Below are 57,671 nucleotides of genomic sequence, written 5' to 3' on the forward strand. Positions count from 1 at the left end.
TGTATCGAGATCCACCGATGGGGTAGTCATGACCTGCCGAAGTTCATGCGATTCAGGTGCCGAGGTTCATGCGATTCACCTGCCGAAGTTGGCGCGATTCAGGTGCCGAAGTTCGTGCGATTTTGCATTAAGAGTAGGATCATGAAGATGCGCGTAAACCTGAGTCATGGTTAGCGTTTCATGCCCCAAGAATCGAGAGATAACGTGTATAGGTACACCACGATTAACCATACTCGTTCCAACGCTGTGGCGGAATTGATGAGCTTGAAAGTGCCAGCGCTCCCCAGCCGCAGTGCAAATGTTATGTTTCTCGGCGAGTTGATTTAGCACGTTAGCCATGAGGGTCGGACGAGGGCGTGTGTGCACTGGGATAAACCTTCCATCAATTAATCGAAGAGGCGCTAACTTTCGTTCCTCTTTCCCCAACCAACCGCCTTTAGACCCACAAAACAGGTAGGGGTACTCTTTACCTAGCTCCTGTCGAATGTATTTTTGCTGTTCCTGAATCACCCCGACCAGTTCCTTTGAGATGGTTATAGTATGATCTTTCCGCATTTTGAATTGATGGTAAGTAAGCCACCAGTCCCCAGCGGCATCTTGAGAAATACAGTCGTACTTGAGCAGGCACAACTCGGAAATTCGCATGCCACACTCCTGTATAACCAGGAACATTCTCAAAACAGGTCCTGGCATTTCTTCAGCAAACTGGTTCAGCTTCTCCAAAACCTCTTCTGGAATATAACGAGGGTTGCGTTTTTCTCTCGGTGGTAAATCCTCCGGAAAAAGTAGGGGAATTTTAGGAAGATCAAGCCAATCATTACAAATACACTGTTCGAGAAACACCCTAATGTTATAGATAGCTGCCTGCCGCGACCGCCCAGACAGCCCTTTTTCGGATAGGAAACTAATGAAGTCAACCATCACTTTTCGATCAATTTCAGATGGCTTGATCAAGGGATAGCGTTCACTAAGGAAACTGGACAGACAATTTAGGTCACGCATACGACCATAGACAGTTCTAGGTGCCAACGTTGCCAATCCGTACTTTGAGAATTTTTTAGCTGCGGCTCTTAGCCAGGGCTGGGTAATATAGGTGAAATTAACTCTGAAGGCACTGTGTAAGAGTGAAGTTTCTTGCCCTATTGCTCCCAGGTTACGAATATCCCAAACGTCCTTCTCATACTCGGCTTCTGAAGTAACCACACGACTTAAAGGAGTGTAGTCAGCAAAAAAACGATGGTCACAAGCGCGACAAACATAACGATGACGTCGAGAATAAGCACGCCACCAGTAAGTATCGTTACTTTTGCAAGATGGACAAGGAATATCTTGATCTAAATCAGCAACACTCATGGCCTTCAATATTTTTCCGTTCTTCTTTTTTCTTTTGCCAATAATCTTGATAGGCAGCCTTCATATCGGCATCATTGAGGTGCATGTACGTATTGATGGTGGTTTGGACATCAGCATGTCCCAAACGCTTTTGGACAAAAGCGGCATTCCAGCCCTCACGAATGAGATCAGTCGCGTGGGTATGTCTGAACATGTGAGCGTGGGCTGGGATGCCTACCGTTTCGCTCAACCGGCGAAATAAGTGGTTGACAGCGTTGTATGTTAAAGGTCTGCCAATCTCACCACTCCAAATATTGACAAAAACATAATCCGAATCTAAATCTTCGGGATATTCCGTTGTGAGATATTGGGAGTAGAGGCCCATCAATTCTTGGGACACATGTATAGTGTTAGTCTCTCTAGACTTGGATCTGGCTCCATTAGCATTGTTTGAGCGAGGCACAATGTCGATTTCGTTATCCCAAGATCTAATATCTTCATGCCTGAGCCCCAGCGCTTGGCCAATACGAATGCCACTCTCAAAAAGCAAGCAGAGCAGAAATTTGTCCCGGATATTGCCACAGGCTGTAATTAGCTGCTTAACCTGCTCCTGAGTGAATGTTTGGACTCTCTGCTTTGGCTCCTTGAGCCTTAGAAGACGAGTCCTTGTTTGTTTGCCCTTTGTAATATGTTGGAGAAAAGGCTTGTAACGCCTGTTTTTAAGCACGTGAAAGCTGTAGGCATTCAAATCCTCAACGCGTCCCATTCGGTGATGATATTCATAGAAGCCATAAACAGCAGATAAAATTTTGTTGATCGTTCGCTCTGAACGCCTCGCTTCACACGTCCTCATCGAGATTGTCCCTGGTTCCGGCTCCCGTAACCAAAGAATGAAATCGGCTAGTTTTTCAAGATTAATGTCAGTCCAAGCCAAACACGCATTCTGTAAAAATTCCCAATACAGCTTCATGTGACTGGCGTAGTTGGAAACCGTATTTGGAGAACGCTCCAAGTTTTGGAGATACCGAATGTACTGCGTTATAGGCTGAACTGGCTGATAGTTGTCGTCAAGCACAACCCAACTTACTTTTCCATCGGGGAACCTAACACGCTGTGTTTTCACGGCTCAATAGTACAAATGATTCATGTAATTGTACTACATCAATTACATGACTACATGCTTGAGTAACGCATCATCGACAAGAATGATTGACGTTGTGTACTTTGAGTACATTTAGGACTAGCTATGCTCTACTATGTCCACAAGGAAGATCAATTGTCGCTTTGTTGTTGTTGTTTACATTGAATACGCTTGAATTTCAACTGCGTATCTGTACAGGCATGACCAGGTAGGTGATTTTGGTTTCGCCCAGGGGCACAAACACCGCCGGGCTGGTGGCCGCATTGCACTGCATTTGCACCTCGGTTGTATCGAACGCCTTCAGGCCGTCCAGCAGGTAGCGTACGTTAAAGGCGATATCCAGGTCATCGCCGGTGACCTGGGCGGGCAGGTCTTCGCGACCGCTGCCCACTTCCTGGGCCTCGACCGAGAGCGCAATGGATTGATCGTCAGAATTGAGGGTGATTTTGATGATGTCGTTTTTCTGGCTGGCCAGCACCGCAATCCGCTCCAGGCTCGACATCAGCAGGCGGCGATCGACGGTGACCTGGCGGGCAAACTGCTTGGGCAGCAGCTGGCGGTAGTTGGGGTATTGGCCTTCGAGCAGGCGCGTGGTGAGGCGCTGTGCCCCCAGGTCAAACAGCACCTGGGTTTCATCGAGCCGCAGGGCCACCGGCTGGTTGGAGTTGTAGCCCTGAATCATGCGCTCTAGCTCGCGCAGGGCCTTGGCGGGCACGGTGACATCCATGGCCGGGGTTTCGCTGGCGGCCTCGTCGGTGGTCTGCACGACCGAGAGGCGGTGACCATCGGTGGCGGCAAATTCCAGGGCGTCGGTTTCAGACAGCAGGTGCACTCCCGTGAGCACCTGCTTGGTTTCATCGCCGCTGGTGGCAAACAGCGAGCCGCGCAGGCCGCTGAGCAGGGCATCGGCGGAGAGGGCGATCGCCTCGCCGTCTTCTACCGTGGGCAGCGAAGGGTAGTCTTCGGCGCTGAGGCCGCGCACCTCGTAGCGACCGGAGGATGAGGTCAGCGTTACGGTCGTGCTGTCGCCGTCAGATTCTAGGGTGATGTCTTCGTTGGCCAGCCGCGAGACAATGTCGCCCCACAGCTTGGCGGGCAGGGTGAGGGTACCGGGTTCGTCGACCTGGGCACTGAAGCGGCTCTCGATGCCCAGCACTTCGTCAAAGCCAACCAGCGTGACCGACTGGCTCTCAATATCGGCCTTGACCAAAATATTGGCCAGCACAGGGCGACTGGGGCGCGACGATACGGCACGACTCACCGACGACAGTTGAGCACTCAGCTCGCTCTGGGGGCAGATAAACTTCATGGCAGCGGAGAAAGAAAACGCGGTGGACAGGGAATGCAAGCCTGGAACGCCCGTCTGTGACACCTGGCTGATTCCGTACTAGCAGTATCTCACCTTTGCAATAGATTGCCTGTAAAGCTGCTTTTTAGATGGGCTTCTCTAAGGCTGGATCCCTTACGCAGAAAGCTTTTTGGAGGATTTGAAACCAGCTACTTTTCAATTGGGTGCTCATCCTATCACCCTTCTTTGGCCCTATCAATGCCGACCCTGTTGAGTGAGGGCTGCCTTCCGGAAGAAGAAAAATTTAAAAGATAGTCGTAGTAGAAGGGGCTGTGAAAACTGGGGAAAAGCTCTGAAGCGCTCTGGCGATCGCGGTTAGGCCACTAACGCTGCTGGGGAAAAGAGGTGGGAAATAGTTGTCAAATTCCACACCTATGGAAGGAGCGACAGCGATTGACCTCCAGTGGGAGAGGTTATCCCCTTTAAAGATGTCGCTTTTCCCCGAAATTTTCTCGGTTTTCCCCAGGAAAGTTGAAGAAAAAGATCATGAATCGTTACATCGGGCTCAAGCTGCCGCTAGCTACGGATCCTAAGTGATTCTAAGGTCGCTTGTATCCCCCAATAGATAGGAGTACTGCAGCACTGCCTTTGCGGTGGGCTGGGTTTCAAAATGGGGGGTGAGCAAGACTGGGTAGACCTGTAACAAGTAGATTGCTGTGAATAAAATGACCAGACGTAGCTCTGGGTGGTGCATTCGCGAATGCACCCTACGAATTGGCCTGGACGTGCTAATAGGTTGCGGTTGCGGTTGCGGAACGAAACCCAACAAGACCCAACCTCCGCATGGGTTAGCGAAACGTAGCCCATGCGGACGAATACATAAGGTGATTTACTTGGAGCTAGGAGACTCCAGCGATCGCAGGGGCCTCAGTCTCACTGAGGGCTGCCGTTTTCATGACCAGCACAGAGCAGGGGGCGCGGTGCATAACGTGGTTGCTAACGCTGCCCAACACCAGCTCGCTCAGGCCAGAGCGGCCTCGATTGCCGATCAAAATCAGGTCGGCCCCCCACTCCTGAGCCGCTTTGCAAACGGCGGTGGCGGGGTTGCCAACCAGCTGCCGAAACTCAGCGACAACTCCGGCTGTGTTGGCGATCGCCGCCCAGTGGCGCAGCCGCTCCAGGCTTTCGGTTTCGTAGCGTATCCATTCCTGCCGCCAGGCCTCTAGATCGATCTCGGTGCCGGGTGCCCAGTAAATACTGTCGAGGGTGGCCGACATGGGTAAGGGGCTGCTGTCTTCCTGGCTGGAGAGGCTGTGCACCAGTAGTAGCTCACCGTCCGTCGCCTGGGCTAGCTCAAGGGCGTGGGTGAATAGAGCGTCGCTGCTGGGGCTGTTGTCTAGGGCAACCAAAATTTTGCGGTACATGGTTTTCTCCCAGTAACTGGAACTGTGATGCCGGGTCAGGCCTGGGGCGTGTCATCAATTCTGGCCAGAAGCCCTGCATTCCAGGCCTTGCCACGCCCGACCCAAAAAACAAGCTAGGGGCTGTAGTCCTTGATTTTCAGTCATTCAGCAGCTAATTGATGACAGCCCCTAGGGCTTGAGCGTTTGGCCTAGCATGAATGACGTGCGCTCAGGGCTGGTGGTGTTCGAGGCGCGGGGTGAGCCAGCACAGCCAGAGCACCAGCCCCAGGACACCGAGTTCGGTCGCGAGGTAGAGCGTGTCGTGGTAAGTGAATGCGAGGGATAGCATGGGTTTATCCTCCTGATGCCTGAGCACCTGTCGGGAGGGTTCTTGGCAACCGTCTCCCTTACCTCTATTGTCTTACCCAGCTCAAAACCAGGCGAAAGACCGCAACGAACCTTGATGTGCGATCGCAATTCATAACCTTCCGCCAGAGAGAATTGCAGACGGGTAGGGGACATTTATCGCTGTAGCCAACTGGGTTAGGACGTCTGTCAGACAGCGGTCAACCGTTGAAACGTTTGCAGGCTTATGGTTGTCTTCACCCCGATGATTCTGGTGTAACTCAGCGGGAAGTTGCTACGCGGGTCAAGACGTCTCAAATGCCCGCCCGTCTTCGCGGCAAATTTCATAGACCATGTTGCGACCCGAGAGCGCCACAATCGGCAGACTGCCGCCCGGCTCGGTCCACTGGCTGACCATGTAGAAGCGCTCTAGGCCCGGCAGACGTTTGGGCACGCCTTTAATCATCAAGGGCAGGGTGTCTTTGGTCAGCAGCCAGCCGCAGCTGGCCCCCTGCCAGTTGCCGGTGTAGCGCTCGTAGCTGAGCGGGGTGGCCACATCCATGCATTCAATGCTCGCCCCCAGGCCCGGATAAAACTCCTCTAGCCGCTCGATCAAAATCTTCGCCTCCTGGCTTTCTTCGGCCTGGTAGGCGGTGCGGCCATAGAGCTGCTGCCAGTAGCTGTAGGGGCTGGTCAGCATAATCATGACCACCGACTTGCCCGGTGGGGCCATTGAGGGGTCAAAACAGTAGTGCTTGACGCCAATCTCGGAGCGGTCTTGGCCTGCGATCGCGATCGGCTCCTTCAGCAAATGGGTTACCCAGTGGGGCCGGTGCGAAAAATCCATCGTCACCCCCAGCGACACTTGCAGTTGCGAATAGATCGGCAGGTGGCCATCGTAGAGCTTCTCCAGCCTGCGGTTGATATACTCCCCTCGCAGCAGCTCAAAAATAGAGCGGCGACCGTCGCAGGCCGAAATGACCCGCCTAGCCCGATAGGTTTCGTTGCTGTAGAGGCGCACCCCTACCGCCTGGTCGTCTTCCACCAGCACTCGCTCTACCTGGGCGGAGTAGTGAATTTCACCGCCCAGAGCCAGGTAGCGCTGCTCGATGGCGCGGGCAAAGTTGAGGGCTCCCCCCACGGGCGATCCGGCGTTGCCGTTATCCAGGTAGGCCAGCAGCGACAGGCCCACCATCACCGGCACATCGGGCCAGGCAAACATGTGGGGCATCGCCGATCGCAGAAATGGGTTCTTGACCTGCCCCGCCAGATCGCGCAGCGACAGCTGGCTCCACTTGCCCAGCACCCCCATAAAGGGCAGCACCTGCTTGCCCAGCCGCGCCCAGTCTGCCGCCGTCATCAGCGACTTGGGCTTTTGCTGCAGCATCGACAGGTCAAACTCTTTGAACTTGCGCACCCCCTGGCAAAAGCCCTCGATCAGCTTGGCATCTTCTGGGGCCAGCGCCAGCAGATGCTCCTGCAAGGTGTCGGGCTGGCTGTGCACCCGCAGCACCTCCCCCTGGGGGCCATAGAGCTGCATGAACTCGGTTTGGTTGGTAAACGCTAGCCCCTCAAAGGCCCCTAGCTCCTGCCACAGCGAGTAAAACGGCTGCCCCGGCCCCGTGCCAAAAACGTAGTGAATGCCGCCGTCGAAGGTGTAGCCCTGGCGCTGCCAGGCGGTGCAAAGGCCCCCCGGCTGCTCGTGGGCCTCAAAGATCTGGCTGCGGTAGCCGTTCATTTGGGCGTAGCACCCGGCAGCGAGCCCGGAGATGCCAGCGCCAATGATGATAATGTCTGCGGTAGGGGCCATAGGGAGTGCGATCGCTCAGGTCATACTATTCCCACTGCTGGCTTAGCCCAACCTGTTGACGAGGGTCATAACCCCGCGCACCAGCCGCTCCAGCTCTAGGGGTTTTGTCACCTGTATCTGAAACCCACTGGTCAGGGCTCGCTGGTGGTCTTCTTCCCTAGCATAGGCGGTCAAGGCGATCGCCGGAATTTGGCCGCCCCGTTCGGGCGGTAGGGCTCGAATTTGCTGGATCAGGCTGTGGCCATCGAGTTCTGGCATGCCAATATCGCTGACCAGCACATCAGGGCGAAACGCCTCAAGGGCGACTAACGCCTCGGTGGCCGAAGTCGCCGACCAGACTTCGGCTCCGTACAGGGTCAACACCGTGACGACCAGCTCGCGGGCATCGGGTTCATCATCCACAGCCAGCACTCGAACGCCGGTTAAATCGAGAGTTTGCCAGCCCGGTTGCTCAGGCTGCGGCACCTCCGGTTGACCATCGAGCAGCGGGAGTTGAAGGGTAAACGTTGCCCCCAGCCCTTCCCCAGGGCTATCGGCAGCGATGCTACCGCCGTGGGCTTCTACCAGAGAACGCGCGATCGCCAGCCCCAGCCCCAATCCACCAAAATTGCGGGTGGTTGATGCATCTTCCTGGCGGAATGACTCGAACAGATGGGGCAGAAAATCGGGGTTAATGCCTTTGCCAGTATCGCGCACGGTGATTTGGGCTTCGTTGCCGACCCGTTCCAGGCGAACATCGACTCGTCCATTGGGGGGGGTAAATTTGATCGCATTAGACAACAGGTTCCAGACCACTTGCTGGAGGCGTACCGAGTCACCCGAGACCTGGCCGACGTAGGGAAGAACCGGATGCAGCTGCACTGATTTAGCGGCGGCGGCGGCCCTCACGGTGTCAATCGCGGATTCAATTACAAACGTTAGATCGACGGTCGCCATCTCCATCACCAGTTTGCCGCGCAAGATTTTGGCTACGTCTAACAGGTCATCGATCAGTTGGGTTTGCAGTTTGGCGTTGCGCTCGATGGTGGCTAAGGCTTCTGCCGTTTTAGCCGCGTCAAAGGTCCGGCTTTGCAGGAGCCTGGCCCAACCCAGAATAGGGTTGAGGGGCGACCTGAGTTCATGGGAGAGCACCGCCAAAAACTCATCCTTAATGCGGTTGGCCCGTTCGGCGGCTTCCCGCGCGGCCTGTTCCTGCTGCAACAGGTGGTAGCGGTCTAGCTCCAGCTGTTTTTGCACGTCAATATCCGTTGCGGTGCCAAACCATTTGACAATTCGGCCCTGCTCATCCCGCTGCGCGATCGCCTGGTGCAGAAACCAGCGATAGGTGCCGTCCCCTCGCCGCATTCGCCCTTCGGCCTGATAGTGCCTACCCTGCTGAACGGCAGCTGTCCAACGCTGCGTCAGGGTAGGCACATCTTCTGGATGCACGACCGCCTCCCATCCCGCCGCACAGGCGGCTTCTAGGGCAAGACCTGTAAACTCCGTCCAGCGCTGATTGACATCGAGTAACCGCCCTTCGCCATCGGCTGTCCAGACGAGCTGAGGAATAGACTCGGTCAGGCAGCGATAGCGCTCTTCGCTTTGGCGGAGGGCATCTTCAGCTTGTTTGCGATCGCTCAAATCCAGCACAAAGACAACCGTTTCTTCTCGGGCCTCGCCAACCAGGCTATAGCCAATCAGCACGGGAACCCGGCTGCCATCTTTGCGAATGTACTCCTTCTCATAGGGCGTGCAGGCCCCCTGAAGGCGAGCTTCGGCAACTCCCTGCTCATCCAGGGGGAAATATTCGGGCGGGGTGATATCAACCCAGCGAAGACGGCCTGCCTGCACATCGGCCTGGGTGTAGCCGACGATTCTCAGCAGCTCATCGTTGGCGGCATTGATATTGCCGTAGATGTCGCCGTACAAAATTCCGACGACGTTGGCGTCAACAAAGCCTCGCAGTCGGGCCTCATTGGCCGCGAGTGCTGCATTCGCCTGTCTAACCTCGGTAATGTCGGTGTTGGTGCCAAACCAGCGCAACACTCGCCCCTGCTGATCACGAATGGGAACGGCCCGAGACAGAAACCAGCGATACTCTCCGTCTCTCCCCCGCAACGGAAACGTATCTTCCCAAATTTCGCCTGTGGCAAAACAGCGGCTAATTTTTTCGACGACGCGCTCTACGTGGTCGGGATGGTGCACCTGCTGCCAACCCCAGCCCTGCATGTCGTCCTGAGTGGTGCCCGTATAGTCAAACCAGCGCTGGTTGTACCAGAAAATCCAGCCGGTTTCGTTGGCCATCCAGGCGAGTTGGGCAATATTGTCTGCCAGGGTGCGAAAGCGCGACACGTTCTCTTGCAGGGCCCGTTCAGACTGGCGCAGAGCTTCTTCGGCCTGCTTGCGATCGCTAATGTCAATCACCGCCCCGATAAAGCCCTTAAATTCGCCATCGTCCCCAAAGTATGGATTCGCGGCATCGATGGCCCAGTGGTATTGACCACTGTGGTGACGCAGTCGATACTCCAACCGAAACGACTCCTGGCGCTCATTCGCCCTTAGAAAAGTCGCTCTGGCCGATGCGCTGTCGTCAGGATGAACTGCATCCAGCCAGCCAAACCCCAGGGCGGTTGCCTCTGTTTGCCCGGTAAAGTCGTACCAACGCTGGTTGAGGTCTGTGCAATATCCGCTCGGGTCAGTGACCCAAAGCTTGACGGGGGCGTTATCGGCTATGCTTCGCAGTCTGGTTTCGCTAGCTGTCAGGGCGGCTTCTACCTGTTTCCGGTGAGAAATATCCATATCCACGCCGGTCATCATCACGGGGTGTCCGGCCTCGTCGTAGAAAACCCGCCCCAGCCCCAGCGCCCAGCGCACCGTGCCATCGGGTTTGATAAAGCGAAATTCGATGTTGTACTCTTCGCGCCCGTAGAGGGCGCGCTGAAGGGCCTGCTCAACCCGAGGCAAATCGTCGGGATGCATCATGGCCCGAACGGTTTCGTAGCGCCCATCGAAGCCACCGGCAGCCATGTCAAACAGGTGCTCCAGGTTCGTAGACCAGCTCACCTCCCCGGTTTGAATGTTCCAGTCCCAGCTGCCCATGCTGGCGGCTCTCATGGCCAACTCAAGCCGCTCCTGGCTCTGCTGCAGGGCGAGGGCAGACTGCTTCTGCTGATCGATATCGGTAATGGTGCCAATCCAGCCGGTGACCTGGGCCTGGCGATCGCGGTTGGGGGTGGCCCGGCAGATGAACCAGCGATAGTCCCCCTCTCGGTGCCGAAGGCGGTACTCCATCTCAAACGATTGACCCTGGCTGACCGCGTGGCTCCACTGGCTAAGAACGCGATCGCGCTCCTGTGGATGAACCGTGCTCACCCCCGCTATCCCTAAAGACTCTGCCTCATTCAAGCCCGTGTACTCGTACCAGGCTCGATTCCAGTAGGTTACCGCCCCGGTTGAGTCAGCCGTCCAGACCATCTGGGGCATGGCTTCGGTCAGGTCGCGGTTGTACTGTTGGCTGGCTTGTAGATCGGCAACGGTCTGGCTCAGTTCTAGCTCCAGCTGTTTGCGGGCTGTGACATCCCGCCAGGAGGCCACAAAGCCGTCGTTCAGCCTGGTGGCTCGAATATCGAAGGCTCGAACCAGGCGGCGATCGCCATAGGTATCGTCGTAAACCAGCGACTCTTTAATCAGTGGCTCTCCCGTTTCGACCACCCGGCAATACTCATCAAACAGGCCAGAATCCCGATGGGCGGGCAAAACTTCGCACAGCCCTCGACCAATCTGCATCGCTTTGGGCATCTGGTTGTTTACACAGGCGGCCTCATTGAGGTAGTCGATGCAAAAATCCACAATCTGCCCCGTGTCGTTCCGCATCGCCGAAAAAATGCCAAAGCAGTCCAGCATGTTTTCCACTGAGGTGCGAAAGGTTTCCTGGCTGCGCTGTAGCTCCCGCTTCAGCTCTGCATTTTCGATCGCAGTCCGCATGGCCAAGCGCAAATCATCTGGTGTCGCCCGGCCTTTGACCAGATAGTCGACGGCCCCACTCTTAAACGCCTGCACCGCAACTTCCGTATCGCCGCCGTCGATGACAATTACAGGGGCACTCGTCTGCTCTTTTAAGTGACGTAAAAGCTGCAGGCTGCGGTTGTATGGGGAGTCCAGCTCTAAAAGAATGCCATCTAGCTGCAGAGGAGCCTGAGATAAGGTCGGTAAGAGAGTGCCGCTGTGCTCCGACAGGATGGTATAAGCCATACTCCTGTCCTGCTGAAGTTGCTGCTGATAGGTGGTATTCCCCTCTTCCGAGCCAGCAATCACTAGGACAGTTCGCTGAATTGTCATACTCTGGCCCTTAATCCTTAACTCATAGCTACAGAACATCCTCGCAACTTATCAATATGATTGATTAGGGGTGCAAATACAAGTTTTACGTTAGTAAGTGCTAAAAACGTTGTGCAGCCTGCAAAAGTAGTCTCAATCTGCAACGTTTTGGCTAGCCGTACAGCAGAAATATTTGCATGCCGACAAGGCAGCGACCCTGATTTTAGGCTTTAGAAGCTTTATTCACTGACGGCTTGGCCTTGGGCACTAGAACCTAATCGGCTTGGCTGCCCCAGTCATACTCCAAATCAGGGAGTAGTGAACCAGAAAATTTGGTCCACGCCATAGGGCACTTTGGGTTAGCATGGCTCGGCCATAAATTGCTTAAAGTAGTTAACCCGGTATCCGGTCACAAATTCGCTAAATAAGACCTTGATTATTCAGAAAAGTCTTAGGATAACGCTCAGTCCCTATGGCATTGAACAGGATGTTTGCTGGATAAATCTGAGGGTTCTGGAAAGTTTTAAGGCAGATCCAGTCATAGATCCGGCAATAGGGGTGCTTATCCGTTCAGGGTGTGGGTAAAACTCTGGTTTCAGTCACTCTGCACTCCCTTGCCGATCGCGCCCTTTTCCCTGGGCACCCTAAACCCTAGAGTCAGGGGCCATCTCAGGAATTAACAAAGCATGCTGGCAAGGGTTTGGAGCGCGGCGCTAGTGGGCATCGATGCCCTCAAAGTGGGGGTCGAGGTCGATATTTCTGGTGGTCTGCCCGGAGTAGTGGTCGTGGGCCTGCCCGATACCGCCGTGCAGGAGTCTCGCGAGCGGGTCAAAGCGGCGCTAAAGAATGCGGGCTTCCCCTTCCCCATGCGCAAGGTGGTAATCAACCTCACCCCCGCCGACCTGCGCAAAGAAGGCCCCATTTTTGATTTACCGATTAGCGTGGGCATTCTCGCCGCTGCCGAGCAGGTAAACACCGATGCCCTCAACGACCTGCTGTTTTTGGGTGAAGTCTCGTTAGACGGCAGCCTGCGGGCAGTGGCCGGGGTGCTGCCGATCGCCGCCGCTGCCCAAAAACTCGGCATTCGCGGCCTGGTGGTGCCCGCCGACAACGGGCGCGAGGCGGCGGTGGTGCCGGGGCTGACCGTCTACAGCTTCAATCACCTATCGGAGGTGGCCGACTTTCTCAACCATCCCTCCGGCCATACCCCCGTGGCGGTCGATACCACCCTGGCCATGAACGCCGCCCCCAACGCGCTGGATCTGCGCGATGTGAAAGGCCAGGCCCAGGCTCGGCGAGCGCTAGAGATTGCGGCGGCGGGCGGGCACAACCTTATTTTCGTAGGGCCGCCCGGCAGCGGCAAAACCATGCTGGCTCGGCGGTTGCCCTCCATTTTGCCGCCGCTTCAGTTTGAAGAAGCCCTGGATGTAACGCAGATTCACTCCGTCGCCGGACTGCTGAAGGAAAAGGGCACGCTGGTCAATACCCGCCCCTTTCGCAGCCCGCACCACTCGGCCTCAGGGCCATCGCTGGTGGGCGGCGGCAGCTACCCCAAGCCAGGGGAAATTTCGCTGGCTCACAGGGGGATCCTTTTCCTGGACGAATTAACGGAATTTAAGCGGGACGTGCTGGAGTACCTGCGCCAGCCCCTTGAAGATGGCTACGTCACCATTACTCGCACCCGGCAGTCGGTCGTGTTCCCTGCCCAGTTTACGCTGATTGCCAGCACCAACCCCTGCCCCTGCGGCTTCTACGGCGACTCGGTGCAGCCCTGCACCTGTAGCCCCCGCAGCCGCGAAAACTACTGGTCGCGCCTCTCTGGCCCCTTGATGGATCGAATCGATTTGCAGGTGGTGGTCAGCCGCATCAAACCCGAAGAGATGACCCAGCACCAGCCGGGGGAGGCCTCGGAACCCGTGCGCGATCGCGTCCAGGCGGCCCGGCAGCGGGCCCGCGATCGCTTCCAAGCCGAGCCGGGGTTGCAGTGCAACGCCGACATGCAGAGCCGCCACCTCAAGCACTGGTGCCCGCTCGACGACTCCAGCAAAACCCTGCTGGAAGGGGCGGTGCGCAAGCTGGGGCTGTCGGCCCGCGCCATGGATCGCATTCTCAAAGTGGGCCGCACGATCGCTGACCTGGATGGGGCCGAGGATTTGCAAGCTCACCACATCGCCGAGGCGATTCAGTACCGCACCATCGATCGCATGCAGTAGCGCGGGGCCTTTAGCCCCTGGTCTTGTCCAACAGCGCCGTCATCTTGTTGAGCAGGCGGGGCAGCTCAATGGGTTTGGTGTCGTACTCATCGCAGCCAATGGCGAGGGCTTTTTCGCGATCGCCTGCCATGGCGTGGGCGGTCAGCGCTATTACTGGAATGTGAGCGGTTTGGGCGTTGGCCTTGAGCTGTTGAGTCGCTTCCCAGCCGTCCATTACCGGCAGGCTCATATCCATCAGCACAATGTCGGGCCGGTAGGTGGTGGCCATAGTGACCCCTTCTAAGCCATCGACAGCCATCAGCACGTCGTAGTTGAGCCGCAGCAGACGGCGCGAAAGCATATCGCGGTTCATTTCGTTGTCTTCGACCAGCAGCACCTTGATGGGGGCGGTGGGTTCTGGGGCGGGCGGGGCGCTAAACTCGGCCTCGTCCAGGCGCAGGCTTTCGGCTTCGGCCTTAAGCTGCTGAAAATAGTCGCTTTGAGTAATCGCCGCGACTTCTTGCGCCCGCTTGGCGTGGTCAATTTCAATCTTGAGCTCGTCAACCTGGCGCTTGAGGGCTTCTTCGGCCAGCTTGCGCTTGGTCACATCTTCGACAATGCCTTCGTAGTAGAGCAGCTCGCCGTTGGCGTTACGCACCGCCCGTACGCTTTCTGACAGCCACATAATGTCGCCATCTTTGCGGTAGGCCTGGTACTCGTAGCCGGTAATTTCGCCGTTAGCATCTACCTGCTGCATGAGCTGCTGGCGACGTTCGGCATCGACATAGATCTGGCTGCTGATTTCGGTGACGGCGGCCATCATAGCCTCGGGCGAGTCGTAGCCGTGGATGCGCGCCATAGCGGGGTTGACGCTGAGAAAATGGCCCGAGGGCGTCGATTGAAAAATGCCTTCCAGGGCGTTCTCAAAAATGCTGCGGTACTTTTCTTCGGTCAGCCGCAGCGTGTCTTCGGCCTGCTTGCGGGCGGTGATGTCGGCCATAGCGCTGAGCACCGTCGCTTCGCCGTTAAAGGTCAGGGGCTGAAACGAGGCCGTCACCCAAAAGGGGCTGCCATCGGCCCGTTTGCCCTGCAGTTCGTAGTGCTGAATGGACTTGCCCTCGGTCAGCGGCCCAATCAGGGTTTGGTGCTCGGCCCGATCAAAGTAAAAGTCTGCGATGGAACGATGCAGCAGCTCTTGGTCGGTATGGCCAAAGGTTTTGCTGGCCGTGGCGTTGGCGTAGAGAATCAGACCGTCGGACAGCCGCCAAATCAGCACGGGGACCGGGGTGGCTTCCGCAATGAGCTGCTGAGCCAGATACATGACCCGCTGGTCGCGGAGCCGCTTTTTCTCCAGGTAGGCGGTAATTTTGGCCCGCAGCAGTACTGGCTTAAAAGGCTTGGAGAGGTAGTCTTCGGCCCCCATTTCGATGCAGCGCACCACGTTGTCAATCTCATCGAGGGACGAAATCATGATCACCGGAATCGCGTGCAGCGTAGGGTGCTGCTTGAGGTGACCGAGCACCTCGTAGCCGTTCATCTCGGGCATAATCAAGTCGAGCAAAATCAGATCGTAGGGGCTGCTTTGCAGCATCTCTAGGGCCTGACGGCCATTGGCGGCAACCGCGACGGTGTAGCCCTGGTGCTCAAGCTGACGCGACAGCAGATCGCGGTTGGTTTCGTTGTCATCGACGATGAGAATAGTGCCCCCCTGGAGGCTCAGCTCGTCGACAGAGCTGTGGTTGAGCGCCCGAATAGTGGTTTCGGCTGCTCGAAAGAGGCTGGATGCCGTGGTGTCGTCGAGCCGTAAATCGGCGGCCTCTGGTCCGCTGGTGTCAATCAGCTGCAGCTGCTGCCGCGACAGGTTGACGATGTCGTTGACCATGCCCAGCAGCCGTTGAGCGGCTTTGTGGATGCGATCGAGGTCGGGCACGATCTCGGGAGAGGCTTCTTCGAGCAGCATTTCGCAGTAGCCAATCACGGTGCTGAGGGGGGTCAGCATCTCGAGCCGAATGGTGGCCCCAAAGGAGTTGATGTCGCGGGGAGACTGGCCCACCTCCAGCTGAGTGGGGTCGAGAATGACATTGGCCAGCGCCAGGAGCTGGGTGCCGCAGGTGTAGATTTTTTGGAGATCGTCTCCCAGCGACGCGTCGGTCTGCCCCTTGATCTGGTCGAGCAGCATTTCGCTGTAGCCAATGATGGCATTCATGGGGGTGCACAGCTCGTGGCGCAGATGGCTGAGCAGCGCCCGCTGCACTCGGCTGTTCTGCGGCAGGCTGTCAGCATCCTGGGGCTGGGGGGGCTGGGCGCTGGCCAGCAGGTGCTCAATTTTTTCGAGCAGCTGGGGTAGGTCAACGGGTTTGGTGTCGTACTCGTCGCAGCCCGCCGCAAAGGCCTGGTCGCGATCGCTCTGCATAGCGTGGGCAGTAAGGGCAATGATGGGAATGTGCTGCGTGCGCGGGTTGGCCTTGATTTGCCGGGTCGCTTCGTAGCCGTCGATCACCGGCAGGTCAATGTCCATCAGCACCAGGTCGGGGCGTTCTGAGAGGGCTTTAGAAACGCCATCGGCCCCGTCGATCGCGATCGCTACCTCGTAACCTTTGCGCAGCAGGCGACGAGACAGCATGTCTCGATTGACCTCGTTATCTTCAACTAGCAGCAGTTTGGGCATGGGGGCAGCAACGATTACAAGATTGCATGGGCATGGCCAGGGGCCGTCAGGCAGGGGCCCTAGGGTGTGGCACGACCGTGCCGCGACACTGCTGCCGAGGCCAGCTCGCTAATTTCGCTGAGCAAGGCCTGGCGATCAAAGGAACCCTTTTGGTAAATGCGCTCAATCTGGCCGTCGAGGCGACGGCGATCGTCGGGGGTGAGGTCTTTGGCGGTGAGCACCAGCACCGGAATGTCGCGCCACTGGGGCTGGCGACGCAGCTCGTCGAGAAACTCAAAGCCATCCATCTCGGGCATCATGAGATCGAGCAAAATAATCCCCGGTGTCTGGGTCTGCATTAGATCCAGGGCAGCGCGACCGTTTTCGGCTTCTAGCACCTGCCAACCCGCTTTGGTCAGCTGGCGACGCATCATTTCCCGGTTTTCGGTGTTGTCTTCGACCACCATGACCGAGGTCAGGCCAGTTGCGGCGCTGTACTTGTGCAGCAGCTCGGTAAGGCGATCGTAGTCGATCGGCTTGAGCAGGTAGTCAGAGGCCCCCAGGGCGTAGCCCAGATTTTTGTCGTCAACCATGGTCACCATGACGACCGGAATGGCGGCCAACTCGGGGTCGGCCTTGAGTTCGGTCAGCACTGTCCAGCCGTCGATGCTGGGCATCATGACGTCAAGCACAATCACGTCGGGGCGGTGGCTGCGAGCCAGCTGCAACCCGTCTAGGCCGCTGCCTGCCCCCAAAACGTTGAAGCCCTCGCGGGTTAAAAAGCGCTGCATCAGGTCTTGCACCGAGGGATCGTCGTCAATCACCAGAACGGTGCTGGCAGTCGGAATGTGCTCGGAGGGTGCGATCGCGCTAGTCTCGGCGATCGCACCCTGAACCGCTTCTGTTTTCCCCTCAAGCCTGAGATCGGGCACTCGCTCGGGCAGCTGAAGGCTAAACGTGGTGCCCTGGCCGGCGGCGCTGGTCACGCTGATCTCCCCGCCCATCATCTCGCAGAACTTTTTGGTGATCACCAGCCCCAGCCCCGTGCCCCCGTACTTGCGGGTGGTAGACGAATCGGCCTGGGTAAACGACTGAAACAGCTTGGCCTGCTGCTCTGGGGTCATGCCAATGCCGGTGTCAGCCACGCGAAAGGCGATCGCAGTCTCCGCCTTAGCCTCTGGCCCAGCATTCACCGGCTCTACGGTGAGGGTAATGGTGCCGTCTTCGGTAAACTTGCTGGCGTTGCTGAGCAGGTTAAACAGGCACTGGCGCAGCTTGGTGATGTCGGCGTGCATGGTGTCGATGCCATCGGCGCATTGCACCACCAGAGTATTGCGGTTTTTGTCGATTAGCGGGCGAATGGTGTCGGCAATTTCGGCCACCATTGGGACAATGTCAAAGGTTTCTAAATACAGCTCCATCTTGCCCGACTCGACTTTAGAGAGGTCAAGAATGTTGTTGATCAGCCCCAGCAGGTGACGACCGGCCCCGTGAATTTTTTGCACGTCCGAGATCAGCGCACTCTCGCCCAAATCGGTCAGCTCTTCCTTCAGCATTTCGCTGTAGCCGATGATGGCATTCAGAGGTGTGCGCAGCTCGTGGCTCATATTGGCCAAAAACTGGCTCTTGGTTTGGTTCGCCGCCTCGGCCTCGGCCCTGGCTCGCTCAGCCGCTTCGGTGGTTTCAGCCAGCTGCGCGGTGCGTTCTTCCACCGCCTGGCTCAGGTTTTGCTCGCGGGCGGCGACCTCGTGGGCCATCACCTGAAAGGCCCGCGCCAGCTGCCCGGGTTCGTCGGCCCGTTGGGCTACCGCAGTCATGGGCGCAGCATCAAACTCGCTGACCTGTTCGGCGGTCATGGTGCCCGAGCTGACCCGCCGTGCGATCGCCGTCAGCTGATTAATGGGCTGAATGACCGTGCGCTTGAGCAGCCCATTGAGCAATAATCCCAGGGCCGCAAAGATGGTGGCAAAGATACCCATAACCAGAAACAAATACTGGCGACCCTGGTTAAACACCGCGTTTGCGGGCACATAAATAGTTTGGGCGGCAACGATTTCATTCATCTGCCAGCCAAACCCACCTCGGTTGCCAAAACTGGCCAGCTGGCTTTTTGGCGCGGCTGCCGGAGTGCTGTGGCATTCGAGGCAGCTCGCCTTTGTAATGGCCAGTGGTCGGGCAATATAAAACAGATTTTCGTCGTCGCGGGCGCGATATCCTGACAGCTTGGTCAGCTCAGGCTGGGCTCTAAACTGCTCAACCAGGCCCGTTTCAAATTCATCGGCCTGGTCGCGGGGGTTGGTGGGGTTGAGGGTCGCTTCTTTATAGAAAAAGCTCTGGTAGTCGGGGTGGCTGCGAAACTGTTCAAACACCTCGGTGGCAGCGTAGGCTGGCACCGTTTCGCTGATAAATTCTGGACTGGTGGCTAGCTGATCGGCCAGCAGCGGGCGAATGTTGTCGCTGGTATAGGTTCTGACCGAGTTCATGGTCTGGGTCAACATTTCGGCCTTGGCTGTCACTTCTCCCTCGGCCTTGCGCTGCATAGCGGCCGATAGAGTGAGGCCGCTAATCACAACTCCCGCTAGAAATACTAGGGTGAGCAGTAGGGTAAATTTGGTGCCTAACCTCAATTTCCTAATCATGGGAAGCTGCGCTAAAGAAGAAACAGTGGAACGAAGCAAGCCTGTCGCCCAATACCGCATCACAGTCTCCAGCCCACCCCTGCACCAGGACGGTGTGGAAAAACACCTTACGCAGCCTGCATAAAACACAAAACTAAAAGGCTATTCTTAAGTATTACTTAAGATGTTTTTCAACAAGGTTGAGGCATGGACTAACTGAACTGTAATTCTTTCGATAAAGAAAGTTTAACTGCGTCTTTAGATCTACAGTGGAAAACCCATCGATTTAGATATTAGTCTTGGGAACCTTGGAAAAAGAGTATCTTGAATCACAGAATTTTGTTTTTATCAGTAGTATTCAAAGGCATTTTCTCTAGAATTAAATATTAATTATAGAGAACTACCTATAGGAACTTTGCCCTGCATCAAATCAACTCGTATGCGCCCAAAAAGCAACGGGCACAGCTTTTGACCAATATTTTGAGCGGTAGTCTGCCCCTGGCCAAAGAATAGCTGTACCAGCAATGTATTGAGATTCACCGCTCAGAATTGGTGCTGTGCCTAATGATCAGGCCTGGTCATCCTTTGCCGACCTGGGCCACCGGGCGTATGCTGCGGTAGCGATCTTGGCGAATCCAGTCGAGCACCGACTGGATCTCCAGGTTTTTTTCGCCCAGGGTGTTGAGCAGGTGTGAGCCCAGCTCCAGGGCGGCCTCAAACTCGGGCTGCACCACTTCTCTGGCCCCCAGCTGAGTGAGCACGTCGATTTCTTCGTTGTTGTGCGATCGCGCAATAATATCCAGGTCGGGGGCTTTGGCCAGGGCCCGCTGCAAGAGCAGACGAGTTGTGGTCGGGTCGGGCAGGGTGATGGCCAGGGCCTTGGCGGTTTCCAGGCAGGTTTTTTCGAGCACCAGTTCGCTGTCGGCATCGCCGTAGACGTAGGGAATTTGCACCAGGGGTGCGTGGCGGTTGCGCAGCCGCTGAATGGCCGTTTCGCTGTTCTCGATCACCAGGACTGGGTAGCCGCGGCTGAGTAAGACGTTGACCAGCACTTCGCCCACGCGGCCATAGCCTGCCACAATCACGTGGTCGCGAATGTCGACTGGAACTGACAGCAGTCTGGGTTCCTCATTGCGGTTGAGGTAGTCTTTGAGCACGGGCAGCGCGTGGAGCCAGTCAGACACCTTGGGGGCCAGGTTGATCCACAGGGGGGTGAGCATGAGCGAAATGGCGATCGTGCCCAGCAGCAGCGAGTAGCGCTGCTCGGTAATCAGCCCCAGCTCCAGCCCCATCAGCGCCAGCACGAAGGAAAATTCGCCGATTTGGTTGAGCCCAAAGCTGGCTTTGACCGCTGTTTTGAGCGAATAGCCAAACCCCAGCACAATGGGCAAAATAATCAGCGCCTTGCCCACCATGATCAGCGCCACCAGCTCTAGAATGCGGCCCAGGTCGTCAATGATTAAATTGGGGTCGATCAGCATGCCGATGGAGGCAAAAAACAGGCAGGCAAAGGTGTCGCGCAGGGGCAAAATTTTGCCCAGGGCCTGGTCGGCGTAGTCGATTTCAGAGATCATCAACCCGGCAACAAAGGCCCCCATCGCGATCGAGAGGCCCAAAATAGACGTCACCCAGGCAATGCCCAGGCACAGGGCCACCACGGTGAGCAAAAATAGCTCGCTGCTCTCGGTGGCGGCAATGTGCTGAATCAGCTGGGGCACGACCCAGCGGCCCAGGGCGATCGCCCCCGCTAAAAATAGGCCAAACTTGAGCGCCGCGATCGCCAGGGCTGGTCCCAGGGCATCGGGCTGGTTGAGCACCGGCAGCACCGCCAGTATCAGGCCCAGGGCAATGTCCTGGGCAATCAGCAGGCCCAGCATGACCTGACCGTGTACCGTGGCCGTTTCGCCGCGATCGGTGAGGGTTTTGAGCACCACCGCCGTCGATGACAGCGACAGCACCAGGCCCAGAAAAATGCCCTGGAGCGGCGAGTTGGCCGTGCCCGAGAGCAGCGACACCGAGCACACCAGCAGCGTCGTGAGCCCAATTTGCAGCAGACTGCCCCGCAGCGCGATCGCCCGCACCCGCTTCAGCTCCGACAGCGAAAACTCAACCCCCAGGGCGAACAGCAAAAAGGCAATGCCCACCTCCGCCAGCGCCTGAATTTGCTCTACATCGGTCTGTAGCCCCAGCCCAAAGGGTCCAATGATCAATCCGGTAATCAGATAGCCCAGCAGTGCCGGCTGTTTGAGGCGGTGGGCAATGTAGCCACCAATGGCAGAGCATCCCAGGGCCAGGGTGAGATCGAGGACAAAGTTGGGTTCAGCGGTCATACGAGGGCACGATAGGGCAGGAAAAACAGGGTTTACAAAGCCCCCTGCACCAGTAGACACAGGGGGCTGAAAGCAGACGGGAAAAGCTGCCGGGTCGCAAGGGCACTGCGTTACCCGACTTAACCAGCCAGCCGAAAGAAGGAGCAAAAGGCTCAGCTTCTATTGTCACTAATAAATGGTGAGCGCGCTATCAACTTCCGACTTCTCTGACCGATGAGGCAGGCAGAATGCCTTGCTTCCCGACGAGCAACCCGGCTGCTGTTGTATTCACTGCTAGCCCACGGCTTAGCACAGTGCTGTCTCGGACTTGGCTAGACGGGGCGATCGCACCCCTAGATCAGTCACAGATCTGGCTCAAGCCCTGCCGCTCGGAGCTGTTCAGCCAATCTCTCGGCCCGCTCTCGTTCTTGATTAGCTCGCTGCCGTTCTTGCTCTAGTTGCTGCCCCAGTTCAGTGTGGGTCAAAAATTGCTGGCCATCAGGGCGGTAAATTTCTAGCCCTGCATCGGTCATTTGAAAGCGAATCTGCAACCGAGGGCTGACCACCCGTTCATCTCTTCGATTACCTGAAGGCTGTGTTCGCTCCGCTGGAGGCCGGTTAGCTCCAGCTTGTCGGGGTCGTAGATGTAGTATTCTTCGATGCCGTAGCGATCGTAAAAGTTGAGCTTGCGCAGCATTTCACCAAAGCGGTTGCCCGGCGACAACATTTCAAACACCACCTGGGGCGCAATGCCGCCCTCCTGCCACTGGCGGTAAGAGCCTCTGTCTCCCTTGGGTCGCCCTATCGCCACCATCACATCGGGGGCCTGGCGAATCGTGTTTTCGCCTTCTACGGGATACCACAGCAGGTCGCCCGCCACAAATACGTCGGGATCCTCAGCAAACAGCAGTTCCAGGTTTTCTTTGATCACTACAATCCAGCGAAACTGCTTGGTATGGTCGGCCATGGGTTGCCCATCGCTGTCGGGGTAGTTGACGGTGACTGAGGCGTCGGGCTGAAGCTGCTGAACCATAGTGACAATGCCGTGCAGGCCTGGGCTTTTATTGTAACTCTCGTGCTTGACGCCAATTTCAGACGCGGTTAGGATGCTGTTATTGTGCAATTCTGCGCCATTCCCGTTTGATGTTGTCTTTGCAGCTATCCCTCGCCCCTCTCTTCAGCCTGCTACTAGGGCTGGGGCTGCTGCTGCGCCTTGGGCGCAACTAATTTTTTAAAACAAAGGCGAAACGCCCTGAATAGTTTTACTCCCCCGGTCACAGGTTGTCTCTGAACATGACTAGGGCTTAGGAGTTTGCTGCGTTATTCAAGCGGTGCATGCCGCGATCGCACCTTCACCCCATTTGTTGGAAACCCCAGTAGGCTGGGCACTGCCTATCATTCCACCCAGGTGATGTTTAAAAATCACCAAAGTATTGCCGTCTAAAACGTGAGAAATTCTCCCCATGTTGACCAACCCCGCTGAAAAGTATCGCCCCTTTGCGCCGATCGCATTGCCCAATCGCACCTGGCCCAGCCAGGTCATTACCAAGCCGCCGATCTGGCTCAGCACCGACCTGCGCGACGGCAACCAGGCGCTGATCGAGCCGATGTCGGTGGAGCAAAAGCTGCGCATGTTTGAGCTGCTGGTCGAAATCGGCTTTAAAGAAATTGAAGTGGCCTTTCCCTCTGCTTCAGAAACCGACTTTAACTTTGTGCGCCGCCTGATTGACGAAAACCGCGTGCCCGACGATGTGGAAATTCAGGTGCTGACCCAGGCGCGGGAAGATCTGATTCGCCGCACGTTTGAATCTTTGCAGGGGGCGAAGCGAGCCATCGTGCATGTCTACAACGCTACGGCTCCGGTGTTTCGGCGGGTGGTGTTTCGCCACGACCCCCAGGAGACGATCGCCCTGGCGGTGAATGCGGCGACGCTGATTCGCGATCTGGCGGCGGAGCGGCCCGAAACCCAGTGGCGCTTCCAGTATTCGCCGGAGGTGTTTTCGCAGACCGAGCTAGAATTTGCCCGCGATATCTGCAATGCGGTGCTGGAGGTGTGGCAGCCGACGCCCGATCGCAAAGCAATCATCAACCTGCCCGCCACCGTGGAGAGCGCCACGCCCAACGTGTTTGCCGACCAGGTGGAGTGGATGCACCGCCATCTGGCCTACCGCGACAGCGTGGATTTGAGCGTACACAACCACAACGACCGGGGCTGCGCGATCGCCGCCGCCGAACTGGGCCAGATGGCCGGGGCCGACCGGGTCGAGGGCTGTCTGTTTGGCAACGGCGAGCGCACCGGCAATGTCGATATCGTCACCCTGGCGCTGAATCTCTATACCCAGGGCATTCACCCCGGCTTAGATTTTTCGCGCATCAACGAGGTGGCCCGCATTGTCGAAGACTGCACCCAGCTGCCCATCCACCCCCGCCATCCCTACGTGGGCGACCTGGTGTTTACGGCGTTTTCGGGCTCTCATCAAGATGCGATTCGCAAGGGCTTTGCCGCCCGCAACCCCGACGACCTCTGGGATATGCCCTACCTGCCGCTGGATCCGGCTGATCTGGGCCGTTCCTACGAGTCGGTGGTGCGGGTAAACAGCCAGTCGGGTAAGGGCGGCATCGCCTTTTTGCTGGAGCGCCACTACAACCTCAGCCTGCCCCGCCGTTTGCAGATTGAGTTTAGCCAGGTGGTGCAGCGGGCGATGGATGCCACCGGCAAGGAGATGACCGCACCGATGCTGTGGGACTTGTTTGAGCAGGAGTATCTGCGGGCGAATGCCCCCTTTAAATACGTCACCCACCACTGGCGCGACGACGAGACCCCCTCAGCCATTTCCACAACCTTGGAATGTGGCGATCGCGTGCTGACCCGTGTGGGCCACGGCAACGGCCCCATCGATGCGTTTGTGGATGCGCTCGGTCTACAAATTCGCGTACACAGCTATGAGGAGCGGGCGATCGGCCACGGTAGCGATGCCGATGCGATCGCGCTGATCGAAATTGCCGCCGACTGGCGGTCGGGCACGATTCACGGGGTGGGCATTCACAGCAGCATTGTCACGGCTTCGCTGCTGGCGGTACTCAGCGCCGTCAACCGAGGGCTGGCGACGCTGACGCCGACGCAGAGACAGGCGGTATGGCCTGGGCTGTAGCCCGTTCTCTAAGCCAACTTTAGGGGTGGATACGGTTCTCTACGTCAACTGTATCTATCCCTAAAGCAATCTGCATTAGCTAGTTTTGAGCCGCCAGGGTTGGGAAGCGATCGTGATGAGCCCGGACGTAGGTCATGGCAACGGGCGTCAGCCAGGCGACGGCCTGTTCGATCAGCTGGCGATCGCGCTGGCTCCAGGTGCGAGGCGTATCAAAAACGCAGGCCTGCAAAATGCCCCACAGCTTTTGCTCCAGGCTCAGATGGGCGTGAACTAGCGCCCGATGGCCAAAGGTTTGGCGCTCAAACTCTCGGTTTAATACCTCAGGGCTAGCCGTTTCGACATCCTCAACAAAAATACTGGGTTGAGTATTCAGGGCGGCGGCAAACATAGGATCGGCCTTGGCTAAATCAGATGCTTCTAGCTTCCAGGTCGGGTCGTAAACGATGGGAACCGACGGCTGCTTTCGCCAGCAGACGGGGACACGCCCTACCTGAAAATCGGGCGATCGCAGGTATAAAAAGACGCGATCGCACTGTAGCTGCTGCCCTAAAACGGCTAAAACATCTTCCATTATTGGGGTTGCATCTTGCCCCTGAGCCAGTGCCTCAGAAAATTGGCACACTAGTGCTTCAATCTGATCGAGAGAAATTCTGTTCGCTTCGTGGGCTTGAAATCGAGCCATAGTTGTCCACAGTTATTACCTCCACACCTTAGAGCTAAGTCGGTTTATTCACCCCTGTCGGGCTTATGGTTTGGCTCTCACTCTTTAGGAACAAATAGTCTCTCCCTAAAAGAAGAAAAATTCTAAGGTACAGGGCAGGTATAGTGATTGCCAGCGAAGTTATGCCCTTTGAACGATGAGGCTGGCTGGAAGGTTACTTAACGTGTCCACTAGTAGGTAGAAGCCACGGATACTGCATCCAGGGCTTGCTATTTCTAGCATTTGTTAGGTAACTCATAGGTGATTTATGATGAAAGCGATTTTCGGATCTCTAAAAAAAGCGCTGCTCAGCATTCGTTGGAAGCAGTTTGCAGTGGCTTGTTCCGCTGTTATTGTTTTGCTAACTGCTGGGGTAGATGCCAAACAAAACGCTAGACAGCAAGCCCGTTCTAACAGTGAGATTCCGCCTGCTGGAGATGTTGGTCGGCCTCGCACTATGAACCAGTGGCAGGCTGAAAACGAAGCCCTGGAAGGACGGCCCGGCGAAAAACTGAAGCGGATTGCTGAAGAATCTGCCGATGCAGTTAAGAACATGGCCGAGATCTATCCTCAAAACGCTAAGACCCTGACCCCTGGAGTCGACAACGGTAGACTGCCGACCGACGACTAGTAAATCGCTCTGAGCAAGAGCGATAGGGCTCCGCTAAAGTTACTTATGCTTAGCGGAGCCTTTTGCTGGTGTTTGCAGGAATTAGCAAAGCATCTGCAAGATTGAATCAGTTTGCGATCGCGGCAAACAGGCTCAAAACCAGCCGCGATCGGGTACGTTAAAATTAGGCAATTGTAATGGCACAAAATTTTAAGCAAGGGGACAAAGTCTCCTGGAACACAGCTCAGGGCAAGACGGTTGGCAAAGTCGTCAAAAAGCTAACCTCTCACACAGAAATTAAAGGTCACACCGTCGCTGCGTCTGACGATGACCCCCAATACCTGGTAGAAAGCGATAAAACCGGCAGTCAAGCCGCCCACAAACCAAGCGCCCTGACCAAAGAAGATTAGCCGTAAGCGTCCCTGGCACTACGCTGGCTGAGCGGAGTCGTTTGTCATTTGGACAGGCTACGCCAACGTGAAACGTCTCCCGAAGGGAGAAAGCCAAAGTCCATCCAATCTGTCCCCTGAGCGGAGTCGAAGGGGACAGTTACGATTAGCCTAAATAATTTGATCGGTTAACCACTGGCGAAATTGTTTTACCAAGCTATTTTCGCCAGTGGTTGATTGTAGGCGTAGAAACCGCTCGATATCGTTAGCTGTCAGTGGCGGCAGCGCCAGACTGGTAAGACTGACAATGTAGCCTTCACCTTGCAACGTATAAATCGTCAGCTTTTCGCCATCGAATCGCCAGAGTTCTGGAATGCGCAGCGCCGAATAAATCGCCAATCGATTCAGCGAACTACTGGTGATGTCAATTTCTACAGCCAGGTCTGGAGGTGGGTACTGGGCTAAATTACTTTGCCCCACGCCGCGCACCTGAGCTTCGTGCTGAATGTAGTAGCACTGGTCGGGTGCTAGCCCTTTGGCAAGGTCTTCTCTATCGCACGTTCGCGATCCCAGGCTGCGAATTTCTAAACCCAGTTCTTCGGTTGTGGCTTCAATCAGTCGACCCAGCAACTTTTTGTAGGTTTCGTGCGGGTCGAGCGGCATCCTAATTTCTAAAGTGCCTAGATCGTAGGTCAGGCGCAGAGCAGGCTCTTGTTCAAAATCGCTCACGAGTGAGCGGTCGGTCTGCCAGCTAATGTTTTGTAAAATAACGCGGTCGGGGCTTTGAATCAGGGTGGCAGTCATGGTGACGCCTGGGGTGAGCGATGGTGACCTGGGTGAACGGTGGGCAGTGCCCACCCTACGCGGTAGGTGATTATTATCATAATTACTTAGCCCTCTAACCAGTGACAGCAGGACGTGGGTTAAGCAGATTGCGACTGGATAAAAAACAGAGTTCTTAAGGAGTAGCCGTTAGTTTGGCATTCTCGCAGAAGAACTCTGGGGGGTGAGGTGTTGAGTAGTGTCTTAGCGGCCAGTGGAGCCGGGCAGAATGGGCTGCTCCACCGCCTGGCGGTAAATTTCGGTCTCTTCGTTAAAGTCGATGGGCAGCACAGCTACCACGTTTTCGTGGGGGCGAGGGATGATCACCCAGGTTTCGAGAATGCCGCCGGGGGTGTTTTCGGCGGCTTCTACTCCAGCCGCCATAGCGGCCTTAACTTCGGAGACATCGCCGCGAATGTTGATGGCAAAGCGAGCACTACCAGCTCGAATGTAGCCGATGAGCGTAACGCGTCCTGCTTTTACCATCGCATCTGCGGCGGCTAGCACCGGGGGAAACCCTCTGGTTTCGAGCGACCCGACGGCCTGTGGCATGGTTGTACTCCTGGGAAAGTTCTGTGGGTAAAAAATTCAACCTTCATTGTACGGGCCAGCGGTATCAACCTGGCCGTGTCGAATTATTAAAGACTGTGGGAGGGTTGTAATAGTAGAACTTATAGCTGGAATAACCTACACCCGGAAGGGCTCAGAGGCGGGAGTAAAGCCGATGGGCAAGATCGCGTCGATGTTGTCGGTGGGGTTGGGGATGATCACGTGGGTGGTAACTTCGGCCAGGTTGGGGCAGGCGTTGGCGGCGACGAGGCCTGCTGCTATAGCTCGCTTGACCTCGGCGACGAGGCCGCGCACTACGACAAACTGCCGCCCGCTCTCGGAGCGATCTTGCACGGAGATAGTGACGTTGCCCGCTTTGACCATGGCATCGGCAGCGGCCAGCACCGCCGGGAAGGTTTGGGTTTCAATGACGCCGACGGCAATGGCCATGGGGTGCTCCTCAGGTGTAGTTTAATGTTGAGTCCTGCTCAACATTAAACTACACCTTTATACCGCTGGGTTCTCCAGCGGTGGCGATAATGCGATCGCAGCCTGAGTCTGGCTTGGCCCAGTCGCAGTGGCAGTCTTTGGGGTCGCCCCAGCACAGGCTGAGGTAGAGTTCGTCGCGGGTGGCGGCCAGCTCGGCCCATTCGCTGGCGGCAATGCGCTCTTCGACCTGCGCCAGGCTAGTGGGCCGGGGCTGGTTTCCGGCCATCCACAGGCGCAGACCGGCGATCGACTCTCGCCAAAACGTCAGCATGGCGGGGCGAGCCGCCACCAGCGCCGCCTTGTCAGCGGGGATCGCAATCAGCTGCGGGTGCAGCTCAGGGATGCGCAGGCTGCGTCCGGCAAACTGGCAGGTGTGCCAGACCAGCCCCGATACCCCGTGCTGGCGCTGATAGTCATGAATTTGGGCGCGAAAGTCTTGAATCGCAAACACTTTGCTGAGCTTTTCGGCCCCGATCGCCTTGGAGATCACCGGGTTGTTGAGGCGATCGGCGGAGGATAGCACCACTCGCTCGCCCTTCCAGCTAGCGCGCAGTTCCTGATCGAGAATCTCCAGGAGTTGTTCGGTGGTGTAACTCATGGGCCTATCTTATCAAGCCCAGCCGGGGAGTTTTGTGCCGAGCTATAGTTTCCCCAGCCGTTCTGTCAAAAGAGCATAGATGCCTTCGGCATCAGCGGTTTCGATCACGGTGGCGTTGGCGGGAGTGGTCGGAGATGGATAGGCGTTGGCGACCGTGCGGCCCAGGCAGAGCGTTCCTTCGGTTTCAACCGCCAGCCGCATGGGCCTGCCGGTAAAGAGATCGGGCCGCAGCAGGTAGGCGATCACGCAGGGGTCGTGCAGGGGAGGCGCGGCTAAACTGTGGCGATTCCGGGACGGATCGCTGCGCGAATCGCATTCGCTCTGACCGTAGGGGCGCAGCAGTTTGGCGGCGGCTTTGCCTACCGGAGTGCCAAGGTTTTCCAGGGCCGCCAGGCGATCGGGCGTGGTCAACACCTGGTGGGTCACATCCAGCCCCAGCATAGTTAGGGGCAGGCCCGCCTCCACCACCACCTTCGCCGCGTGGGGGTCAACATAGAGATTAAACTCAGCGGCGGGGGTAACGTTGCCCGGCCCCAGCGAGCCGCCCATCATCACCACCTGGTCAATGCCGCCAGCGATCGCCGGGCACTGAATCAGCGCTACCGCCAGGTTGGTCAGGGGGCCGAGGGTGGCCAGGGTGATGGGGGCTGCAGCGGTGGTGAGCTGCTCAATCAAAAAAGCGACGGCGTGCTGAGGCTGTAGCGGCATGGTAGGTTCAGGTAGCCACCCCTCCCCCAGCCCGGTGCTGCCGTGGATGTCTTCAGCGGTAACGAGCGATCGCAGCAGTGGCCGAGGGCAGCCCGCATACACCGGCACGTCGGTGCGCTGGGCCAGATGGCAAATGCGGCGGGCGTTGGCCGCCGTTAGGGCCAGGGGTACATTGCCCGCCACGGTGGTAATGCCCAGCAGGTCAAACTCGGCGGGGCTGGCAAAGGCCAGCAGCAGGGCGATCGCATCGTCAACCCCTGGGTCGCAGTCAATAATTAACGGTCGTGGGGGCATCGTCATTTCTGAAAATTTTTACAATCAAGCGCTGCGGTGTTCGGTAATTGCGATTTGAGCTGGCACAGTCCAGCCAGCAGGAGCCAATGAGGCTGCTCTAGAATAGTTGCTGTCTCCATCTTTGCCCCCAGTTAAGAGGTTGTCCCTTGTCTGCTGCGTTTCGTCTCAAAGCTTTTATAGTATCTGGGCTCAGCCTGCTGCTGATCACCGGCTGTGCGGGTAGCTCGCTGCAGCAATCTCTAGAGGCCGATCCGCAGCTGCAAGATCGGCCTGTCTTTAGCGAAGATAGCCCCGAATCTACGCCAACCTCTGAAACCGCTGATGCAGCCGAAGAATCTGACCCCATAGGCTCTACCCCCAGCACCAGCACCGCCGAGGAAACAAGCGCCGCCCCCCGCGCGAGCACTACGGCTCGGCTGGAGGAAGTTCCCGATGATCTGCGTCCCTACGTGCAAGACTGGCTGGCCCTGGGAATAGTCGATGGCCAAAATGGCGGCAACGCCGCTGCCAAAGCCGAATTTGAGCCCAATCAGCCGATCACCCGCGGCGAGTTTGCCCACTGGCTACTCACCGCCAACAACAAATTTTATGCGGATGAAGCGGCTAAGCGCATTCGCCCCGCCACCGCTAGCGCTTCGCCTGCGTTTCAAGATGTGCCTGCCTCCCACCCCTACTTTGCCGATATTCAGGGGTTGGCAGAAGCGGGCATTATTCCCAGCGCCAAAACCGGCAATGCTACCGCCGTTACCTTTCGTCCCGATGCGCCGCTCACCCGCGAAACCCTGGTGCTGTGGAAAGCGCCCCTAGACTCCCGCACGCCGCTACCCACGGCCACCACCGACGCCGTCACCACCGCCTGGGGCTTTCAGGATGCCGCCAAAATTGAACCGCTAGCGCTGCGGGCGGTGCTGGCCGACCACCAAACTGGCGACTTCGCCAACATTCGCCGCGCCTTTGGCTACACGACCCTGTTTCAACCGCAAAAAGGTGTAACCGAGGCAGAAGCCGCCGCCGCCCTCTGGCGCTTTGGCAATCAAACCGAAGGGGTTTCTGCCGAAGATCTGCGTAGACAGCCTTCGTCGCCGCCAGGTTCCTCAGAATCCGGAAATTCTACTAACTCTCTTTGAAGTCCTTTTGAGTTCTAATCCCAGTTTCCCAAAATGTTTTCCCGCATTTGATCATTTACCTGCCCAATCATCTGCCCCTCAGCGGCGTTTCACTGTCCGCCCATCAGCGACATCCCCATTCCAATAAACGCCAGCACTCCCGCCACGATCATAATGACGGCGGGCATGGCTTTGCGGGTTTGCATCCAGCGGCGAATGAAAACGATGACTAGAGCTGCGGTTACTCCCATAGCGAGACCGGCTCCTGATGGCACCCCGGCCTGCCATAGCCAGGCTCCGAACAGCAGCAGGGCAGCGCTGAATAGGCCGCTAATTAACGACACCTGGCTGCGGGCCTGGGCATAACCAATCAGGCCGCCGATCGCAGATAGGGCGGCGTAGGCGATCGCATACAGGGCTCCAGTGGGCATAGCAGCTTGCAGAGTCAGAACACCCTTAGGCTAGCGAGGTTTTTGCGGCTGCACAACTCAACAGTGTGCCGACCAGAGCATTTTACAGTGGCTGCGATCGCGGCGAACAGGCCTTTCTCAAAGCTAATGTTGTGATATAGAACACATTTTTAAGCCCGAATCTAACAGCTTGCTAACCCATTGGGAACCATCGCCAGTAGATTTCAGTCGGCTTTCATGGCATCCTCCCAAGGATAGAGATTGCTAAATTTCCTTGAGAAAATATTTATAAAGAGAATATAAAGATGAGAATTCTCTCATGATTCTGTCAGAACGGCCATGTTAGGTTCCCTATAAGTCATAGGGCGCTTGCAACTCTCTGCGAGCCCTAAGGGCATTACTTCCTGACGTCACCTGTCACGTTCCAGGTCATGATCAAAGGAGTTTCGTTTTTCTAAGAGTTACTTCTACTGAGTAGGTTTGGTGCGCTAGCAAACTCCTTGATTGATTTTCTTCAAGGCATATGTTTACGTGAAGGTATTCTTAGGAATCACAGGTTCATGATTTCCAGTTCAGGCCAGGCATCAGAGCTTTCCAGTATTTCCGTTATTATTCCTGTCTACAACGGCGGCGAGAGTTTCCGACGTTGTCTCGACAGCCTCAAGCAGTCCAGTCGGCAGCCTGATGAGGTGATTGTGGTGGCCGATGGCGACACCGATGGCTCGTGGGAAGTCGCCAAAGAGTTTGGAGCCACGGTCTTTCGCTACGACGCACCTGGTGGGCCAGCCCGGGCCCGTAACCAGGGGGCCAAGTTAGCTCACGGAGACATCCTTTTTTTTATCGATGCCGATGTTACGGTAGCTCAGAACACCATTCTCGGCGTCGAAAAAGCCTTTCAGCAGGATGTCAATTTAGCGGCGCTGATTGGCTCCTACGACGACCAGCCAGGGGCTGACAACTTTTTGTCGCAGTACAAAAATCTGTTTCATCACTACACCCACCAGGTGTCCTCCGAAAAGGCCTCGACCTTTTGGGGAGCCTGCGGGGCCATTCGTACCGATGCCTTTAGGGCCGTGGGCGGGTTTGACGAGCGCTACCGTAAGCCCTGCGTTGAGGATATTGAACTCGGCTACCGGCTCAAGCGAAATGGGTACACCATTCGCCTGTGCAAGCACATTCAGGTCAAGCACCTGAAGTGCTGGCAGCCCGTGTCGCTGCTGCGGGCCGAGATTTTCTATCGGGCTCTGCCCTGGACGGAGCTCATTCTGAGTCAGCAACAGCCGATGAATGACCTCAACCTCGATCGGACTAACCAACTCAGCGTTGTGCTGAGCTGGTTGGCGCTGATCTGTCTGGTGCTCGGAGTGGTGAACCCCTTCCTGTGGATCGTGGCGATCGCCACCATGATCGCCCTGCTAGTCATTAACCAGCGGGTTTATCGCTTCTTCTTGCACAAGCGAGGGGTGCTATTTACGCTCAGAGTGATTCCCTGGCACTGGTTTTACTTTCTCTATGGCGGCGCAGCCTTTGCCTATGGTGTAGCGACCTACCGACTTCGACAATTTTCTACCTTTACAAGTTAGTCTTTCGTCGCCATTCATCTAGCGTTTATTCGTGCAGCTATCCTAAGTTTTTGGAGTTAAATCAATGCAGACTTTACCCGTAGTGATTATTGGCGGCGGACCGGCTGGCCTGACCGCAGGCTATGAGCTGATGAAGCACGGCAAAAAGTCGGTTGTATTAGAAAAAGCCGATAAAGTAGGCGGCATTTCTCGCACCGAAACCTACAAAGGCTACCGCTTCGACATTGGTGGCCACCGCTTTTTCACCAAGGTTGGCGAAGTTCAGGCGGTCTGGAAAGAAATTTTGGGCGATGACTTTATCCAGACGCCGCGCATGTCGCGAATCTACTACGACAACAAGTTTTATGACTATCCGCTGTCGTTAATGAAGACGCTCAAGAACCTGGGACCCGTTACCAGTACTCTAATTCTCTTCAGCTACCTCAAGGCTAAGGGCCACAAATACATGAACCCTGGCGTTGAGGCCGAAACCTTTGAGGAATGGGTGATTGATTGCTTTGGTGAGCGGCTCTACCGCATTTTCTTTAAGACCTACACCGAGAAGGTTTGGGGCATCCCCTGTAGCCAAATTCGAGCCGACTGGGCGGCTCAGCGCATTCAAAATATGTCGCTCAAGCAGGCGGTGATTAACGCCATTTTTGGTAGCCAAAACGCCAAAAGCCTGATCAAAAAGTTTGACTACCCGCGGCTTGGCCCCGGCATGATGTGGGAGCGCTGCCAAGAACTGCTCGATCGTCACGGCTCGCCGGTACACCTCAATACCGAAGTAGTGCGAGTTGAGCGCGAAGGCAACCGCATTACCAAGGTGGTAGCGAAAAAAGGCGACCTGACCTTTGATATTGTGGGCGAGCATTTCATCAACTCAATGCCCATTGCCCTGCTGGTAAATCGGCTTGATCCACTACCTCCAAAAGAGGTGCTGGCGGCGGCTCGGGGGTTGAAGTACCGCGACTTCTTAATTGTGTCGCTGATTGTCAACAATCCTGACCTCTTTCCTGACAACTGGCTGTACATTCACAGCCCAGAGTTCAAGGTGGGCCGCATTCAAAACTTCAAGAACTGGAGCCCAGAAATGGTACCCGACCCCAGCAAAACCTGCTTGGGTATGGAGTATTTTTGCAGCGAGGGGGATGACCTCTGGGAAATGCCCAACGAACAGCTAATCGAGTTGGCCTCTGAGGAAATCGCCCGTCTAGGCCTAGGGGTGAAGCGCGAGGATGTGGAAGACGGCTGCGTGATTCGCCAGTTTAAGGCCTACCCGGTATACGACGGCGAGTATCGTCAGCATCTCCAGGTGCTGGAAGATTACATTCGTGGCTTTGAGAATTTGCAAACCGTAGGCCGCAACGGCATGCACCGCTACAACAACCAAGATCACTCGATGTTGTCGGCGCTGTTGGCCGCCAAGAACATCGTGGGCGAGAATCACGACATTTGGAATATCAATGTCGAGCGCTCGTACCACGAGAACTTTACCGATCAAGAGTGGTCGAAGCTGAAGCCGGGGGGTGAACTAGTGCCCGCTGGGTCGTCACTCTCAAGCGCCGCCTAGGAGCATCAGCGAGGAAGCACTATGAGTGAGTCTGAGTCTCCCTTGGTTTCAGTGATTATCCCTGTCTTTAATGACGGTGAGCGCCTGCGGCTTTGTTTGGCGGCTCTGGCTAAGCAAACCTACGCGCGATCGCGCTTCGAAACCATCGTGGTCGACAATGGCTCTGACGATTTGGGTCTAATCAAGGATCTAGTGGCGGTCTACGATAACGCCACCCTCGCCGTAGAGCCCCTGCCTGGTTCCTACGTGGCCCGCAACCGGGGGCTGGAGTTAGCCAAGGGAGAGGTCATTGCCTTTACCGATGCCGACTGCATTCCAGCGGCAGACTGGCTGGAGCGTGGGGTGGCACGGCTGCGCCAGGCCCCAAACTGTGGTCAGGTGGTAGGGCGAATCAATCTGTTTTTTGCCGATCCCCAGCGGCCCACAGCCGTCGAGCTTTACGAGAGCCTGACGGCGTTTCCCCAGGAGCGGCTGCTGCGCGAGCAGCACGGGGGGGCAACGGCGAATGTGTTCACCTGGCGACAGGTGATCGATCGAGTTGGTTGCTTTGATCCTCGGTTGAAGTCAAACGGCGACCTGGAGTGGGGCCGACGGGTGTTTGAAGCTGGATTTCAGCAGGTCTACGCCGATGATGTACAGGTCGGACACCCGGCGCGGCGATCGCTGGGCGAACTGTACCGGCGCACGGTGCGGCTAGCGGGTGGCTACTACGATGTGCAACTCAAACAGGCTAAGTCTCTGGGGCAGCGTCAGCTGGTATTTGTGCAGGCTTTGCTGCAAAACCTGGTGCCGCCAGTATTTTTTGTCGTCAACGTCTTTGGTGACGGGCGGCTTAAAAGTCTAGATCAAAAGCTTAAGGTGTCGTCGGTAATGGTGATGGTGCGCTACATCAGCGCCTGGGAAACCCTGCGACTTAAATTTGGTGGAGCATCCAGTCGAGCTTAAGGATAGACATGAGAGTAGCATTTTTGGTCGGTCACTTCCCTCGATTATCGGAAACCTTTGTACTGAACCAGATTACTGGTTTGCTCGATCGAGGGCATGACGTTGATATCTATACCGAGCATATAGAGGGGTGGACGAAAGTTCATCCTGACGTCGAAAAGTATCGTCTGTGGGAACGCACGTTTCTAATTCATAGTGTTCCTCAAAACTATATCTGGCGCGTTTTGAGGGGGCTCTGGCTGACTCTGATTCACTTTCGTCAGGCACCCTGGCTAATCTTGCGATCGCTCAACGTGTTTGCTTATGGTACCCAGGCTGCTAGTCTGTGGTTACTGTATTCGGCCATCTCGCTAGCTGAAAAACAAGCCTCCTACGACATCATTCACTGCCAATTTGGCACTCAGGGCTACCGCGGCGCTACGTTTAAGAGATTGCTTAAACCAATGCCTAAGCTGCTGGTAATGTTTCGTGGTCACGACATTAGTCGCTACGTTAAAGAAGGCGGCGACAAGGTTTATCAAGCCCTCTTTAAGGATGTTGATTACTGTCTAGCCAACTGCGATTTTTTTCGCCAGCGCGTAATTGACTTGGGATGGAATGCCGAAAAAATATCTGTCCATTTCTCAGGAATAGATATTAAGAAATTTAAGTTTAAGCCTCGCAGTCTGAGCCCAGGTGAATCGATAAAAATTGCAACCGTCGGGCGACTGGAGGAGAAAAAAGGAATTGAATACGCCATTCGTGCCGTTGCTAAGCAGATAGAGAAAACCCCATCCCTCGCCTATTATATTATTGGCGACGGCTCTCTAAAAGCGTCACTTCATGCTTTAATCTGTAGCCTTGGCATGGATTCAAATATTCATCTCCTGGGCTGGAAAAATGAGGCCGAAATTATTCAGGTTTTAGACGACTGTCACGTTTTTATTGCTCCCAGCGTGACTGCCTCAGATGGCAACCAGGATGCACCTATCAACGTTTTAAAAGAAGCTATGGCTATGGGTTTACCCGTGATTAGTACCTGTCACGGAGGTATTCCAGAGCTTGTGGAAGATGGTGTATCTGGCTATTTGGTGCCTGAACGCGATGTTTATGCTTTAGCGGAAAAACTAGAGTATATGCTGGCTCACCCCGAACGATGGCCTGATATGGGTGAGGCGGGAAGAAAATTTGTGGAGCGTCATTTTGACCTGCAAAACCTGAATGATTTGCTTGTAGTCCGATACAAACAGATCTTGTCTCAAGATCATTGGAAAAATGAAAAGAAGCTTTTGTCTCAAAAAGGTACAGCAAGCTTCTCGAAAAAAAGTCCTCTTCGCTCTGCATATTTTGAAAAATAGGAGTTATTGATGACTGATCCAATCGTAACAATTGTCGTGGTGCCCAGGGAGCGGTTTAGTCCTGCCAAAGCTTCTTTAGAGAGCATTTATGCAAATACTAATTTCCCCTTTAAGCTTGTCTATGTAGACGGTAATTCTCCCAAGAAGGTTAGCCAGTATCTGCAGGATAAGGCTCAGGAAAAGAACTTTTTGATTGTACGGAAAGATCAATATTTATATCCCAATCAGGCTAGAAATGTGGGGTTGGCTCATGTGGATACACCCTATCTCGTTTTTATTGACAACGACGTTTTGGTAACTCCTGGCTGGCTTGAGGCTCTGGTCAATTGTGCGGAGAAAACAGGGGCCGCAGTAGTTGGCCCCTTGATGTGCCAGCATGAGCCACTACACACAGAAATACATTTTGCCGGTGGAGAGTCACATGTCTGGGTAGATAAGACCGGGCGGCGACGGCTGCGCGAAAAAATGTACAGTCAGGGCAAGAAAGTGGCGGACGTGCAGTCTGCTTTGACACAGTCTGAAACGGAATTGGCAGAATTTCACTGCGTTCTGGTTCGACGTGATGTTCTCGAAAAGCTGAATGGTCTTGACGAAAAAATGCTCAATACCAAAGAGCATTTAGATTTTTGCATGAGTGTGCGCGCACTTGGGGAAAAAGTATATTTTGAGCCAGCTTCTCTGGTGACATACGTTCCAGGACCGCCGATTTCCTGGGGTGATTTGCATTACTACATGCTGCGTTGGAGCGATGCCTGGACGCTGGCCAGCCTGCACCATCTGCGGGACAAGTGGGAGCTTTCAGAGGATGCCTACTTCACAACTAAATATAAAAGACTCGGTTGGCGACGCAAGATGACTATCGTTGCTCCAATTATTTTTCGCCTGACGTTCGGTCTTTACAGTCCTAAATTAGAGCGACTCATGATGTGGTTTGAGCACCGCATTAATCGCTACTTGACCCATCGGCATCAACTCGCTCAAGCCCGCTCGTACGAGACAGCTCAATCGTCATCAGGCTCAATGCCGCCCGCAGTGTAGTGGCTGGGATGTCTTTTTGCAATGCTCTGCCAGTGCTTTCTTTTTAGAGCTTTTAGCCATGCCGCCCGAACTGATTTACACCCCCGATAGTTTGCTGCGCCGCCCCCGGTTTTTGCTGTGGACAATGTGGCGCGACCTGTTGGCCTCCCGCGAACTGGCCTGGCGGCTGATGGTGCGCGACATTAGCGCCCAGTACCGGCAGGCTGCCTTGGGCATAGCCTGGGCCTTTATTCCGCCAGTGGCGATGGCCGTGGGCTTTACCCTGGCCAAAGATGCCAATGTCTTTACTGTCGGTGAAACTGATATTCCCTACCCGGCTTTCGTCATGTTCAATACGGCCCTGTGGCAGACCTTTGTCGATGCTGCCACTGGGCCGGTGCAGGCGGTAATTGTGGCTAAACCCATGCTGGCGCGGGTCAACTTTCCGCGCGAGGCAATCATTTTGGCCAAGCTGGGGGAGGTGGGTTTTAACTTTGGCATTAAGCTGATTTTGATTGTGGGGCTGTTTTTGTTCTTTCGGGTGCCGGTGAGCTGGACGGTGATTTTGGCTCCGGTGGCGCTGATTCACCTGGTGCTGCTGGGTACGCTGGTGGGCATTTTGCTGGCCCCGATTGGCGTGCTCTACCAGGATGTATCGAAGAGCCTCAACATGATCATGGGCTTTTGGCTGTTCTTAACGCCGGTTATCTACCCTGTGCCCACGGAGGGTGCCTTTGGCATGCTGGTGGCCCTCAATCCGGTGGCACCGCTGTTGGTAACTACTCGCGAACTGGCCACCACCGGAGTGCTGACTGAGGTGGTGAGCTTTTGGGTGGTGAGCGGGCTCACGCTGCTGGGCCTGCTGCTCACCTGGATTGGGTTTCGCATTGCCATGCCGTACGTGGTTGAGAGGGTGACGTCATGACCATGCGGCTCAATCCTGAATCACAAACGGAATCATTTATGGCAACTCCTGAATTCGATAGTCAGCCCGTAATTGCGGTGGAGGGGGTATCGAAGAAGTTTTGCCGTGACCTGAGGCGATCGCTCTTCTACGGCGTGCGCGATATTGCCGCTGACCTCACTGGCGGCAGACCCCACAGCGATCGCCTCCGGCCCCAGGAGTTTTGGGCGCTCAAAGACATCAGCTTTCAGCTGCACCGGGGGCAGGCGGTGGGGCTGGTGGGCAGCAACGGGGCGGGCAAAAGCACCCTGCTGCGCATTATCAGCGGCCTGATCAAACCCGACACGGGCCAGGTGCGGGTGCGCGGGCGGCTGGCCCCGCTAATTGCGCTGGGGGCGGGTTTTAACCCAATTTTGACCGGGCGCGAAAACATCTACGCCAACATGTCGATTTTGGGCCTCACTACCCAGCAGATTAGGCAGCGCTTTGCTGAGGTGGTCGAGTTTGCCGAAATCGAGGAGGCGATTGACGCGCCGGTGCAGACCTATAGCTCGGGGATGGCGGCGCGGCTGGGGTTTGCCTGCGCCATCTACACCGAGCCCAATATTCTGCTGATCGACGAGGTGCTGGCGGTGGGCGACGCCCGCTTTAAGGCCAAGTGCTACCGCCGCCTTTACGAACTGCGCCAGCGGGGGGTGGCCTTTATTTTGGTCAACCACAACTCCCAGGCCATTCTCAATATCTGCGACCAGGCGATCTATCTGACCAGGGGGGCGCTGGTGAGCCAGGGCGAGGTCAACGCGGTGGTCGATCAGTACGAGCGCGACCTGTTTCTCAACAGCATCGAGCGCTCCGAAAACCGCATGGTCTTTCCGCCCAAAGCCGCTGCGGAGAGTAACGGCGTTGATTTTCGCGACCTGTTCTTTCGCAACGGCGACGGACAGCCGACTCAGACGCTATCGACAGGCGAACCCCTCAGCCTTTGTGCCGTCTGCGAAGCACACGATAGCTATAGCGGGGTGGCCCTCGACATTCGCATTGCCAAGGTGGGCGGCATTGAGAGCGCGGGCTACGTGCTGTCGCTGCGGGGGCAAAACGACGATGCCTTTTTCCAGATGTCGCCAGGGCTGGCCGAAATTCGACTCCAAATGCCCTATCTGGGACTGGCCCCAGGGGTGTATACCGCCCAAATTCGCCTGCGCAAGGACGCGGTTTACACCTTTGACCTGGTGGAGTCGTTTCGCTTCACGGTGACCTCGCAGCAAAACATCAATAAGTGTCAGTTTTATCAGCCGCGCAGCTGGTCGATGGTGCCAGTGGTAGCGCCCGTATCGGTTGGCCAACCCCAGTCCTAGGGTTTAGCGATTAGTTTGAGACGTTGTTTAGACGGGTTAGAGAGAAGGGTTAGACCATGCAACCTCAGCTCAGCGTGATTATTCCAACCCACAATCGGCCCCATCTGCTGCCGTTGGCGGTGCGCAGCGCTCTACAGCAGACCTACGCCGACCTGGAGGTGGTGGTGGTCGATGATGCCTCTAACCCGCCCGTGCAGCTGCCCGCCGATCCCCGCGTGCGGGTGATTCGTGTGGATCCGGGGCGGGGTGGGGCGGGGGCGCGCAATGCGGGCACCGAGGCGGCGCGGGGTCGCTGGGTGACGTATCTCGACGACGACGATGTGCTGCTGCCCCATATGGCGGCGGTGTCGATGGTGGCCCTGGAGGAGGCTGCTAAAACGGCATCACCTGTGGGGGTATTGACGGGCATTAACAAAGTGAACGAGCACGGCGAGGTGCTGTTGACCCGCCTGCCGCCTGCCCATTGCCCTAAGGGGGGCCACTTTTTCTTAGAAGAGCCGGAACCGGGGCGATCGCATCACACTAAGCAAACCCTGGTGGTGGAGCGCGAGGTGGTGCGGGCCATTGGCGGCTGGGATGAAACCTTTCGATCGCGGGTGCATTCAGAGTTCTTTTTGCGGCTCAACCCGGCCTGCACGCTGATTGGTTTGCCGACGGTCACCTATCACCTGCTCACCCACACGGGCACGCGAGTGTCGGGCAACCCCAAGCTGCGCCAGGAGAGCTTTAACCGGCTGATTGAAAAGCATCGGGCCGCCTTTGAGGCCCATCCCAAAATGTTTGCCGAGTTTGTCTACAAGCACGCCCAAACCTCTTACCAGATGGGCCAAACCACTGCGGCGCTGACCCACTGGCTCTGGGCGCTGCGGCTGCACCCGCGCCATATTGGCGCGATCGCCGTCTACGCTGCGATCGGCCAGATCAAGCAGAGGCTGCGGCGGGTAGCAGCGCCGACCAGGGCACTGCCGCCCGCCTAGGGCCGCGCCCATCGACGCCGGGGATTCACTAAAGGACATTTTATGATTACCGATATTCTTGATCTGGGCGAACAGACGACCCTGCGGGGGCAGGTGGTGGTGGTGGGGTCCGGCATTGCTGGGGCCGAGGTAGCCACTCATCTGGCCCGCCACGGGCGCGATGTGGTGCTGCTGGAGAGCGGCCGCGATCGCTTTGACCCAGCTATTCAGGCCCTTAACGACGTGGTGTTTTTGGCCAAGCGCCACCGCGAGCTGGATCCAGACTCCTACTATCATCGCTATTTGCCCCCCGAGCTGCGGGGCGTCAGCCGGGTGCGACAGTTTGGCGGCACCAGCAACGTCTGGACCGGCAAGTGGAAGTACCTGCAACCCTCCGACTTTGAGCCGCGCCCCTGGGTGCCCAACAGCGGTTGGCCGATCGCGTTTGATGACCTGCTGGAGCACTACCGCTCAGCGGCGGCAGACTACGGCTTTGGCGACCTGGAGGCCGAGGCCCAGCGGGCCGAGATTGTGGCGCTGCGATCGACCCTGGCCACCAGCGGCCTGAAAATGAGCAGCTTTTACTGGGAGAAAACCCCTACCCGCACCGCTAAACGCTTTGGCGACGAAATGCGCCAGGCCACCAACCTGCGGGTGATTTTGGGGGCTACCGTGACCGAGCTGCGCCTGGATGAGGCCCACCGCCGGGTGACCACGGTGCGCTGCCGATCGCTGGAAGGCCGCGAGCTGAGCGTTGAGGCCGACGCGATTGTGCTGGCCACCGGAGCTCTGGAGGCGGCCCGCATTTTGCTGGCCAGCGATCGCCAGCTGCCCGGCGGTTTGGGCAACAGCCACGACCTGGTGGGGCGGTTTTACACCGACCACCCCAAGCACCATACGGGCACGCTGCGCCCCGGCCCCCTGGCTCGTCAGTACGCCAGCGAGCTACAGTACGCCCCCAAGCCCCGGTTTTGCATCTGCTTTGCCCTCGATGACGCCACCCAGCAGGCCCATCAGCTGCTAGAGCACGTGCTCTACCTAAAGCCCATCTACGAAACCCGGTGGGATGGCCTGGGGCGGCTGGTGCGCGGGCGACCGGCCTGCCGCGATGGCAACGGGGCGATCGCCAGCTACCGGGTCAAGTTTGTCACCGAGCAGGTGCCCCACACCGGCAGCCGCATTACCCTGGGCACCGAGCTAGACCCGATGGGCCAGCGCAAAACAGCGCTCGACTGGCGCTTTACCGAGCAGGACCACCGCTCAACCGAGAAAATTTTAGACTTGCTGACCCAGCGGTTTGCTGAGGCGGGTCTGGGCCAATTCGAGTTTGGCGACCAGCCGCCTACCCTAGACAATATGACCGATGCCGCTCACCAGATGGGCACCACCCGAATGGCCCACCGTCCTGAGGAGGGAGTTGTGGATACCGACTGCCGTGTGTTTGGCACCGATAACCTCTACGTGGCCAGTTCGGCGGTATTTCCCACCGGGCCATCGTACTCGCCTACTTTTACGATTTTGGCCCTGGCTCGTCGGCTGGGGCAGCACCTGCTGCAAACTACCCCTCCGACCTCGGGCAGTCTTCAGTTAAAGTCGGAAATCGACGATGCCACAGCACCCTTAGCAAGCACCCCTAGTTAGCCAGGGCCCAGTACCGTCTGCCTGTCTCTACCGCGATGATCTACTCCCCCCGATTATGAATTCCTCGAATCCTCTGTTCTCTGTTGTAATTCCTACCTATAACCGGCCCGATCGCCTGGTGAGCTGTCTGCAAAGCCTGACTCAGCTGAGCTACCCCCGCGATCGCTTTGAGGTCATTGTGGTTGACGACGGCAGCAGCCCGCCCATCGCCCCGGTGGCAGAGTCCTTTAAGTCGAGCCTCAACCTCACGCTGCTGCATCAAAACAACAGCGGCCCCGCCTGCGCTCGCAATACGGGGGCGGCCCAGGCCCAGGGGCAGTACCTGGTGTTTACCGACGACGACTGCCAGCCCTACCCCGACTGGCTCACGGCGCTAGAGACGGCGCTGCACCAGCAGCCCACGGCGCTGGTGGGCGGCTACACCGTAAACGCCCTGCCTGAGAACCTGTTTTCAACCGCCAGTCAGCTCCTGATTGACTACCTGTACGACTACTACAACAGCCGTCAGGCACCCAGCTTTTTTGCCTCCAACAACTTTGCGATGGCCACCGAGCAGTTCCGCCAGAGCGGCGGGTTCGACACCTCCTTTCCGCTGGCGGCGGGGGAAGACCGAGAATTTTGCGATCGCTGGCTGCAGCTGGGGCTACCCCTGGCCTATGCTCCTGCGGCTAGAGTCAGGCACACCCATCACCTATCGCTGCGGCGGTTTTGGCGACAGCACTTTAACTATGGACGGGGGGCCTACTGCTTTCACCAGGTCAGGGCGCGCCGCATTGACGAGCAGGTTAAGGTAGAGCCGCTGCGGTTTTATTGGCAGCTGCTCACCTATCCCCTCTCGCGACAGTCCCAGATTCGGATCCCCCAAATACAGACCATGATGTTGTCGGGGCTGCTATTTTTATCTCAGGTAGCCAACGTCGCAGGCTTCTTTTGGGAGCGCAGTCAGCAGAAGGCCACTGCTAATCCGACTCCGGCGGCTCCCTGCTAGAGTCTGAGGCCAAAGCTGCCCTGGGCCTTCAACTTATTTTAATGCCTGACTAGCTGTTTTCTTCTGGAGTTTAGGGGGCTTTTTCCACTATGAAACTGCAATCCTTCAGCCATTCCCAGCAAAAAATTTTGTTTCTTGGCGGCATCACCGCAATTTACCTGGCGATCGTGGCCTGGCTCGATTTTTTGCAGGGTCCGCCCTATTGGGATGAAGTCAATTTTTGGAAATCGAGCCTGACCTTTAGCGATAGCCTGCTGCCGTCGCTGGCTGACCTCAGGGAGTATCACAGCTTAAATACTCCCCTGCCCTTCATGATTTTTGGTTTCTTAGAGTACCTGTTCAACCAGGGCATGGTGGCGGGGAGGTGGCTCAATTTAATTTTATCTCTCGGCATTGTGGCCATCATTGGCTGGCCCAGCAGGCAAAAGGGCGGTCGGGCCATCTTATGTTTGATTGGGCTATTTTTGTGCCCGTACTTTCTATTTCTCAGCGGTCGGCTCTACACCGAAATGATTGCCTGTACCTGGGTGCTGCTGGGGTTTGTGGCCTACGTGCGCGATCGCCACTGGGTGAGCGGCCTAGCTTTTGTGCTGGCGATTTCTTCGCGGCAGTACATGCTGGCGTTTCCGATGGCGATCGCCACCTACGAGTTTTTAGCGATCGCCAACCAGTATCGCCAGGGGCAGCCCGTGAGCCTATACCAGCACCAGCGATGGTTGGCCCCGGCTCTGGCCTCTCTGTCATTCCTGGGCTGGGTGGCGCTATTTGATGGGCTCGCTCCCGCCAGCGCGATCGTCTCCCATGCCCCCGAAGTTCAGCAGAGCACCCTGGCCCTGACCCCTGGCGGCATCGTCAACTTTCTAGCCTTCGTTGGTGCCTATATCGTCATTCCAGAGTGGCTGCTGTTTCGCCCCGCCAATCCTCTAGAATCTCTGCGTAAAAACCAGAAAAAGTGGCTGCTGATTGCGATCGGTCTGCTCGTTTTTTGCCTCATTTTTCCGCCCCTCGATACCCCCTACGGCAACATGGGCAAAGTGGCCGAACTGCTGCCTTTCTACGCCTTAAACCTGGCCATGTTTTACGGTCTGGCTCTGCTTACCTGCCTGCGCTTTGCCAAGCCAGATCTGCTGTTTTGGATGGTGGCTTTCAACGCCTTAATTATGATGAAAGCGATTCCCTGGGATCGCTACGTGCTGCCGCTGGTAGTTGCTTTTTGGTATCTCAAATCAATCTATTACCCAGAACCCCTACCCGCTGCTGACCTGCCTCAGACCGATGCAGAAACTCGGCCTGCTTAGCTCATCGCCTGTACTGCCGCACCCGTTGAACCATTGCCATCAGCACGCTGAACGGCCCCAGCTCTACCTGGCTCGGCTGGGTGCCCAGTTCAGCAGTTGAGCAATCTGATCGCCCAAAACAACGGGGTCAAAGGGCTTGGCAATTACCCCCGCTACGCCCATCTGCTCAAAGCGAGCGTAGTCTCGGGCCATGACCTGAGACGTCAACAGCACAATGGGAATGTGGCTGGTTCTGGGGTGAAATTGAAAGGCCGGCACCAGGGCTATGCCTGTGAGCCGCACCACAGAAATTTCTAGCAGAATAGCATCCCACTGAGGGCTGGTGGCGAGATCGACGGTGCTAGGGTCACAGCAGGTGGTGACCTGCCAGCCCTTAAACTCGTCTAGGGCAGCTTGTACCAACACACAAATATCGGGTTCGTTATCAATTAGCAGCAGCTGGCGAGTGGCACCCCGACACTGGGAGACTTGGCGATAGGTGAGGTTAGGGTCTACCGACGTTAGCGATGGGTCTATGACGTGAGAATTGGCCATACGGTTTGCTTGCGTTTAGCCCTGAGGCCATAGCGATGCCGAAATTTATGCATGAATCGAATGAGAACTTTGACATTTGAACTGGGATTTAGCGGTTTATTTTAATGGCTCAAACCCGATCGCAGAAGCCTGTTAACGCGCTAACCATCCGTGAATAGCTGAGTAATCATTCTGAGACAGCCTTAACATAATTTAAGAAGAATTTGGTGTCTACTCAAGATCGCAAGATATTTCAGCAAGATAAAACTGATAACCCTGAGGTTTATAATCTGAGTTGCTTGTGGTCGTTTATAAGCTTGGGTCGGTCTTGTAATCAGGTCTTGCTTTGAGTAATTTTGAGAGCGAATGGAGGGACGAATAGCACCGCAGTTTACCTTTAGAGCCGATGCCATTCTCCCCTCGTTATTTCTCACGCTAGGCGCAAATATGATGTCTGCATAACAAATGACCCAAGTCATGAACTCAAGCGATCGCCGCAAGCGGGGCGTTGTGCTGAGCTCTCAGGGTTCGCAACGACTGCGAGCCGCTGAGCAGCAGCTGTCGGCTCAGCACAATAGCGGTAACCCCTACACCCTTGACCAGCTCTGCGCCATTACCGGGCTGAGTGCCAATACCCTAGTTAAGGCCAGACGGCGGCAAAAGCCCGTCGACCTCACCACCCTAGATACCTACTTTGCGGCGTTCAACCTCGTGCTAACCGCCGATGACTACCTGCTCCCCGAAGATACCCAGCGGGCTGAACCCTCCCTGTCGACGCAGCGAGGCCCTCTCAACGGCCCACTGCCGCTCGACTCGCCGTTCTACGTTTGCCGACCGGGGGTTGAGTCGAGCGGCACCCAAGAAATTTTGACGGCTGGAGCGATGGTGCGCCTCAAGGCTCCGTGCCAGTTTGGCAAAACCTCATTCATCAATCTCATGCTGGGCCATGCCCAGGACTATGGTCTGCGGCTGGCGGTGGTTAGCCTGCAGGCGATCGATCGCCGCTGTCTGGGCGATCTTGACCTAACCCTGCGCTGGTTTTGTGCGGTGGTAGCCCGCGCCCTGGGGCTACCAAACCAGCTTGACCAGCGGTGGGACGGGCTGTTTGGCGGCATCTACAGCTGCACCGACTACTTTGAAACCTATCTGCTGCCGGCCTCAGATCAGCCCCTGCTGCTCGTCATCGACGACCTGGACGAGTTGTTTCCTTACGATGATGTGGCCACTGACTTTCTCGGTATGCTGCGGGCCTGGTACGAGCAGGGCCGCTACGGAACTGAGCAAAATCTCTGGCCAAAGCTGCGGCTGGCGATCGCCCACTCGACCGAAGCCTGGATGCCCCTCAACATTCACCAGTCGCCCTTCAACGTTGGGTTTGCGGTTGAGCTGCCCCCCTTTAGCCTCGACCAGGTGCAGGAACTGGCCCTGCGCTACGGCCTAGACCCAGACGACGGCGATCTGCTGCAGCTGCTCGACCTGGTCGGCGGGCACCCGTACCTGACCCAGCTCACTCTGTTCTACCTGGCCCAGCAGCAGCCTCTAGCCGCGATCGTTGAGCAGGCGATCGCCTACGACGGCATCTACAGCAGCCACCTGCGGCACCAGCTAGAGGTGCTCGAAGCCGACCCTGAACTCAGTGAAGCGATGGCTCAGGTGGCTGCCAGTTCCAAGGGAATAAAGCTGCCGCCCCAGGTGTCTTTTCGTTTGCAGGGGCTGGGGCTGGTACGCTTTAGGCAACAGCTTTCGGTGGCCAGCTGCGAGCTGTATCGCCAGTATTTTGCCACCCTGCTGGAGAACTAGTGCTCACCCAGCCGCTCAAGTCGCCCTATCAGGTGGGGGGTAGCCTGCCGCCTACCGCGCCCACCTACGTGCAGCGGCGCGCCGACGCCATGCTCCAGCAGCTGCTGCTAGAGGGCCAGTTTTGCTACGTGTTCAACGCGCGGCAGATGGGCAAGTCGAGTCTGCGGGTGCACACTATGGCGGCCCTGAACCAGCTGGGGGTGCACAGCGTGGCCATTGACCTCACCGCGATTGGCAGTCAGCAAATCACGATTGGCCAGTGGTACGCCGCGATCGCCGCCTCTCTGGTCCGCGGGCTATCCCTGCCGATCGCCCTGGGTCAGTGGTGGCGCAGCCGGGCTCACCTTCCCTCTGTTGCCCGCCTGGCCGAACTCATCGAGCAGGTGGTACTGCCCAGCCTGGCGGCACCTCTGGTTATTTTTATTGATGAGATCGACAGCATTTTGGGGCTGGCCTTTCCAACCGACGACTTTTTTGCCCTCATTCGCACCTGCTACAACCGCCGCGCCGACAACCCGGCCTATCAGCGGCTGACCTTTGCCCTGTTTGGGGTCGCCACCCCTAGTGCCCTAGTTGCCGACAAGACCTGCACGCCCTTCAATATTGGCCAGGCCATTGCGCTAGAAGGCTTTACCCTGGCGGAAGCGCAGCCTCTGGTCACCGCTCTCAAGCCCTGGTTCAGCGATCCCCAATCGGTTTTAGAGCGAGTGCTGTACTGGACCGGGGGCCAACCCTTCCTCACTCAGAAACTTTGCCATCTAGCGGTTAACGCAGCCGCTAGCCAGGCCAACCAGGCTGTCGCCGCTTGGGTTGACGCTCTGGTGCAGCATCACATCATCGACGATTGGGAACTCCACGACGAGCCTGAGCACCTCAAAACTATCCGCGATCGCCTCTGGCACCAGCCCCACCGCCTGGGGCAGCGGCTGGGGCTCTACCAGCAGGTGCTGGAGCAGGGGGCGGTTGCAAGTGATAATTCGCTCGACCTATCTGAACTACTGCTGCTGGGCCTGGTCGAGCGTCGGGGTGGCTACCTGCAGGTCAAAAACCCTATCTATCGGGCCGTGTTTAGCCCGACCTGGGTGCGGCAGCAGCTGAACGACCTGCGGCCCTACGCCGCTCCCCTCAATGCCTGGGTGGCCTCGGGCTACGCCGACGAGTCGCGACTGCTGCGGGGTCAGGCCCTGCAAGAAACTCTAGCCTGGGCTGAGCATCAGCGGCTGAGCCCCCTCGACTATCGGTTTTTGGCCGCCAGTCAGGCCCTCGATCAGCGCGAGGCCCTGGCCCGAGTAGAAGTCGATCGCCTGGTCGAGGTTGAGGCCCGACTGGCGGCAGAACACCAGCGTCGTTTAGAGCAGCAGCGGCACCTAGACCGCCAGCGCCTGCTGCTAGGGGCGGCGACAATTGCCCTGGTAGCGGCTACTGGCTTAGGGTTTGTGGCCCGTCGTCAGTACCGTCAGGCGACCCAAAACGAAGCTGCCGCCATTGTGCGCAGCGCCGAGGCGCTGCACTCCTCCCAACAGTCGTTTGAGGCGCTGCTGGAGACGATTCGAGGCCAGCAGCGCCTGCGGCAGCTGCCGGGACGCAGCCCCGCCCTGCAGACTCAGGCTGACGCGATTTTAGAGCGCATTGTGCTGAGCATTCACCAAAAAAATCGCCTTACGGGGCATCGGGCGGCGGTACTGGCCGCTAGTTTCAACCCCAATCCAGACTACGCCGGGCAAATAGCTACCGCTGGAGTCGATGCCACCATTAACCTGTGGCAATCTGACGGTACGTTGATCAAAACTTTGACCGGCCACCAGGCCGCTATTCGTACCCTCGCCTACACCCCCGACGGCCGCTACCTGGCCTCAGCGGGCGACGATGGTACGATTCGCCTGTGGACGGCGACAGGCGAGCTCAAGCGCACGATTGAAACCTCCATTCGCGGCATTTGGAGTATGGCCATTAGCCCCGACGGCGCGGCGCTGCTGGTGGGGGGAAGCGGCAACCAGGTCAAAGTATTTAGCCTTTCTGAGGGGCTGTCAGGCAAAAACATCGGTCAGTTTCAGCATCCCGGCGAGGTGACTGGCATTCGCGCTGTGGCCTACAGCCCCAGGGGAGACGCGATCGCCATTGGGGGCAACGACAACACGATTTCGCTATGGCGGCCCAGTGGCCAGTACCTGCGCACTCTGAAGGGCCACAGCGCCCCTGTACACACCCTGGCCTTTAGCCCGACGGGCGATCGCCTGCTCAGCGGCAGTCTCGATAAAACCATCGGGCTGTGGACTGTGGAGGGCACCCTGCTCAAAACCCTGGTGCACCACAAGGCTCCGGTTAAGGAGGTGGCCTTTAGCCCGAGCGGGCAGGAGTTTGTCTCCGCTAGCTGGGATAAAACCCTGGCCCTGTGGAGCGCCAGTGGCACTCTACTGACAACCCTAGAGGGCCACAGCGCTGCCGTTTGGGGGGTCGCCTACAGCCCTGATGGGGCAACCATCGCCTCCGCTGGGGCCGACAATCAGGTGCTGCTGTGGCAGCCGCACAGTCCCTTTTATCAAAAGCTGCAGGGGTTGAGCAGCCTCGCCCTGGGAGCGGTGTTTAGTCCCGATGGGCAAACCCTCGCCACGGCGGGCAGCAACCAGTATCTCACCTTGATCTCCACAGCCAGCGCCACCGTGAAAAGCTTTGCGGCCCACCAGGCGGGCATTACTCGCCTGGCGCTGCACCCCACTCAACCCTGGCTGATCTCTGCCAGCGAAGACACTACCCTCAAACTTTGGGACTTTGAGGGCAACCTGAAGCAGATCATCGGCGGTCACGACGCCGCGCTGCTGGGCGTCGCCTGGCACCCCAGCGGTCAAGAACTGGTGGCCAGTACCGTGACGGGGCAGCTCTACCGATGGGCCGCCAACGGCAGCGCGATCGCCCGCTGGTCGGGGGCCTCAGCCCCCATTTGGGACGTGGCCTACAGCCCCGATGGCGCTCAGTTTGCCACGGCCAGTAATGACGGCAAACTGCGGCTGTGGAGCCGTGAGGGCGATCTGCTGCACACCCTGGAGCACGGGTCGGCGGTGTGGCGGGTGGCCTACAGCCCTGACAGCCGCTGGATTGCTACCGGCAGCGGCGACAATACCGCTCGACTGTGGCGACCCGACGGCACCCTGGTGGCCACGCTTCCGGGCCATCAGGCGGCGGTGTGGGGAGTAGCCTTTAGCCCCCACGGAAGTCTGCTCGTCACCGCCAGCATTGACGAAACGGTCAAACTCTGGAGCCTCGACTGTCTCTCGGGGCAGTGGTGCCCCCCTAATGCGAATTCCCAGCCGATCGCTTTGGTCAATACGCTTAAACAGCACAACTCTGGGGTGCGCAGCGTAGCGTTTAATCGCGAGGGCACCGTGCTGGCTTCGGTCGGAGACGACGAAACCGTGGTGTTCTGGAATACAGAGCCGATCTTAACCCTGGATCCCCTCGCCTACGGCTGCGCCTGGGTGAGCGATTATCTGCGGACGAATAGCGGCATTGCAGAGCGCGATCGCCGCCTCTGCCAGGGGCTTAAACCCGAGCTTTAAACGCTACAAGGGGGCCGATAGCTCAGCTACCGGCCCCCTCACGCTGACTATTGTGACGCTTGCGATCAACTCTAGAGCACGCCCAGATTGGCCAGGCCCAAAATGGCCCCAGCTCCGAGCAAATGACCAAAACTGGTGGTGCCGAGCAGCGCAGGCAGCCCCATGCCGCCAAAAAATTCAGGGGAGGGCAGCGACGGCTTCGCATCGGGAATCTGAATGGTGAATCGGCCAATGGCGATCGCCAAAAGGTTGCAGACAATCATCACAGCAGCCACCTTGGGGCTCCAAGCAGCCGTGTGGGGAACTGTGGCTAAAAGGGGTAGAAATGCCAATGTACCAGCCTCCATAAAATGCAGTGGGTCGGCAAGTCACTTGCCTAGGCCTACTTTTTCACGACGCCAGGAAATTCTGTCGGCTGCCGTTGCAAGACTTTACAATTAGTAGAGCAAGGCCTGAGTTGGCCTTAAATCACAAGGTAAAGCGACCTGCTATGGAACGAGGACTTCTCTGGCTGCCCCTGCTGGCGGTATTTATCGGTCTGGCCTGGGCCGGCTGGCACGAGTACCAAAAGGTGCAGGCCTACGAAGCCTGGGCCGCACAGTTCGATCGCAGCAAATACGACATCAAAGCCATGCTGGGGCAGCGGGGCGATGATTTGACCTGGGGCCGCCCTACTCGTCAAGGGCCCATCGACCTCACCACGCTGTCGCTCCAGGCCATTGCCGACCTGCGGCTAGAGATCAACGGTCAGCCCGTGGTCGACGAGACCCAACCTGCCAAAGGAAAGGTGGAGCTAGCCCTGGCTACAGCCAGCGGTGAAACCTACCGAATTCCCTTCACCGACAGCGATTTAGCGCTGCGCTGGGAAAAAGCGTTGCATCAATCGCTGCAGGCGCTAAAATCGGCATCAGCCTAAAGGCGGTCGGGGTTAGCGAGGGCAAAATACGCGAGTATAAGCCGCTTCTTGCCCCTGATCCCGCGTTTTGTGGCAGCTCCGATCGCCGGGCTATACCGAGCCCTCCCCATGCCATGACCCGCGTTTCTCCCCTCTCCCGCGACGAACTCAAGCGCCGCCGCCAGAGCCTCAGGCGACGGCGGCGCATTTCTATTAGCCAGGCGCTGTGGCGATTTTGGGCCCTCTCGGGGCTGACTGCCGCCATTTTTTGGGGTGCTACCCGCCCGGTGTGGCTGATCCACAATCCGGCTCAGATCAACGTCAGCGGCAACCACCTGCTCAGCGATGAGGCAGTCCAAAACCTGGTGCCGCTTCAGTATCCCCAGGCCCTGATGAAGGTGGAGCCAGAGCTATTGGCCCGCCAGCTGCGCGATCGCGGCCCTATTGTTGCAGCCGAAGTCACCCGACAGCTGCTGCCGCCCCGCCTCAATGTTCGGGTCGAAGAGCGCGTGCCGGTGGCCGTGGTGCTACCCGTCGGTAAGAGCGATCGCACCGCCGACAATCAGTACCTCCAGGCCGGGTTTCTCGATGCCCACGGAGCCTGGATGCCCCTGTCTAGCTTCGGCATTGGCAGCGCCTCGCCGCAGTTGCCCACCCTCCAGCTGCGCGGTATTCAGCCCCAGTATCAGCGCTACTGGCCCCAAATTTACGAAACCATCGTCAACAGCCCGGTCGCCATTACCGAGATCGACTGGCACGACCCCAACAACCTGGTGCTTGAGACCGCCCTTGGCACGGTCTACCTCGGCCCTTACAGCCCAGAGCTAGAGCAACAGCTGGCCACCCTCGATCGCATGCGCAATTTGCCCAACCAGCTCACCGACACCGAAGTCGCCCGCATTGACCTCAGCAACCCCGAAGCGCCCTCAATAGCGGTAGTCGATACCGATGCCCCATCGGCAGCACCTACCCCCCGTCCCTAGGCTGACACGAATGTTGGCCCCAAGGGATCAGCCCTAAGCCGTGGCGTTGCGTCAGCAAAGATTTTTTTGCTCAAAATTGACTCAATATATTTGGGCAGGAGCGTTTATTTTTTGGGTTTCAGTGGTTAAATCAGGTAGTTTAAGACTTGCCAAGGCGATTTGGTTTTTTCCATCGAAGTACTCTATAGTTGTCTAGAATCAGCCGGGGCTTAGATTTTCAGGACTTAGGTGCTATCTTCGGTTATCTAGTACGGGTAATTAATATACTGTCTACGACCTTAACTTCTATGCTCCCCGACGACCCCCACGGCAATGGTGCTGGCCACAGCGGCGCTGACTACGAGGCTTATTCGTCTCACCAGGCAGAATCTGTCTCCTCCGATCCGCGCTCGTCGGCTGATGCTGTGACCGCTTTCGCTAGCCCGTCTAACCCGTTTAGCCACGGCGAGCTTAACTCCAGTCAACCCCACAATGCCAGAGCTATGCCCGGAGAAACGTACACCAACAACACGGCTTTGCCCAGTAGCGTCGCCCGCATTAAGGTGATTGGGGTCGGCGGCGGCGGCTGCAATGCCGTCAACCGCATGATTAGTAGCGGCCTCGCCGGAATTGAGTTTTGGTCGGTCAACACCGACGCCCAGGCCCTCGATACCACCACCATGACCAACAGCCTGCACATTGGTCAGAAGCTGACCCGTGGGCTAGGGGCAGGGGGCAACCCGGCCATTGGTCAAAAAGCCGCCGAAGAATCGCGCGAAGAAATTGCCGCTGCCCTAGAAGAGTCTGACCTGGTGTTTATTACCGCCGGTATGGGTGGTGGCACAGGCACGGGCGCTGCCCCCATTGTGGCCGAAGTCGCCAAGGAAGCGGGAGCGCTGACCGTTGGGGTCGTGACTCGCCCCTTTACCTTTGAAGGGCGTCGCCGCATGAATCAGGCCGACGAAGGCATCGCTGCGCTTCAGGGCCGAGTCGATACGCTAATCATCATTCCTAACGACAAGCTGCTGTCGGTGATTTCTGAGCAGACTCCGGTGCAGGAGGCTTTTCGCACCGCCGACGATATTCTGCGCCAGGGGGTGCAGGGTATCTCTGACATCATTACGATCCCCGGCCTGGTCAACGTAGACTTTGCCGATGTGCGGGCCATTATGGCCGACGCGGGTACGGCGCTAATGGGTATTGGCACAGGGTCGGGCAAGTCGCGGGCGCGGGAAGCAGCGATCGCGGCAATTTCCTCGCCGCTGCTAGAGTCTTCCATCGACGGGGCTTCTGGGGCCGTGTTTAACGTCACGGGCGGTTCCGACCTCACCCTGCACGAAGTCAACGCCGCTGCCGAGATCATCTACGAAGGCGTTGACCCCAACGCCAATATTATCTTTGGGGCTGTTATCGACGAGCGCATGCAGGGTGAAGTATGCATCACCGTAATTGCCACCGGCTTTAACCACCGCGCCGGAGCCCAGCCCGAGCTAGAGGTGGCCCGCGTTACCCCCTTTAAGCGCACGCTGTCGGCTCCACCGATTACACCCCCGGCCAGCAGCGGCTCCAGCGGTCTTGGGGCAGGGCTAGATATCCCCGAGTTTTTGCAGCGGCGACGGCCTAACAACAACCGCTAGTGATGACCATGCCGCCTCCCTGGCCTGCGGCCCTCACCATCGCTGGTTCTGACAGCGGTGGTGGAGCCGGCATTCAGGCTGATTTACGCACGTTTGCCTTTCACCTGGTCCACGGCACCAGCGCCCTTACCTGCGTTACCGCCCAGAACACCCTGGGAGTAACGCGGGTTGATGCGCTGCCGTCCGAGGCCGTGGTCGCCCAAATCGAGGCCGTGACTAGCGACATTGCGGTACAGGCGGTCAAAACCGGCATGCTGCTCAACCAGACCATCATTCAAGCCGTAGTGCAGGCTCTCGACTCGCTGCCCCAAGGCATTCCTGTAGTTGTCGATCCGGTTATGGTGTCGCGCACCGGAGCCCAGCTAATTGACGATGACGCGATCGCTACTCTGACCCGCCGTCTGATTCCCCAGGCCCACATTCTCACGCCCAATCGCCATGAGGCGCAGTTGCTCAGCGGCCTAGAAATTTCCACGCTGGCGGATATGGAAGCCGCCGCCCGCCACATTCACCAGCTTGGTCCCCAGGCGGTGCTGGTTAAAGGCGGCGGGATGGCCGATCGCCTGCGCAGCACCGACGTCTGGTTTGACGGGCACGAGGTAGTAGTTCTGGCCACAGAGGTGGTCGATACCACCCACACCCACGGTACGGGCTGTACGCTGTCGGCTGCGATCGCAGCCAACCTGGCTTTGGGCCAAGCCCCCCTGACCGCCGTTAAAGAGGCCAAAGACTACGTCACCAGCGCCCTCAAGCACGCCCTGGCGATTGGCCAGGGCCAAGGCCCCGTCGGCCACTTCTTCCCGCTGCTGACCGACCACCCGTAGGGTGCATAACGCTAAGGCGAGGCTGCGCCAACGCGCAGCAATGCACTTCAGAGCATCGGTTGCATAACTCTCTTTTCAGACCACCCAGAACGTCCTGACGGTACTGGCGACGGCTGCGCAACCGATGGCACCATTACGGGATCGGTAGCTTACAGGGTCGGGGGCTGGGGCCAGACCGAGTCCCAATCGGGGCAGTGGCGTTCTTCTTCAGGGCCAAAGGGGTGCATGGCGCACACCAGGGTATTGCCGCCGTAGGTCTGACCGCAGAAGTTGCGGCAGCCCACGCAGGCTGGATAGTTTTGCAGCAGCGGCTCCACGGTGCTGTTGATGGGGCTCGAGACTTCCTCAAACCACTGATCAATGCCCGATAGGCCCGTCACCAACGGCCCCAAAATTTCGTCGAGCTGATCGACGACACCATCGACCTGCGTATTGAGCGTCGATCGCCAGGGCGCTACCGCGTGGTTGAGTTCATCCACAATCCGATCGATCTCAGGATCAATCACCTCTTGGACCTGCTCTGCCCACTGATCAGTCGTCTCTAGGAGAACGTCTGAGGCATGGATCAGCTGCTCAGTGAGTTCATCCAGCCAGCGCTCGGTGTCTTCACTCAGCTGCTGGGTAAAATCTTGTACGGCGGTGCCAAAGGCATTAAAAAACTGCTTCGACCAGTCATCCATAGGGCTAGTTACTCGACTTACGCTTGAGGTTTTCTAGTTCTTGGCGCAGAGCCGCCACCTGGTTGCGCAGCGCCTCAGTTTGGGTATCGACAGGGCTAGGCGTGTCGTCATCTAAAATTTCAATGGGTCGCGGCTGCGGCAGATTGTCTGTCGCGCTAGCGCTGCTAGCGGTCGTATTCTGAGCCCGGTTGACCATGTCATTCACGAGGCGCTGAGCCTCCTCGGCGGTAATCTCACCGCGGGCTACCAACTCATTCACCAGGGTTTGCGATTGCTCTCGCAAGTCTTTGAGGGTATCGCCTGCCTTCTCGCCAGCGTAGGAAGCTACCCCAACCCCTAAATAAAACGCTTTTTTAACGACGTCTCCGAAACCAGCCATAGCCAGCGGTCTCCTTTTCGCGCTGCAACTGATCTAGCGTAACGGCAGCAGAGACCAGGTGCCCAGGGGCAATGCCGCCCCTATCATGGGTGAAACCCGTCGCTATCCCCCTACTAACCTGGGGGGAAGGCGTCAAGCGGCCAAAACGCAAAAGACCCGGAGTCCACGCCTGTCACAAGCATCCCGTAATGCTGCTACCTTCCGGTCCTGACATGATTTGGGCGTTGTGACCGCATGGGTCCGAGTCCTCTCTACTATAACACTCCCCTCCATGACCAACCAACGGCTTCAGCAACAAATCGCCTTTGTCGTCGAGATCGATCGCCTCAAGCAGGTTCTGCGCCAAACCCAGCTGATGGATGCCTCGCGCCGCGAAAATAGCGCCGAGCACTCCTGGCATCTGGCCATGATGGTGCTGGTGCTAGCTGAATACGCCCCGCCAGGAGTAGATGTGCAGCGCGCCATTCACCAGGTGCTCATCCACGATCTGGTCGAAATTGATGCAGGCGATACGTTTTGTTACGACATCGCTGGCCACTCCGACAAAGCCGATCGCGAGCAGCGGGCCGCCGATCGCATTTTTGGGCTGCTGCCCACCGTCGCAAGCGATGGGCAGAGCGAGTCGGATGGCGATCGCCTGCGCCAGCTCTGGGACGAGTTTGAGGCCCAGGCTACCCCCACCGCCCGCTTTGCCGCCGCCCTCGACCGCATTCAGCCCCTGCTGCACAACTGGCAGACCAGCGGCGGCACCTGGAAGCAGCACGGCATTTGCCGCGCTCAGGTCATGCAGCGCATGGCCCCAGTTGAAACGGGTGCCCCAGATCTGTGGCCCTTTGTACTGGAGGTGATTGAAGACTGCGTGATGGCCGGCTATTTGCAGCCCTGAAATAGGGTTGATTCCATCTACGAGCACAGGTTGGGGATGCGCGCGCCCAGCTGCTATCCCTCCCCCTGGGTGCGGAGATCCTGGGCCCGCAGGTAAAGCTGCACCCACTGGGCCTGAATTTGCCTATTCTTGAGCCCCAGGCGACGGGCCAGGGCCTCAGTGGGTTGACCTTCTTTGTAAGTCGTTAAAATTGCCTGCTCTTCGGGAGAAAGGCCCTGCCAGTAGTGATCCCACTGGGAGTGAGTGAGGCCAAAGTTGTGCTCTTGCAGCGAGGTCTTGAGCCAGCCCAGCACCATTGCGGGCTGCTCGCGCAGGGCAAAGATACGGACCGCGTGGTAGCTGACTTTTTCGCGCAGGCGATAGACCTGCTGCACCGGCATACCCAGGCTTTGAGCAATCTGGTCTTGGCTCAGCCCTTTTAGGTGTAGCTCTAGCCAGTGGGCGGCTGTGTCATCAAGGTTGCGGCTGAGGTAGTTGACAAACGAGGTCTTCACCTGGTGCCGCATGCTCTGCTGCTCTAGCTCGGTTTGCTCTTCCTGGTACTGGTTCCAGGCTTCTACATCGAGTAGGCTAAGGGAGTCTTCGCTGTCACCGGCGGCAATCTCATCAGAGACCAGGCGAATCAGTTCGCCGGTTGGCACCTGGGTCATGCCGCCCTTCTGACTGCGCCGCAGGTAGTTGACAAAGCGATAGATAATCAGGGGCTGGTTGCGAATGGGGCGCAGGCAGTATTCTTCGATGCTGGCCAGCATCAGCA

Annotated in this window: 44 protein-coding genes, 1 other RNA gene and 3 pseudogenes (1 of these 48 running past the window's edge); 23 read left to right on the forward strand and 25 right to left on the reverse strand. The window is 57.3% G+C overall.

What is annotated here, in order from left to right; all coding sequences use genetic code 11:
- Positions 1 to 75: 75 nt before the first annotated feature.
- From ACQ4N7_RS18260 to ACQ4N7_RS18285, 6 genes are all read right to left on the reverse strand, one after another.
- Positions 76 to 1,353: a tyrosine-type recombinase/integrase gene (locus ACQ4N7_RS18260; protein ID WP_430712926.1), complete on the reverse strand. Its 1,278-nt coding sequence runs from the start codon at positions 1,351 to 1,353 to the stop codon at positions 76 to 78.
- Positions 1,340 to 2,455, reverse strand: a complete 1,116-nt coding sequence (locus tag ACQ4N7_RS18265; protein WP_430712927.1) for a tyrosine-type recombinase/integrase — start codon at positions 2,453 to 2,455, stop codon at positions 1,340 to 1,342. Before ACQ4N7_RS18265 ends, ACQ4N7_RS18260 begins: the two co-directional genes overlap by 14 nt.
- Before the next feature lie 196 nt (positions 2,456 to 2,651).
- The gene (gene dnaN, locus ACQ4N7_RS18270; protein ID WP_430712928.1) at positions 2,652 to 3,782 is read right to left on the reverse strand and encodes a DNA polymerase III subunit beta; all 1,131 of its coding nucleotides are present in this window, start codon (positions 3,780 to 3,782) and stop codon (positions 2,652 to 2,654) included.
- Positions 3,783 to 4,660: 878 nt separating this feature from the next.
- Complete coding sequence (locus ACQ4N7_RS18275; RefSeq protein ID WP_430712929.1) at positions 4,661 to 5,185, reverse strand: universal stress protein; 525 nt, start codon at positions 5,183 to 5,185, stop codon at positions 4,661 to 4,663.
- 628 nt (positions 5,186 to 5,813) lie between these two features.
- Entirely contained in the window at positions 5,814 to 7,319 is a 1,506-nt protein-coding gene (locus ACQ4N7_RS18280) for a phytoene desaturase family protein (RefSeq protein WP_430712930.1), read from the reverse strand.
- Between the two features lie 42 nt (positions 7,320 to 7,361).
- Complete coding sequence (locus tag ACQ4N7_RS18285; protein WP_430712931.1) at positions 7,362 to 11,549, reverse strand: PAS domain S-box protein; 4,188 nt, start codon at positions 11,547 to 11,549, stop codon at positions 7,362 to 7,364.
- Between the two features lie 752 nt (positions 11,550 to 12,301).
- On the opposite strand from ACQ4N7_RS18285, the gene ACQ4N7_RS18290 reads away from it, so the two are divergent.
- On the forward strand, positions 12,302 to 13,828 hold the full coding sequence (locus ACQ4N7_RS18290; RefSeq protein WP_430712932.1) for a YifB family Mg chelatase-like AAA ATPase: 1,527 nt from the start codon (positions 12,302 to 12,304) through the stop codon (positions 13,826 to 13,828).
- 10 nt (positions 13,829 to 13,838) lie between these two features.
- Here ACQ4N7_RS18290 and ACQ4N7_RS18295 read toward each other — a convergent pair whose 3' ends face one another.
- The 6 genes and pseudogenes from ACQ4N7_RS18295 to ACQ4N7_RS18320 all read right to left on the reverse strand — a co-directional run bounded on the left by ACQ4N7_RS18295 (position 13,839) and on the right by ACQ4N7_RS18320 (position 22,414).
- Complete coding sequence (locus ACQ4N7_RS18295; RefSeq protein ID WP_430712991.1) at positions 13,839 to 14,210, reverse strand: response regulator; 372 nt, start codon at positions 14,208 to 14,210, stop codon at positions 13,839 to 13,841.
- Between the two features lie 183 nt (positions 14,211 to 14,393).
- Positions 14,394 to 16,061, reverse strand: a pseudogene (locus ACQ4N7_RS18300) (PAS domain S-box protein); the annotation flags it as partial.
- 51 nt (positions 16,062 to 16,112) lie between these two features.
- Positions 16,113 to 16,475, reverse strand: a pseudogene (locus ACQ4N7_RS18305) (response regulator); the annotation flags it as partial.
- Between the two features lie 59 nt (positions 16,476 to 16,534).
- Positions 16,535 to 19,093: a response regulator gene (locus ACQ4N7_RS18310; RefSeq protein WP_430712933.1), complete on the reverse strand. Its 2,559-nt coding sequence runs from the start codon at positions 19,091 to 19,093 to the stop codon at positions 16,535 to 16,537.
- Between the two features lie 557 nt (positions 19,094 to 19,650).
- Positions 19,651 to 21,402 carry a cation:proton antiporter gene (locus ACQ4N7_RS18315; protein ID WP_430712934.1) on the reverse strand — a complete coding sequence of 584 codons (1,752 nt, stop codon included), beginning with the start codon at positions 21,400 to 21,402 and terminating at the stop codon, positions 19,651 to 19,653.
- A 341-nt stretch (positions 21,403 to 21,743) separates the two neighbouring features.
- Positions 21,744 to 22,414: pseudogene (locus ACQ4N7_RS18320) on the reverse strand (Uma2 family endonuclease).
- Between the two features lie 430 nt (positions 22,415 to 22,844).
- On the opposite strand from ACQ4N7_RS18320, the gene leuA reads away from it, so the two are divergent.
- Entirely contained in the window at positions 22,845 to 24,533 is a 1,689-nt protein-coding gene (gene leuA, locus ACQ4N7_RS18325; protein WP_430712935.1) for a 2-isopropylmalate synthase, read from the forward strand.
- Positions 24,534 to 24,612: 79 nt separating this feature from the next.
- Here leuA and ACQ4N7_RS18330 read toward each other — a convergent pair whose 3' ends face one another.
- Positions 24,613 to 25,104 (reverse strand): GAF domain-containing protein, encoded by a 492-nt coding sequence (locus ACQ4N7_RS18330; RefSeq protein WP_430712936.1) that lies wholly within the window; start codon positions 25,102 to 25,104, stop codon positions 24,613 to 24,615.
- A gap of 463 nt (positions 25,105 to 25,567) precedes the next feature.
- Between ACQ4N7_RS18330 and ACQ4N7_RS18335 the strand changes: the two genes are divergently transcribed.
- Both ACQ4N7_RS18335 and ACQ4N7_RS18340 read left to right on the forward strand, forming a co-directional pair.
- Complete coding sequence (locus tag ACQ4N7_RS18335; protein WP_430712937.1) at positions 25,568 to 25,864, forward strand: hypothetical protein; 297 nt, start codon at positions 25,568 to 25,570, stop codon at positions 25,862 to 25,864.
- 176 nt (positions 25,865 to 26,040) lie between these two features.
- Positions 26,041 to 26,253 (forward strand): DUF2945 domain-containing protein, encoded by a 213-nt coding sequence (locus ACQ4N7_RS18340; protein ID WP_430712938.1) that lies wholly within the window; start codon positions 26,041 to 26,043, stop codon positions 26,251 to 26,253.
- A 150-nt stretch (positions 26,254 to 26,403) separates the two neighbouring features.
- Here the strand turns inward: ACQ4N7_RS18340 and ACQ4N7_RS18345 are convergent, their stop codons facing one another.
- From ACQ4N7_RS18345 to ACQ4N7_RS18365, 5 genes are all read right to left on the reverse strand, one after another.
- A complete protein-coding gene (locus ACQ4N7_RS18345; protein ID WP_430712939.1) occupies positions 26,404 to 27,036 on the reverse strand; it encodes a Uma2 family endonuclease in 633 nt (210 codons plus the stop codon).
- 222 nt (positions 27,037 to 27,258) lie between these two features.
- The gene (locus tag ACQ4N7_RS18350; protein ID WP_106867402.1) at positions 27,259 to 27,606 is read right to left on the reverse strand and encodes a carbon dioxide-concentrating mechanism protein CcmK; all 348 of its coding nucleotides are present in this window, start codon (positions 27,604 to 27,606) and stop codon (positions 27,259 to 27,261) included.
- 135 nt (positions 27,607 to 27,741) lie between these two features.
- On the reverse strand, positions 27,742 to 28,053 hold the full coding sequence (locus ACQ4N7_RS18355; protein WP_430712940.1) for a BMC domain-containing protein: 312 nt from the start codon (positions 28,051 to 28,053) through the stop codon (positions 27,742 to 27,744).
- 49 nt (positions 28,054 to 28,102) lie between these two features.
- The gene (locus tag ACQ4N7_RS18360) at positions 28,103 to 28,690 is read right to left on the reverse strand and encodes a hypothetical protein (protein WP_430712941.1); all 588 of its coding nucleotides are present in this window, start codon (positions 28,688 to 28,690) and stop codon (positions 28,103 to 28,105) included.
- Positions 28,691 to 28,732: 42 nt separating this feature from the next.
- Complete coding sequence (locus tag ACQ4N7_RS18365; protein WP_430712942.1) at positions 28,733 to 29,692, reverse strand: nucleoside hydrolase; 960 nt, start codon at positions 29,690 to 29,692, stop codon at positions 28,733 to 28,735.
- A 146-nt stretch (positions 29,693 to 29,838) separates the two neighbouring features.
- Between ACQ4N7_RS18365 and ACQ4N7_RS18370 the strand changes: the two genes are divergently transcribed.
- Positions 29,839 to 30,819 (forward strand): S-layer homology domain-containing protein, encoded by a 981-nt coding sequence (locus tag ACQ4N7_RS18370; RefSeq protein WP_430712943.1) that lies wholly within the window; start codon positions 29,839 to 29,841, stop codon positions 30,817 to 30,819.
- A gap of 89 nt (positions 30,820 to 30,908) precedes the next feature.
- Here ACQ4N7_RS18370 and ACQ4N7_RS18375 read toward each other — a convergent pair whose 3' ends face one another.
- A complete protein-coding gene (locus tag ACQ4N7_RS18375; protein ID WP_430712944.1) occupies positions 30,909 to 31,229 on the reverse strand; it encodes a TMEM14 family protein in 321 nt (106 codons plus the stop codon).
- A gap of 539 nt (positions 31,230 to 31,768) precedes the next feature.
- Here ACQ4N7_RS18375 and ACQ4N7_RS18380 point away from each other — a divergent pair.
- The 11 genes from ACQ4N7_RS18380 (at position 31,769) to ACQ4N7_RS18430 (ending at position 44,784) form a co-directional block, all read left to right on the forward strand.
- Entirely contained in the window at positions 31,769 to 32,791 is a 1,023-nt protein-coding gene (locus ACQ4N7_RS18380) for a glycosyltransferase (protein ID WP_430712945.1), read from the forward strand.
- Positions 32,792 to 32,855: 64 nt separating this feature from the next.
- Entirely contained in the window at positions 32,856 to 34,343 is a 1,488-nt protein-coding gene (locus ACQ4N7_RS18385; RefSeq protein WP_430712946.1) for an NAD(P)/FAD-dependent oxidoreductase, read from the forward strand.
- 21 nt (positions 34,344 to 34,364) lie between these two features.
- Positions 34,365 to 35,288 carry a glycosyltransferase gene (locus ACQ4N7_RS18390; RefSeq protein ID WP_430712947.1) on the forward strand — a complete coding sequence of 308 codons (924 nt, stop codon included), beginning with the start codon at positions 34,365 to 34,367 and terminating at the stop codon, positions 35,286 to 35,288.
- Between the two features lie 8 nt (positions 35,289 to 35,296).
- Positions 35,297 to 36,625: a glycosyltransferase gene (locus ACQ4N7_RS18395; protein WP_430712948.1), complete on the forward strand. Its 1,329-nt coding sequence runs from the start codon at positions 35,297 to 35,299 to the stop codon at positions 36,623 to 36,625.
- 9 nt (positions 36,626 to 36,634) lie between these two features.
- Positions 36,635 to 37,663 (forward strand): glycosyltransferase family 2 protein, encoded by a 1,029-nt coding sequence (locus ACQ4N7_RS18400; protein WP_430712949.1) that lies wholly within the window; start codon positions 36,635 to 36,637, stop codon positions 37,661 to 37,663.
- 58 nt (positions 37,664 to 37,721) lie between these two features.
- Positions 37,722 to 38,567 carry an ABC transporter permease gene (locus ACQ4N7_RS18405; protein ID WP_430712950.1) on the forward strand — a complete coding sequence of 282 codons (846 nt, stop codon included), beginning with the start codon at positions 37,722 to 37,724 and terminating at the stop codon, positions 38,565 to 38,567.
- A 38-nt stretch (positions 38,568 to 38,605) separates the two neighbouring features.
- Positions 38,606 to 39,901 (forward strand): polysaccharide ABC transporter ATP-binding protein, encoded by a 1,296-nt coding sequence (locus ACQ4N7_RS18410; protein ID WP_430712951.1) that lies wholly within the window; start codon positions 38,606 to 38,608, stop codon positions 39,899 to 39,901.
- A gap of 56 nt (positions 39,902 to 39,957) precedes the next feature.
- A complete protein-coding gene (locus ACQ4N7_RS18415) occupies positions 39,958 to 40,878 on the forward strand; it encodes a glycosyltransferase family 2 protein (RefSeq protein WP_430712952.1) in 921 nt (306 codons plus the stop codon).
- A 42-nt stretch (positions 40,879 to 40,920) separates the two neighbouring features.
- Positions 40,921 to 42,498, forward strand: a complete 1,578-nt coding sequence (locus ACQ4N7_RS18420; RefSeq protein WP_430712953.1) for a GMC oxidoreductase — start codon at positions 40,921 to 40,923, stop codon at positions 42,496 to 42,498.
- Positions 42,499 to 42,553: 55 nt separating this feature from the next.
- A complete protein-coding gene (locus tag ACQ4N7_RS18425) occupies positions 42,554 to 43,486 on the forward strand; it encodes a glycosyltransferase family 2 protein (protein WP_430712954.1) in 933 nt (310 codons plus the stop codon).
- A gap of 89 nt (positions 43,487 to 43,575) precedes the next feature.
- A complete protein-coding gene (locus ACQ4N7_RS18430) occupies positions 43,576 to 44,784 on the forward strand; it encodes a hypothetical protein (RefSeq protein WP_430712955.1) in 1,209 nt (402 codons plus the stop codon).
- A 63-nt stretch (positions 44,785 to 44,847) separates the two neighbouring features.
- Here ACQ4N7_RS18430 and ACQ4N7_RS18435 read toward each other — a convergent pair whose 3' ends face one another.
- The gene (locus ACQ4N7_RS18435) at positions 44,848 to 45,318 is read right to left on the reverse strand and encodes a response regulator (RefSeq protein ID WP_430712956.1); all 471 of its coding nucleotides are present in this window, start codon (positions 45,316 to 45,318) and stop codon (positions 44,848 to 44,850) included.
- 444 nt (positions 45,319 to 45,762) lie between these two features.
- On the opposite strand from ACQ4N7_RS18435, the gene ACQ4N7_RS18440 reads away from it, so the two are divergent.
- Positions 45,763 to 47,097 carry an AAA-like domain-containing protein gene (locus tag ACQ4N7_RS18440; protein ID WP_430712957.1) on the forward strand — a complete coding sequence of 445 codons (1,335 nt, stop codon included), beginning with the start codon at positions 45,763 to 45,765 and terminating at the stop codon, positions 47,095 to 47,097.
- Positions 47,097 to 50,651 (forward strand): AAA-like domain-containing protein, encoded by a 3,555-nt coding sequence (locus ACQ4N7_RS18445; protein ID WP_430712958.1) that lies wholly within the window; start codon positions 47,097 to 47,099, stop codon positions 50,649 to 50,651. Before ACQ4N7_RS18440 ends, ACQ4N7_RS18445 begins: the two co-directional genes overlap by 1 nt.
- Before the next feature lie 71 nt (positions 50,652 to 50,722).
- On the opposite strand, the gene psaK is transcribed toward ACQ4N7_RS18445, so the two are convergent.
- The gene (gene psaK / locus ACQ4N7_RS18450) at positions 50,723 to 50,998 is read right to left on the reverse strand and encodes a photosystem I reaction center subunit PsaK (protein ID WP_430712959.1); all 276 of its coding nucleotides are present in this window, start codon (positions 50,996 to 50,998) and stop codon (positions 50,723 to 50,725) included.
- Positions 50,999 to 51,141: 143 nt separating this feature from the next.
- Here psaK and ACQ4N7_RS18455 point away from each other — a divergent pair, with 143 nt between their 5' ends.
- From ACQ4N7_RS18455 to thiD, 4 genes are all read left to right on the forward strand, one after another.
- A complete protein-coding gene (locus ACQ4N7_RS18455) occupies positions 51,142 to 51,567 on the forward strand; it encodes a hypothetical protein (protein ID WP_430712960.1) in 426 nt (141 codons plus the stop codon).
- Positions 51,568 to 51,680: 113 nt separating this feature from the next.
- Complete coding sequence (locus ACQ4N7_RS18460) at positions 51,681 to 52,529, forward strand: cell division protein FtsQ/DivIB (protein WP_430712961.1); 849 nt, start codon at positions 51,681 to 51,683, stop codon at positions 52,527 to 52,529.
- A gap of 482 nt (positions 52,530 to 53,011) precedes the next feature.
- Entirely contained in the window at positions 53,012 to 54,145 is a 1,134-nt protein-coding gene (gene ftsZ, locus ACQ4N7_RS18465; protein ID WP_194057550.1) for a cell division protein FtsZ, read from the forward strand.
- Positions 54,146 to 54,147: 2 nt separating this feature from the next.
- The gene (gene thiD / locus ACQ4N7_RS18470) at positions 54,148 to 54,969 is read left to right on the forward strand and encodes a bifunctional hydroxymethylpyrimidine kinase/phosphomethylpyrimidine kinase (protein WP_430712962.1); all 822 of its coding nucleotides are present in this window, start codon (positions 54,148 to 54,150) and stop codon (positions 54,967 to 54,969) included.
- 149 nt (positions 54,970 to 55,118) lie between these two features.
- On the opposite strand, the gene ACQ4N7_RS18475 is transcribed toward thiD, so the two are convergent.
- The 3 genes from ACQ4N7_RS18475 to ffs form a co-directional block, all read right to left on the reverse strand.
- Positions 55,119 to 55,649, reverse strand: coding sequence for a hypothetical protein (locus ACQ4N7_RS18475; protein ID WP_430712963.1), 531 nt, complete (start codon positions 55,647 to 55,649; stop codon positions 55,119 to 55,121).
- Between the two features lie 4 nt (positions 55,650 to 55,653).
- Positions 55,654 to 56,028 carry a phasin family protein gene (locus tag ACQ4N7_RS18480; RefSeq protein WP_430712964.1) on the reverse strand — a complete coding sequence of 125 codons (375 nt, stop codon included), beginning with the start codon at positions 56,026 to 56,028 and terminating at the stop codon, positions 55,654 to 55,656.
- Positions 56,029 to 56,178: 150 nt separating this feature from the next.
- An RNA gene (ffs, locus tag ACQ4N7_RS18485) (signal recognition particle sRNA small type) lies at positions 56,179 to 56,275 on the reverse strand.
- Positions 56,276 to 56,299: 24 nt separating this feature from the next.
- Here ffs and ACQ4N7_RS18490 point away from each other — a divergent pair.
- The gene (locus ACQ4N7_RS18490) at positions 56,300 to 56,914 is read left to right on the forward strand and encodes an HD domain-containing protein (protein ID WP_430712965.1); all 615 of its coding nucleotides are present in this window, start codon (positions 56,300 to 56,302) and stop codon (positions 56,912 to 56,914) included.
- Between the two features lie 53 nt (positions 56,915 to 56,967).
- Here the strand turns inward: ACQ4N7_RS18490 and ACQ4N7_RS18495 are convergent, their stop codons facing one another.
- Positions 56,968 to 57,671, reverse strand: partial view of a HetZ-related protein 2 gene (locus ACQ4N7_RS18495; protein ID WP_430712966.1) — the 3' portion only. 433 nt of this gene lie beyond the right edge of the window; the window shows 704 of its 1,137 coding nt (coding positions 434–1,137); its start codon lies beyond the right edge, outside the window — the gene reads right to left on this strand; its stop codon occupies positions 56,968 to 56,970.

It is taken from the genome of Nodosilinea sp. AN01ver1, assembly GCF_050565655.1.
Lineage (GTDB): Bacteria > Cyanobacteriota > Cyanobacteriia > Phormidesmidales > Phormidesmidaceae > Nodosilinea.

What these genes read in the sequence shown, in the direction of transcription:
- ACQ4N7_RS18260 (WP_430712926.1), bottom strand. Translation starts at nt 1,353, where the DNA reads ATGAGTGTTGCTGATTTAGATCAAGATATTCCTTGTCCATCTTGCAAA.
- dnaN (WP_430712928.1), bottom strand. Translation starts at nt 3,782, where the DNA reads ATGAAGTTTATCTGCCCCCAGAGCGAGCTGAGTGCTCAACTGTCGTCG.
- ACQ4N7_RS18275 (WP_430712929.1), bottom strand. Translation starts at nt 5,185, where the DNA reads ATGTACCGCAAAATTTTGGTTGCCCTAGACAACAGCCCCAGCAGCGAC.
- ACQ4N7_RS18280 (WP_430712930.1), bottom strand. Translation starts at nt 7,319, where the DNA reads ATGGCCCCTACCGCAGACATTATCATCATTGGCGCTGGCATCTCCGGG.
- ACQ4N7_RS18285 (WP_430712931.1), bottom strand. Translation starts at nt 11,549, where the DNA reads ATGGCTTATACCATCCTGTCGGAGCACAGCGGCACTCTCTTACCGACC.
- ACQ4N7_RS18290 (WP_430712932.1), top strand. Translation starts at nt 12,302, where the DNA reads ATGCTGGCAAGGGTTTGGAGCGCGGCGCTAGTGGGCATCGATGCCCTC.
- ACQ4N7_RS18310 (WP_430712933.1), bottom strand. Translation starts at nt 19,093, where the DNA reads ATGATTAGGAAATTGAGGTTAGGCACCAAATTTACCCTACTGCTCACC.
- ACQ4N7_RS18315 (WP_430712934.1), bottom strand. Translation starts at nt 21,402, where the DNA reads ATGACCGCTGAACCCAACTTTGTCCTCGATCTCACCCTGGCCCTGGGA.
- leuA (WP_430712935.1), top strand. Translation starts at nt 22,845, where the DNA reads ATGTTGACCAACCCCGCTGAAAAGTATCGCCCCTTTGCGCCGATCGCA.
- ACQ4N7_RS18330 (WP_430712936.1), bottom strand. Translation starts at nt 25,104, where the DNA reads ATGGAAGATGTTTTAGCCGTTTTAGGGCAGCAGCTACAGTGCGATCGC.
- ACQ4N7_RS18340 (WP_430712938.1), top strand. Translation starts at nt 26,041, where the DNA reads ATGGCACAAAATTTTAAGCAAGGGGACAAAGTCTCCTGGAACACAGCT.
- ACQ4N7_RS18345 (WP_430712939.1), bottom strand. Translation starts at nt 27,036, where the DNA reads ATGACTGCCACCCTGATTCAAAGCCCCGACCGCGTTATTTTACAAAAC.
- ACQ4N7_RS18350 (WP_106867402.1), bottom strand. Translation starts at nt 27,606, where the DNA reads ATGCCACAGGCCGTCGGGTCGCTCGAAACCAGAGGGTTTCCCCCGGTG.
- ACQ4N7_RS18355 (WP_430712940.1), bottom strand. Translation starts at nt 28,053, where the DNA reads ATGGCCATTGCCGTCGGCGTCATTGAAACCCAAACCTTCCCGGCGGTG.
- ACQ4N7_RS18360 (WP_430712941.1), bottom strand. Translation starts at nt 28,690, where the DNA reads ATGAGTTACACCACCGAACAACTCCTGGAGATTCTCGATCAGGAACTG.
- ACQ4N7_RS18365 (WP_430712942.1), bottom strand. Translation starts at nt 29,692, where the DNA reads ATGCCCCCACGACCGTTAATTATTGACTGCGACCCAGGGGTTGACGAT.
- ACQ4N7_RS18375 (WP_430712944.1), bottom strand. Translation starts at nt 31,229, where the DNA reads ATGCCCACTGGAGCCCTGTATGCGATCGCCTACGCCGCCCTATCTGCG.
- ACQ4N7_RS18380 (WP_430712945.1), top strand. Translation starts at nt 31,769, where the DNA reads ATGATTTCCAGTTCAGGCCAGGCATCAGAGCTTTCCAGTATTTCCGTT.
- ACQ4N7_RS18385 (WP_430712946.1), top strand. Translation starts at nt 32,856, where the DNA reads ATGCAGACTTTACCCGTAGTGATTATTGGCGGCGGACCGGCTGGCCTG.
- ACQ4N7_RS18390 (WP_430712947.1), top strand. Translation starts at nt 34,365, where the DNA reads ATGAGTGAGTCTGAGTCTCCCTTGGTTTCAGTGATTATCCCTGTCTTT.
- ACQ4N7_RS18395 (WP_430712948.1), top strand. Translation starts at nt 35,297, where the DNA reads ATGAGAGTAGCATTTTTGGTCGGTCACTTCCCTCGATTATCGGAAACC.
- ACQ4N7_RS18400 (WP_430712949.1), top strand. Translation starts at nt 36,635, where the DNA reads ATGACTGATCCAATCGTAACAATTGTCGTGGTGCCCAGGGAGCGGTTT.
- ACQ4N7_RS18405 (WP_430712950.1), top strand. Translation starts at nt 37,722, where the DNA reads ATGCCGCCCGAACTGATTTACACCCCCGATAGTTTGCTGCGCCGCCCC.
- ACQ4N7_RS18410 (WP_430712951.1), top strand. Translation starts at nt 38,606, where the DNA reads ATGGCAACTCCTGAATTCGATAGTCAGCCCGTAATTGCGGTGGAGGGG.
- ACQ4N7_RS18415 (WP_430712952.1), top strand. Translation starts at nt 39,958, where the DNA reads ATGCAACCTCAGCTCAGCGTGATTATTCCAACCCACAATCGGCCCCAT.
- ACQ4N7_RS18420 (WP_430712953.1), top strand. Translation starts at nt 40,921, where the DNA reads ATGATTACCGATATTCTTGATCTGGGCGAACAGACGACCCTGCGGGGG.
- ACQ4N7_RS18425 (WP_430712954.1), top strand. Translation starts at nt 42,554, where the DNA reads ATGAATTCCTCGAATCCTCTGTTCTCTGTTGTAATTCCTACCTATAAC.
- ACQ4N7_RS18430 (WP_430712955.1), top strand. Translation starts at nt 43,576, where the DNA reads ATGAAACTGCAATCCTTCAGCCATTCCCAGCAAAAAATTTTGTTTCTT.
- ACQ4N7_RS18435 (WP_430712956.1), bottom strand. Translation starts at nt 45,318, where the DNA reads ATGGCCAATTCTCACGTCATAGACCCATCGCTAACGTCGGTAGACCCT.
- ACQ4N7_RS18440 (WP_430712957.1), top strand. Translation starts at nt 45,763, where the DNA reads ATGACCCAAGTCATGAACTCAAGCGATCGCCGCAAGCGGGGCGTTGTG.
- psaK (WP_430712959.1), bottom strand. Translation starts at nt 50,998, where the DNA reads ATGGAGGCTGGTACATTGGCATTTCTACCCCTTTTAGCCACAGTTCCC.
- ACQ4N7_RS18455 (WP_430712960.1), top strand. Translation starts at nt 51,142, where the DNA reads ATGGAACGAGGACTTCTCTGGCTGCCCCTGCTGGCGGTATTTATCGGT.
- ACQ4N7_RS18460 (WP_430712961.1), top strand. Translation starts at nt 51,681, where the DNA reads ATGACCCGCGTTTCTCCCCTCTCCCGCGACGAACTCAAGCGCCGCCGC.
- ftsZ (WP_194057550.1), top strand. Translation starts at nt 53,012, where the DNA reads ATGCCCGGAGAAACGTACACCAACAACACGGCTTTGCCCAGTAGCGTC.
- thiD (WP_430712962.1), top strand. Translation starts at nt 54,148, where the DNA reads ATGACCATGCCGCCTCCCTGGCCTGCGGCCCTCACCATCGCTGGTTCT.
- ACQ4N7_RS18475 (WP_430712963.1), bottom strand. Translation starts at nt 55,649, where the DNA reads ATGGATGACTGGTCGAAGCAGTTTTTTAATGCCTTTGGCACCGCCGTA.
- ACQ4N7_RS18480 (WP_430712964.1), bottom strand. Translation starts at nt 56,028, where the DNA reads ATGGCTGGTTTCGGAGACGTCGTTAAAAAAGCGTTTTATTTAGGGGTT.
- ACQ4N7_RS18490 (WP_430712965.1), top strand. Translation starts at nt 56,300, where the DNA reads ATGACCAACCAACGGCTTCAGCAACAAATCGCCTTTGTCGTCGAGATC.